Origin of the sequence: uncultured Nostoc sp. (assembly GCF_964247315.1) — a bacterium.
In the GTDB taxonomy this organism is placed as follows: Bacteria; Cyanobacteriota; Cyanobacteriia; order Cyanobacteriales; family Nostocaceae; genus Nostoc.
The window spans coordinates 1-54,476 of record NZ_CAXTTT010000043.1; the positions used below are offsets into that span (position 1 = coordinate 1).

At 41.0% G+C, this 54,476-nt stretch carries 49 protein-coding genes, 5 tRNA genes and 2 pseudogenes; 30 read left to right on the plus strand and 26 right to left on the minus strand.

What is annotated here, in order from left to right; translation table 11 throughout:
* Positions 1 to 472 precede the first annotated feature (472 nt).
* Complete coding sequence (locus ACFE93_RS14590) at positions 473 to 2,773, plus strand: NACHT domain-containing protein (RefSeq protein ID WP_375473969.1); 2,301 nt, start codon at positions 473 to 475, stop codon at positions 2,771 to 2,773.
* Between the two features lie 299 nt (positions 2,774 to 3,072).
* Positions 3,073 to 3,528 (plus strand): two-component system response regulator, encoded by a 456-nt coding sequence (locus tag ACFE93_RS14595; RefSeq protein ID WP_375473970.1) that lies wholly within the window; start codon positions 3,073 to 3,075, stop codon positions 3,526 to 3,528.
* A 251-nt stretch (positions 3,529 to 3,779) separates the two neighbouring features.
* Here ACFE93_RS14595 and ACFE93_RS14600 read toward each other — a convergent pair whose 3' ends face one another.
* Entirely contained in the window at positions 3,780 to 3,902 is a 123-nt protein-coding gene (locus tag ACFE93_RS14600) for a hypothetical protein (RefSeq protein ID WP_375473971.1), read from the minus strand.
* Positions 3,903 to 3,996: 94 nt separating this feature from the next.
* Here ACFE93_RS14600 and modA point away from each other — a divergent pair, with 94 nt between their 5' ends.
* A complete protein-coding gene (modA, locus tag ACFE93_RS14605) occupies positions 3,997 to 4,791 on the plus strand; it encodes a molybdate ABC transporter substrate-binding protein (RefSeq protein WP_375473972.1) in 795 nt (264 codons plus the stop codon).
* Between the two features lie 38 nt (positions 4,792 to 4,829).
* Here the strand turns inward: modA and ACFE93_RS14610 are convergent, their stop codons facing one another.
* The 3 genes from ACFE93_RS14610 to ACFE93_RS14620 form a co-directional block, all read right to left on the minus strand.
* Positions 4,830 to 5,387: a peroxiredoxin gene (locus tag ACFE93_RS14610; RefSeq protein ID WP_375473973.1), complete on the minus strand. Its 558-nt coding sequence runs from the start codon at positions 5,385 to 5,387 to the stop codon at positions 4,830 to 4,832.
* Between the two features lie 57 nt (positions 5,388 to 5,444).
* Positions 5,445 to 5,687, minus strand: a complete 243-nt coding sequence (sipA, locus tag ACFE93_RS14615) for a regulatory protein SipA (RefSeq protein WP_375473974.1) — start codon at positions 5,685 to 5,687, stop codon at positions 5,445 to 5,447.
* Between the two features lie 419 nt (positions 5,688 to 6,106).
* Positions 6,107 to 6,619 (minus strand): Spy/CpxP family protein refolding chaperone, encoded by a 513-nt coding sequence (locus tag ACFE93_RS14620; protein ID WP_375474016.1) that lies wholly within the window; start codon positions 6,617 to 6,619, stop codon positions 6,107 to 6,109.
* A gap of 332 nt (positions 6,620 to 6,951) precedes the next feature.
* Here ACFE93_RS14620 and ACFE93_RS14625 point away from each other — a divergent pair, with 332 nt between their 5' ends.
* The 3 genes from ACFE93_RS14625 to ACFE93_RS14635 all read left to right on the plus strand — a co-directional run bounded on the left by ACFE93_RS14625 (position 6,952) and on the right by ACFE93_RS14635 (position 9,601).
* A complete protein-coding gene (locus tag ACFE93_RS14625) occupies positions 6,952 to 8,217 on the plus strand; it encodes a sensor histidine kinase (RefSeq protein ID WP_375473975.1) in 1,266 nt (421 codons plus the stop codon).
* Positions 8,217 to 8,879: a response regulator gene (locus ACFE93_RS14630; RefSeq protein ID WP_375473976.1), complete on the plus strand. Its 663-nt coding sequence runs from the start codon at positions 8,217 to 8,219 to the stop codon at positions 8,877 to 8,879. Before ACFE93_RS14625 ends, ACFE93_RS14630 begins: the two co-directional genes overlap by 1 nt.
* 218 nt (positions 8,880 to 9,097) lie before the next feature.
* Positions 9,098 to 9,601, plus strand: a complete 504-nt coding sequence (locus ACFE93_RS14635) for an O-acetyl-ADP-ribose deacetylase (protein ID WP_375473977.1) — start codon at positions 9,098 to 9,100, stop codon at positions 9,599 to 9,601.
* A 177-nt stretch (positions 9,602 to 9,778) separates the two neighbouring features.
* Here ACFE93_RS14635 and ACFE93_RS14640 read toward each other — a convergent pair whose 3' ends face one another.
* Positions 9,779 to 10,204, minus strand: a complete 426-nt coding sequence (locus tag ACFE93_RS14640; protein WP_375474017.1) for a nucleoside deaminase — start codon at positions 10,202 to 10,204, stop codon at positions 9,779 to 9,781.
* A gap of 88 nt (positions 10,205 to 10,292) precedes the next feature.
* On the opposite strand from ACFE93_RS14640, the gene ACFE93_RS14645 reads away from it, so the two are divergent.
* Together ACFE93_RS14645 and ACFE93_RS14650 are read left to right on the plus strand one after the other, a co-directional pair.
* Positions 10,293 to 11,084: an ion transporter gene (locus ACFE93_RS14645; RefSeq protein WP_375473978.1), complete on the plus strand. Its 792-nt coding sequence runs from the start codon at positions 10,293 to 10,295 to the stop codon at positions 11,082 to 11,084.
* Between the two features lie 62 nt (positions 11,085 to 11,146).
* A pseudogene (locus tag ACFE93_RS14650) lies at positions 11,147 to 11,260 on the plus strand (IS1 family transposase); the annotation flags it as partial.
* Between the two features lie 183 nt (positions 11,261 to 11,443).
* On the opposite strand, the gene ACFE93_RS14655 reads toward ACFE93_RS14650, so the two are convergent.
* Positions 11,444 to 11,516, minus strand: a tRNA-Val gene (locus ACFE93_RS14655).
* A 119-nt stretch (positions 11,517 to 11,635) separates the two neighbouring features.
* Here ACFE93_RS14655 and ACFE93_RS14660 point away from each other — a divergent pair.
* Positions 11,636 to 12,223 (plus strand): metal-binding protein, encoded by a 588-nt coding sequence (locus ACFE93_RS14660; protein ID WP_375473979.1) that lies wholly within the window; start codon positions 11,636 to 11,638, stop codon positions 12,221 to 12,223.
* 41 nt (positions 12,224 to 12,264) lie between these two features.
* Positions 12,265 to 13,089: a nucleoside triphosphate pyrophosphohydrolase gene (gene mazG / locus ACFE93_RS14665; protein WP_375473980.1), complete on the plus strand. Its 825-nt coding sequence runs from the start codon at positions 12,265 to 12,267 to the stop codon at positions 13,087 to 13,089.
* A 209-nt stretch (positions 13,090 to 13,298) separates the two neighbouring features.
* Here the strand turns inward: mazG and ACFE93_RS14670 are convergent, their stop codons facing one another.
* Complete coding sequence (locus ACFE93_RS14670; RefSeq protein WP_375473981.1) at positions 13,299 to 14,489, minus strand: transporter substrate-binding domain-containing protein; 1,191 nt, start codon at positions 14,487 to 14,489, stop codon at positions 13,299 to 13,301.
* A gap of 651 nt (positions 14,490 to 15,140) precedes the next feature.
* On the opposite strand from ACFE93_RS14670, the gene ACFE93_RS14675 reads away from it, so the two are divergent.
* Complete coding sequence (locus ACFE93_RS14675) at positions 15,141 to 17,435, plus strand: ATP-binding protein (protein WP_375473982.1); 2,295 nt, start codon at positions 15,141 to 15,143, stop codon at positions 17,433 to 17,435.
* Here the strand turns inward: ACFE93_RS14675 and ACFE93_RS14680 are convergent.
* Positions 17,432 to 17,677, minus strand: coding sequence for a hypothetical protein (locus ACFE93_RS14680; protein ID WP_375473983.1), 246 nt, complete (start codon positions 17,675 to 17,677; stop codon positions 17,432 to 17,434). The two genes, ACFE93_RS14675 and ACFE93_RS14680, sit on opposite strands and share 4 nt — an antisense overlap.
* Before the next feature lie 121 nt (positions 17,678 to 17,798).
* Complete coding sequence (locus tag ACFE93_RS14685) at positions 17,799 to 19,787, minus strand: M48 family metalloprotease (protein ID WP_375473984.1); 1,989 nt, start codon at positions 19,785 to 19,787, stop codon at positions 17,799 to 17,801.
* 500 nt (positions 19,788 to 20,287) lie between these two features.
* Between ACFE93_RS14685 and ACFE93_RS14690 the strand changes: the two genes are divergently transcribed.
* Positions 20,288 to 21,595: a glutamate-5-semialdehyde dehydrogenase gene (locus tag ACFE93_RS14690; RefSeq protein WP_375473985.1), complete on the plus strand. Its 1,308-nt coding sequence runs from the start codon at positions 20,288 to 20,290 to the stop codon at positions 21,593 to 21,595.
* Positions 21,596 to 21,658: 63 nt separating this feature from the next.
* Here the strand turns inward: ACFE93_RS14690 and ACFE93_RS14695 are convergent, their stop codons facing one another.
* Complete coding sequence (locus ACFE93_RS14695) at positions 21,659 to 22,168, minus strand: GNAT family N-acetyltransferase (RefSeq protein WP_375473986.1); 510 nt, start codon at positions 22,166 to 22,168, stop codon at positions 21,659 to 21,661.
* A 450-nt stretch (positions 22,169 to 22,618) separates the two neighbouring features.
* Here ACFE93_RS14695 and ACFE93_RS14700 point away from each other — a divergent pair, with 450 nt between their 5' ends.
* Complete coding sequence (locus tag ACFE93_RS14700) at positions 22,619 to 23,599, plus strand: L-lactate dehydrogenase (RefSeq protein WP_375473987.1); 981 nt, start codon at positions 22,619 to 22,621, stop codon at positions 23,597 to 23,599.
* A 20-nt stretch (positions 23,600 to 23,619) separates the two neighbouring features.
* Here ACFE93_RS14700 and ACFE93_RS14705 read toward each other — a convergent pair whose 3' ends face one another.
* From ACFE93_RS14705 to ACFE93_RS14725, 5 genes and pseudogenes are all read right to left on the minus strand, one after another.
* Positions 23,620 to 23,856, minus strand: a complete 237-nt coding sequence (locus tag ACFE93_RS14705) for a hypothetical protein (RefSeq protein WP_375473988.1) — start codon at positions 23,854 to 23,856, stop codon at positions 23,620 to 23,622.
* Between the two features lie 150 nt (positions 23,857 to 24,006).
* Positions 24,007 to 24,120: pseudogene (locus tag ACFE93_RS14710) on the minus strand (chorismate-binding protein); the annotation flags it as partial.
* Between the two features lie 11 nt (positions 24,121 to 24,131).
* Positions 24,132 to 24,467: a XisI protein gene (locus ACFE93_RS14715; protein WP_375473989.1), complete on the minus strand. Its 336-nt coding sequence runs from the start codon at positions 24,465 to 24,467 to the stop codon at positions 24,132 to 24,134.
* Positions 24,455 to 24,871, minus strand: coding sequence for an element excision factor XisH family protein (locus ACFE93_RS14720; RefSeq protein WP_375473990.1), 417 nt, complete (start codon positions 24,869 to 24,871; stop codon positions 24,455 to 24,457). Before ACFE93_RS14720 ends, ACFE93_RS14715 begins: the two co-directional genes overlap by 13 nt.
* A 19-nt stretch (positions 24,872 to 24,890) precedes the next feature.
* Positions 24,891 to 26,306 carry an isochorismate synthase MenF gene (locus tag ACFE93_RS14725; RefSeq protein ID WP_375473991.1) on the minus strand — a complete coding sequence of 472 codons (1,416 nt, stop codon included), beginning with the start codon at positions 26,304 to 26,306 and terminating at the stop codon, positions 24,891 to 24,893.
* Positions 26,307 to 26,616: 310 nt separating this feature from the next.
* On the opposite strand from ACFE93_RS14725, the gene menA reads away from it, so the two are divergent.
* Genes menA through ACFE93_RS14740 form a run of 3 tightly spaced genes read left to right on the plus strand, consistent with a single transcriptional unit; the run spans position 26,617 to position 29,982 of the window.
* Entirely contained in the window at positions 26,617 to 27,513 is an 897-nt protein-coding gene (gene menA / locus ACFE93_RS14730) for a 2-carboxy-1,4-naphthoquinone phytyltransferase (protein WP_375473992.1), read from the plus strand.
* A 55-nt stretch (positions 27,514 to 27,568) separates the two neighbouring features.
* Positions 27,569 to 28,603: an o-succinylbenzoate synthase gene (locus tag ACFE93_RS14735; protein ID WP_375473993.1), complete on the plus strand. Its 1,035-nt coding sequence runs from the start codon at positions 27,569 to 27,571 to the stop codon at positions 28,601 to 28,603.
* Positions 28,588 to 29,982, plus strand: coding sequence for a 2-succinylbenzoate--CoA ligase (locus tag ACFE93_RS14740; RefSeq protein WP_375473994.1), 1,395 nt, complete (start codon positions 28,588 to 28,590; stop codon positions 29,980 to 29,982). The genes ACFE93_RS14735 and ACFE93_RS14740 overlap by 16 nt, the downstream gene beginning before the upstream one ends.
* Here ACFE93_RS14740 and ACFE93_RS14745 read toward each other — a convergent pair.
* Both ACFE93_RS14745 and ACFE93_RS14750 read right to left on the minus strand, forming a co-directional pair.
* A complete protein-coding gene (locus tag ACFE93_RS14745; protein ID WP_375473995.1) occupies positions 29,975 to 30,421 on the minus strand; it encodes an acyl-CoA thioesterase in 447 nt (148 codons plus the stop codon). The genes ACFE93_RS14740 and ACFE93_RS14745 overlap by 8 nt on opposite strands.
* A gap of 637 nt (positions 30,422 to 31,058) precedes the next feature.
* Positions 31,059 to 31,328: a hypothetical protein gene (locus ACFE93_RS14750; protein ID WP_375473996.1), complete on the minus strand. Its 270-nt coding sequence runs from the start codon at positions 31,326 to 31,328 to the stop codon at positions 31,059 to 31,061.
* Between the two features lie 137 nt (positions 31,329 to 31,465).
* Here ACFE93_RS14750 and ACFE93_RS14755 point away from each other — a divergent pair, with 137 nt between their 5' ends.
* From ACFE93_RS14755 to ACFE93_RS14770, 4 genes are all read left to right on the plus strand, one after another.
* Complete coding sequence (locus ACFE93_RS14755; protein ID WP_375473997.1) at positions 31,466 to 32,758, plus strand: ATP-binding protein; 1,293 nt, start codon at positions 31,466 to 31,468, stop codon at positions 32,756 to 32,758.
* Positions 32,759 to 32,809: 51 nt separating this feature from the next.
* The gene (locus ACFE93_RS14760; protein ID WP_375473998.1) at positions 32,810 to 33,025 is read left to right on the plus strand and encodes a hypothetical protein; all 216 of its coding nucleotides are present in this window, start codon (positions 32,810 to 32,812) and stop codon (positions 33,023 to 33,025) included.
* Positions 33,001 to 35,169: a hypothetical protein gene (locus ACFE93_RS14765; protein WP_375473999.1), complete on the plus strand. Its 2,169-nt coding sequence runs from the start codon at positions 33,001 to 33,003 to the stop codon at positions 35,167 to 35,169. The genes ACFE93_RS14760 and ACFE93_RS14765 overlap by 25 nt, the downstream gene beginning before the upstream one ends.
* A gap of 191 nt (positions 35,170 to 35,360) precedes the next feature.
* The gene (locus ACFE93_RS14770) at positions 35,361 to 35,663 is read left to right on the plus strand and encodes a hypothetical protein (protein WP_375474000.1); all 303 of its coding nucleotides are present in this window, start codon (positions 35,361 to 35,363) and stop codon (positions 35,661 to 35,663) included.
* Between the two features lie 144 nt (positions 35,664 to 35,807).
* On the opposite strand, the gene ACFE93_RS14775 is transcribed toward ACFE93_RS14770, so the two are convergent.
* Both ACFE93_RS14775 and ACFE93_RS14780 read right to left on the minus strand, forming a co-directional pair.
* Positions 35,808 to 35,892, minus strand: a tRNA-Ser gene (locus ACFE93_RS14775).
* A 131-nt stretch (positions 35,893 to 36,023) separates the two neighbouring features.
* Entirely contained in the window at positions 36,024 to 36,941 is a 918-nt protein-coding gene (locus ACFE93_RS14780; protein ID WP_375474001.1) for a TIGR04168 family protein, read from the minus strand.
* A 149-nt stretch (positions 36,942 to 37,090) separates the two neighbouring features.
* Here ACFE93_RS14780 and nadA point away from each other — a divergent pair, with 149 nt between their 5' ends.
* The 3 genes from nadA (at position 37,091) to ACFE93_RS14795 (ending at position 38,434) form a co-directional block, all read left to right on the plus strand.
* Complete coding sequence (gene nadA, locus ACFE93_RS14785) at positions 37,091 to 38,065, plus strand: quinolinate synthase NadA (RefSeq protein WP_375474002.1); 975 nt, start codon at positions 37,091 to 37,093, stop codon at positions 38,063 to 38,065.
* 124 nt (positions 38,066 to 38,189) lie between these two features.
* A tRNA-Tyr gene (locus tag ACFE93_RS14790) sits at positions 38,190 to 38,275 on the plus strand.
* An 87-nt stretch (positions 38,276 to 38,362) separates the two neighbouring features.
* Positions 38,363 to 38,434: transfer RNA gene (locus tag ACFE93_RS14795), tRNA-Thr, on the plus strand.
* A gap of 237 nt (positions 38,435 to 38,671) precedes the next feature.
* Here the strand turns inward: ACFE93_RS14795 and ACFE93_RS14800 are convergent.
* From ACFE93_RS14800 to ACFE93_RS14810, 3 genes are all read right to left on the minus strand, one after another.
* Positions 38,672 to 39,250: a hypothetical protein gene (locus ACFE93_RS14800; RefSeq protein WP_375474003.1), complete on the minus strand. Its 579-nt coding sequence runs from the start codon at positions 39,248 to 39,250 to the stop codon at positions 38,672 to 38,674.
* Between the two features lie 90 nt (positions 39,251 to 39,340).
* Positions 39,341 to 39,961, minus strand: coding sequence for a group I intron-associated PD-(D/E)XK endonuclease (locus tag ACFE93_RS14805; RefSeq protein ID WP_375474004.1), 621 nt, complete (start codon positions 39,959 to 39,961; stop codon positions 39,341 to 39,343).
* Positions 39,962 to 40,033: 72 nt separating this feature from the next.
* Positions 40,034 to 40,106 (minus strand) — tRNA-Arg (locus ACFE93_RS14810).
* A gap of 358 nt (positions 40,107 to 40,464) precedes the next feature.
* Here ACFE93_RS14810 and ACFE93_RS14815 point away from each other — a divergent pair.
* The 3 genes from ACFE93_RS14815 (at position 40,465) to ACFE93_RS14825 (ending at position 43,142) form a co-directional block, all read left to right on the plus strand.
* Positions 40,465 to 41,124 carry an Npun_F0813 family protein gene (locus tag ACFE93_RS14815; RefSeq protein WP_375474005.1) on the plus strand — a complete coding sequence of 220 codons (660 nt, stop codon included), beginning with the start codon at positions 40,465 to 40,467 and terminating at the stop codon, positions 41,122 to 41,124.
* A 140-nt stretch (positions 41,125 to 41,264) separates the two neighbouring features.
* On the plus strand, positions 41,265 to 42,116 hold the full coding sequence (locus ACFE93_RS14820; RefSeq protein ID WP_375474006.1) for a hypothetical protein: 852 nt from the start codon (positions 41,265 to 41,267) through the stop codon (positions 42,114 to 42,116).
* A gap of 21 nt (positions 42,117 to 42,137) precedes the next feature.
* On the plus strand, positions 42,138 to 43,142 hold the full coding sequence (locus ACFE93_RS14825) for a transposase (RefSeq protein WP_375474007.1): 1,005 nt from the start codon (positions 42,138 to 42,140) through the stop codon (positions 43,140 to 43,142).
* Positions 43,143 to 43,194: 52 nt separating this feature from the next.
* On the opposite strand, the gene ACFE93_RS14830 is transcribed toward ACFE93_RS14825, so the two are convergent.
* Positions 43,195 to 43,371, minus strand: a complete 177-nt coding sequence (locus ACFE93_RS14830; RefSeq protein WP_375474008.1) for a hypothetical protein — start codon at positions 43,369 to 43,371, stop codon at positions 43,195 to 43,197.
* A 367-nt stretch (positions 43,372 to 43,738) separates the two neighbouring features.
* Between ACFE93_RS14830 and ACFE93_RS14835 the strand changes: the two genes are divergently transcribed.
* A complete protein-coding gene (locus tag ACFE93_RS14835) occupies positions 43,739 to 44,728 on the plus strand; it encodes a helix-turn-helix transcriptional regulator (RefSeq protein ID WP_375474009.1) in 990 nt (329 codons plus the stop codon).
* Positions 44,729 to 44,945: 217 nt separating this feature from the next.
* Entirely contained in the window at positions 44,946 to 45,164 is a 219-nt protein-coding gene (locus ACFE93_RS14840; protein ID WP_375474010.1) for a hypothetical protein, read from the plus strand.
* Between the two features lie 416 nt (positions 45,165 to 45,580).
* On the opposite strand, the gene psbA is transcribed toward ACFE93_RS14840, so the two are convergent.
* The 3 genes from psbA to ACFE93_RS14855 form a co-directional block, all read right to left on the minus strand.
* On the minus strand, positions 45,581 to 46,663 hold the full coding sequence (gene psbA, locus ACFE93_RS14845; RefSeq protein WP_375474011.1) for a photosystem II q(b) protein: 1,083 nt from the start codon (positions 46,661 to 46,663) through the stop codon (positions 45,581 to 45,583).
* Positions 46,664 to 47,014: 351 nt separating this feature from the next.
* Complete coding sequence (locus ACFE93_RS14850) at positions 47,015 to 48,514, minus strand: MBOAT family O-acyltransferase (protein WP_375474012.1); 1,500 nt, start codon at positions 48,512 to 48,514, stop codon at positions 47,015 to 47,017.
* Positions 48,515 to 48,622: 108 nt separating this feature from the next.
* On the minus strand, positions 48,623 to 51,637 hold the full coding sequence (locus ACFE93_RS14855; RefSeq protein ID WP_375474013.1) for a DUF1574 family protein: 3,015 nt from the start codon (positions 51,635 to 51,637) through the stop codon (positions 48,623 to 48,625).
* A 509-nt stretch (positions 51,638 to 52,146) separates the two neighbouring features.
* Between ACFE93_RS14855 and ACFE93_RS14860 the strand changes: the two genes are divergently transcribed.
* Both ACFE93_RS14860 and ACFE93_RS14865 read left to right on the plus strand, forming a co-directional pair.
* Positions 52,147 to 52,401 (plus strand): hypothetical protein, encoded by a 255-nt coding sequence (locus ACFE93_RS14860; RefSeq protein ID WP_375474014.1) that lies wholly within the window; start codon positions 52,147 to 52,149, stop codon positions 52,399 to 52,401.
* Positions 52,402 to 52,485: 84 nt separating this feature from the next.
* The coding region (locus ACFE93_RS14865) for a phosphoenolpyruvate carboxylase (RefSeq protein WP_375474015.1) at positions 52,486 to 54,476 on the plus strand (1,991 nt) is incomplete at its 3' end.

The window sequence follows — 54,476 nt, forward strand, 5'->3', positions numbered from 1 at the left end:
CTTCTCATGCTTTATTTACCTTTTTTTAAATAATAAAAAGTGGGATGCTCCCCTACTTAAGGACTGTCTAGATTTTAAGTAACTCAACTTTCATTAAATATCACACCTCTCTCTTCTTAAGAGAGGTGTTTGATGTTTTTTAAGCTTGTTTCACTTAGTTAATACTTGAAACGGCAACATCATTTATCTTCAAAGTTGCCTGACCAATAAAAATAATATCAGCTAAATTAATTTAACAATTTATGCTTTGAAAAGGAAACATTGTTTGAATTCATGTCCGCTCAACGTTTGAGATGTATAAGATGAACGTATAATGTTTGAGTTTTTCACAAAAGTTTAAAAACTTGAGAGTAGCTCTAGGATTTTGTATAACTTTAAGCGAGTAAAATGTTATTATCACAGAGAAAGCTATAAAATTGCAAATATTAATAAAAGTTAAGGTTCATGATTTGAGGAGCAAGGTTTTTGTCCTATGGCCAAGCGATCGCTCCAAGCATCACTCACTGGGATTCAAGAAGCAAAAAGAGTATTTGCTCACAAGGGGTGGACACAAGACAATCTAGCAGCAGAAGTCAACCTTAAAACTAGACAACCAATTTGGCGGTTTTTCAGTGGTCGTCCGGTTGAGCGTCATACCTTTATTGAGATTTGCTTGGTTTTAGAAGTGAATTGGCGGGAGATTGCTATCAATCCTCCGGCAGAATTTCGTGAACTAGAAGAATACACCCAGCCCTCTGTGGTGGATATTGATGCACTAGTGCAACAAGTGCGATCGCAGCGCTTCGGCAAAATTCAAGACCAGTGTGGTATTTTGCAGTTATTGGATATCAGCCGTCCCGTTGCGATCGATGACATATATATAGATGTAAATATTTTGGAGAAAATTGCTAGTCAACAGTGGCTAGAAATCACTGAACTGCAAAACCTTGATCGAAAAGAATTTGACCGTTTTGGTTTAGGTGAGATTGACCAGAGACAGATACCTGGTATACAGGCAGTTGAAACATACTTCAAGCTCAGGGTGCTAGGCAAACCAGGAGTAGGTAAAACCACTTTTTTACAACATCTCGCCATTCAGTGTAACCAAGAAGCATTTGCGCCGAAGCAGGTGCCAATCTTCATCACACTGAGAAATTTTGCTGAAGAATCTAAAGTCAGCAACGAGTTCAGCTTATTAAAGTACATCCGTCAGGAGTTTTTCACATCTAGAATTTCAGATCCCTCAGTCATCGAAACCTTGCTGAATGCAGGCAGAGTGTTACTATTACTTGATGGCATGGATGAAGTTATTAACGAACAAAGTAATGCTGTCTTAAGCGAAATTCGCAGATTTTCAGAGAAGTATCACAAAAATCAATTAGTGGCCACTTGTCGAACAGCAGTTCAAAGACTTACACTCCGAGGTTTTACCGATGTTGAAATTGCCCCATTTACCTCAGAACAAATCCGAGCCTTCGCTCAAAAATGGTTTGTGGCCTTTACCAAGACCAACATTCTAGATGGTCAGGCGCAGTCCGTTGAGTTTATTCAAAAGCTGGACTTACCTGAAAACTGGCAATTTCGCCAACTTGTCGTCACTCCCCTATTTCTGCACCTTGCCTGCTGGCTGTTTCACGGTCAAGAAAAATTTCCGACTAAGCGGACTGACTTTTATAAGCAAGGTTTAGACCTTCTGTTGGGTAAATGGGATGAAGCCAAAGGCATTGAACGGGATGACGTTTACCGAGGGTTTTTACTACCACAAAAGCTCAAGTTATTGAGTCAAATTGCAGCAGCAGCATTTGAGCAGGGTCAGTACTTTTTTGAGCAACGCGTCATTGAGCAATACATTGGTGACTATATTCAAAATCTAAGCAACGTGCCAATAGATGCAGAGGAACTGCAAATAGAAAGCGAAGCAGCGCTGAAGTCAATCGAGGCTCAACATGGGCTACTGGCAGAACGGGCGCGGGGAATTTTTTCCTTCTCTTATCTGGCCTTTCAAGAATACTTCACAGCGAGGAAAATCGTTGCCAGCCATAATCTACAGGCATTAGAGCAAGCTCTGGAAGGACTGGTCAGTCATATCACCGACCCCAACTGGCGCGAAATCTTCTTGTTAACCGCTACCATGCTCCGCAGTGCAGACTCTCTAGTACAGTTGATGAAGCAACAGATTGATGCACTGGTTGCCGAAGACCCTTATTTACAAGAGTTTTTGACGTGGGCTAGCCAAAAATCTCGCACTATTCCCACCGAACCAAAAGATGCGACAGTTCGAGCATTTTACCTTGCCTTGAGTCGGACTCCTCACTTTGCCCTAGCCGCCAGCCTCGACCAGGGGATGTTTCTGGATGCGGCATTAGATGACCTGCTGCTGGAGTGTGCAATTGATGGCAGCCAGGACTTCGCCCATATCCACGCCTGTGGAGATTCTCTCTCGAACATTCTGGGCATTGTTTTAGATGTTGGACTCTATAAATCCCTGCAACAACTCTCTGACCAATTTCCAAATTCTCGTCAAAGTCAAGAACGATTTGAGCTTTGGTGGCAGACGAACTATTCAGCCTGGGCTAAACAGTTAAAGATCACGGTGATTAATTATCGCAACATTAACCATCAGTGGCAGTTTAGCCCTGACCAACAGCAAGTGCTGCAACGCTACTATGATGCCAATCAGTTATTACTCGATTGCCTGCATAGTAATTCGGAAGTAACGCCAGCTATCAGGCAGGAAATTGAAGCCACCTTATTGTTGCCGATAAAGGAACTTGAGGACAGGGAATGGGAATAAGCTGTTACGCATTTAAATTGCACTCTGAATGTAAGTGCATTAGCTTAATTCTTTTGGTTAATTCCTCAAAGAGGTTTGAATTGCAAAAATGATTTTGACTACATTTTGTGTCGTAGTTAATCAACTCATTTAGGAAATCAAACAACATCGGCTCATAGTGCAAGAACAAAACTTAGTAATCTTAACCATTAAGTGGTTCTCTGCTACTTTTTATTTGACTTATCCGATTGTCTCGTCTCCTTAAGACTACAGATTTCTCAGATCACTTTGCACTTAAAGTCCTAATCGCAGGTCTTATTATGAATTTAATCAATGACTTTTGCTTGGCAGTTGGGATACTCAAAGGTGTACAAGTACTCGTTGTAGATAACGATCGCGATAGTAGAGATTTGTATGCAATTTTACTCAAAGACCTGAGCGCAAATGTGATTACCGCTGGTTCTGTAAAAGAAGCCTTAGAAATCCTGAGTTGGTTCACACCTAACGTCATTGTCTGTGAAATTCGGTTTTTAGGTGAAAGTATTTATACATTGCTAAATACATTGAATGCTATGGAAGCAGACAATGGCAATCATATCCCAATCATTGTGACTTCAACATTTACCACAGGTACTTGTGACCAAATTCCAGATGTAGAGTTTGAAGAATATTTACTGAAACCATTCGACCTTGACAAATTTGTTTCTATGATTGTGAATCAAGTACAGGAAAAAGTGGTGGAAAATTTTTGCACTGAGCTACTAGTTGCAAACTAGTAGCTCAGTTTAAGTATCTGCGTTGTTTAACCGCTCTGAAATAAATTTCTAGACTGCATAGCTAAAAACCTTGTTTAGGATATAACCGTAGGTTAAACACAGCCTACAATGTAACACATGGGTTTGAGCGAATAACAAGCTGTGCCGACAAAAATTGCAAATATACTTATTCATCCACCTCAGAACTGGATTCATCCACCTCAGATACTCGTTCATCCACCTTAAAGACTGGTTTTATTAACCTTCTTTTGTCACTTTCGGCAGAGAATAATCTGTAATTCTTGCCCAGAAAGGATTTTGTCTATAGAGCTTTGTTTGGAGGTTTCTATTAGTTTGCGATCGCTAATCTTCTCACTAAATCTAGATTTAGGCATATTTTTACCGATATAGTTGGTTATAGGTTGGTATATTTGCTACTATTTTACCTAGCGTCAATTTTATAAAAGAAACCCTTCAAACGCCTTTTCTATGAAAAGAAGACAAATTTTTGGCTTCCTGGGTATAGCGATCGCTGGCTTACTGCTAGCATTTGGTTTACCACTGATTACTCCTTCTCCTGTAATAGCACAGTCGAACAACAACATACTCGTGTCCGCAGCTGCCAGCTTAAAAGATGCGATGGAAGAAATTAAACCTTTGTACCAACAAAGTAAATCAAATATCAATATTAGTTATAATTTTGGGGCTTCTGGTGCTTTACAGCAACAGATTGAGCAAGGTGCGCCAGCAGACATCTTTATTTCTGCGGGCAAAAAACAAATGGATGCCTTGGAAGCAAAAGGACTGTTGCTAGCAGGCAGCCGTACCAACCTAGCAAATAACCGTCTAGTCTTGGTTGTGGCTCAGGATGTTGTTGGCATTAGTACCTTCTACAATTTAACAGATAGTAAGATTAAAAAAATTGCGATCGGTGAACCCCGAAGCGTACCTGCTGGTCAATATGGCGAGCAAGTCTTAAAGAAATTGAAACTTTATGATCGCCTCAAGTCGAAATTTGTCTTTGCTAACAATGTGCGTCAAGTTTTAGCAGCAGTAGAAAGTGGTAATGCCGAAGCAGGTTTAGTTTATGCCACTGATGCCAAAATTTCTAACAAGGTAAAAGTCGTAGTTACTGCTGATGATAAATTTCATTCACCGATTGTCTATCCGGTAGCAATAATTAAAAGCAGTAAAAATCCTTCTGCTGCCAAAGAATTTGTCCAGTTTTTATCTGGCAGTCAAGTCAAAACTGTACTCAGAAAATATGGGTTTATTGTGAGTTAAAATAAGGGGCTTAAGCCCCTTATCTTGTTAATTGATATCTAAGAAGCTGTGGACTGTAATTTTTCTAGTCGTGCCAGCACTTCTGAACTGTGAATAGTTGGGTTGACTTTGACAAAATTCTCGCGCAAGACGCCTTGAGGATCGATAATAAAACTGTGGCGCATAGATAAAAAGCCAAGCCACGAACCGTAAGCTTTACTCACTGAACCATCAGTGTCAGCCAACAGGGGGAATTTTAGTCCCTCTGAATCACAAAATTTGGCGTGGGAATCAATGTCATCAGCACTAACGCCAATAATCTGAGCGTTTTTTTCGAGGTATTGGGGTAAGTCTTGCTGAAAACGACGAGCCTCTATAGTACAACCAGAGGTGAAGTCTTTAGGATAAAAGTACAGCACTAGCCATTTACCACGTAAGTCAGAGAGGGAAACTTTGCCTTCACCTGTATTGGTTGGCAAAGTAAACTCTGGTGCGGGTTGATTAATTGCCGGAAGTTTACCACCAAGAGCATTAGCAACAGGGGTAAAATTCAGCCAGCTGATGACAGAAATACAGCTGGCAAATAATATGCTTAAAAAAGTGCGACGGGAAATCATGGTGTAAACCAGAATCACAACTTTACACAAGTTTACAATTATTGGTTGCGAAAAATCTTATTCTAAGTGAGATTCGGGAAGGGTATCTGTGCTTTCGATGTATTGACTATCTAGGAGAAAAGCCCCTCTAGTAAAGCGAATACCCCAATATCCACCGGGTCTGCGGTCAATGACTATACCTTCTTCGCCAATATGAATTACATTAGGGGGGCGTAGCATGGGCATAGGTTCAGCAGTTTTGACGTAGGCTGGTAGCGCCACAACACGGACTTTACTACCAATTGCGAATTCTTTTGACATTTTAATCAAGCGGAGTTTTGATTAACTCATAACTCAAAACTAGCTTAAAAGTCTACTAAATTCAGTAGATCGAAAACTTTTGTAAGTTGACGGAATAATAAGGGTTTCAGCCGATGGCTTGGAACTAACACAAGCGTTCATTTGCGATCACAGCAGAGTTAATTGACAACAGAATTACTCGAACAGCAGATTATAAGAGGATTCCAGCGAATTCTATACACTGGCTGAAATGAATGGTTGGTAAGGCTTCTAGAAATCTTTTCGATCTACTGAAATTGAGCAGAGGAATAAATAGGGAAAGGGAAAGGGGATGAAGTTTTTCCCCTTTCCGCATCTTCTGCAAGAAGTCTATATAATCTATTTTGGGATTGAGATGGGCGGCACTGCCCACCCCAGAATTCTTATTTTTTAAAAGATGATTATTGAGGATTGCCTTGTTGACGGCGTGAAGGAGCATTTTGACGGAATTGCTCTAATTTTTGCCGCTGTTCCGGGGTTAAGACTGCTTGAATCTGTTGTTTCTCAGACTCGCGAATTTGTCGCATTTGAGTTTTTTGTGCTTCAGTTAGATTTAAGTCAGCAAAACCACCCTTTCCTCGACGTTGACCGGGTTGCCGTTGACCTGTTTGCCCCTGAGCTTTACGCGCTTGCCATTCAGCCCGACGTGCTTGTTTCGCTGCCTCTAATTTTGCTTTTTGTTCTGGGGTCAAAACTGCTTCAAATTTGGTGCGGCTATCGCGGCGAATTGTCTGAATTTGGTTTTTTTGGGCATCTGTTAGACCCAAGTCTTTCCAAGGGCCTCTTTCTTTTTGTGGAGTTTGTGCAAGTAACACGGGTGAAGGAGAGGCTGTTTGAGCGTGAACAGCAAAGGAGGTTGCAGTTAAAGTGAGAGCGATTGCGGAAGCAACTAGCGATAATGCTTTGAGTTTCATTACTTGTCTGGTGGGTTTTTCCTGGTTGGATGTCACCATGATAAGAACTTATCTTTAGCAGTTACATGAGGAGAAAGTCATGGTTATACCCATGACTAAAGTCATGATTGACAATAGATAGTTAAAAGTTAGAAGTTAGAAGTTAGAAATTATGAAAACTTTGATTATGATGATTTTATAAGTCATTATTTAGCTAATTAACTAACTGTTTTGTTCTTTAAATTTACTTTTGATTTCTCACTCAACGAAAAATTGAAGCAGTGAAATATCTGCTAAGATTTTCATACTTATTAACTTCTAATTTATAACTTATAACTGGAGCAATGCGACTAATGAGTCTTCCAATTGAAATTAAGAAACATCCTTTTCCGTCTCTGCTTTATCTGGAATGGACATTACTAGCGATCGCGGCATTGACAGCTGTTATACCACCTCCGTTACGGCGTTTTCGTCCCAAGCCTTTAGAACTATCAATTTGTGGTGCATTTCCAGACTTGTCAGTTTGTAGCATATTGCCAGAACTATCAATTTATAGTCTGATTATTTTTGCAATAATGGGCTTAAAGTTACCCAGAAATAACCAGACAACTAAGGTAATATATACAGCCATGGAAATTTTATTAATTTTAATAATTGGACTTTTTGGGGAAAGATTTGCTCGGCTTTTCCCTTTTCTCTATATAATTTTAGTGACTCGTAGTTGTCTAATTTTTCAGTTAAATGGGCGTTTATTCGTTACAAGTTTGTCATTTGCCTTATTTTTAGTTACTACACAACTAAAATATCAGTTATTCAATTTTCAAGCATCGCCGCAGGCACAAGAGCGATATCGATTTTTGATTTTGAATTCGTCGCTAGTATTTGGCTTAAGTTTGGTTTTTGTGTTGTTGATGATGAATGCAGTTTTGTCTGAACGGCAAAGTCGAGAAAAGCTAGCTCTTGCTAACGAAAAACTCCGTCAATATGCCATGCAAATTGAAAATCAAGCTACCTTAGAAGAACGTAACCGCATTGCTCGTGAAATTCATGATTCATTAGGACACTCTCTGACTGCTTTAAATCTACAATTAGAAACTGCTTTAAAACTATGGCAATCTAACCCAGGTAAGGCTGAAACATTTCTCACAACTGCAAAGGAATTAGGTTCAAAAGCGCTAAAAGATGTTCGTCAATCTGTTTCTACTATGCGTTCTAATCCCTTACAAGAACAATCTTTAGAAGATGCGATCGCTAGTCTTTCAGAAAATTTTCATCGCTTTAATGGGATATTACCAATTTATCAAATCAGACTGGAATATTCTCTACCACCTGAAATAAATACTGCTATTTACCGGATTACTCAAGAATCTTTAACTAATATATCTAAATACGCGTATGCCACAGAGGTTAAATTGGAACTCACTACGATTAAAGGCAATTTGCGATTGATAATTCAGGATAATGGTAAAGGTTTTGATGTCGGGCAAAATATTACTGGTTTTGGACTTCATAGTATGCGCGATCGCACTTTAGCACTTGGGGGTAAGTTTAATATTAATAGCGCTCTTGGCTCTGGTTGCAAAATTACAGTTAATATTCCATTAACAAGGCTAACCTAATGATTAAAGTATTGCTGGTAGATGACCAAAGTTTAATTCGTCAAGGATTAAGAGCGTTATTGGAACTAGAACCAGATTTAGAAATAGTTGGAGAAGCAGAAAACGGCGAACAAGCGATTAATTTTGTTGCAGAATTTCAGCCAGATGTCATATTGCTAGATATCAGAATGCCGATTATGGATGGAGTTGCAGCCACGCAGGAAATTCAAAAACGTTTTGCTAAAACTAAGATTTTAGTACTAACAACTTTTGATGATGATGAATATGTGTCAGCAGCTTTAAAAAATGGAGCAATGGGTTATTTATTAAAAGATACACCATCAGAAGAATTAGCTGTTGCTATTCGTGCCGTTCATAAAGGATATACTCACTTAGGCCCAGGTATAGTTAAAAAGCTGTTGACTCAATTTTCTCATGTTGCATCAACTCATTCACCGCCTGTACCATCTAATTTAGTTGAACTTACTCCTAGAGAAAAAGAGGTTTTGCGGTTAATTGCTACAGGCGCTAGTAACCGAGAAATTGCTCAGGAACTCTACATTTCTGAAGGGACAGTAAAAAATCATGTTACGAATATTTTAAACAGGTTGAATTTACGCGATCGCACTCAAGCTGCGATTTGGGCAAATACATATTTATCCTATTTAAATGAGCCAAGTTAAATAATTCATAATTCTTTGCTGAGATACTTATATAAATGAATAAATCATAACTTATGCATTGAAAAAGTAGACAAAAAATGATTGAATAAATTAATAAAAAGCAAGCGATCGCTCATTACCTTAAGCAGACCGAGCGTTAAGCTTGAAGCTCAAACTGTATAGTATTTTATACTAAAATTGTAGTATGTAGATTAGTCTTGATTACGCTTAATTGTTTTATGGAAGTGATTTTGGGTGATATCACAAAGTTAGAAGTTGATGCCATCGTTAATGCTGCAAATACTAGTTTGCTTGGGGGTAGTGGCGTAGATGGAGCGATACACAAGGCATCTGGATCGGGTCTAGTTGATGAGTGTAGGTCACTTGGAGGATGTAAGATTGGTGATGCTAAACTAACCAAAGGATATCGCTTACCTGCAAGCTTCATCATTCATACCGTAGGCCCAGTATGGCGAGGAGGTAATCACGGAGAACCTGAACTTCTAGCTCAGTGTTATTATAAATGTATGCAAATTGCCGCAGATAAAGAGTTTAATAGTTTGGCATTTCCTTGCATCAGTACTGGCATTTATAAATATCCTAAAACTTTAGCAGCTGAGGTGGCAGTGAAAATATGTGATGAACAGCTACAAAAGAATGGTCATCCACAAAAAATAATTTTTTGCTGCTATGATCCAGAAAATTATGGAATATATACAAATATTTTAGGACTTAGGCATTGACAGAAGTCAATGAACATTGGTTAGAAAAATTGCTTTTAAACCGCAGAAACAGAGAGTATGACATTTGCTTGGGAAGGTTTTCAAACTTGAGCAAAGTGCCCATCGACTCAAGAGAAAGAACGAGATTCTTTGAGTTATTTTGAAAAGACTATTCTTAAAAAAAAGTTTTTTGGTAGCTTATTTAAATAATTCCAAACATTCATTTTTTAAAACATCTTTTGTGACTTTTATTTTCCTAAATGACTTATCGATTACCTCTTCGCAAGATATATTAATTTGTGATTGATTTACAGTAATTAAATCTTGAATTGAAGCACCATATACAATTTCTGATAAACCACTCCAAACACAAGCAGTTGCACACATCGGACAAGGTTCGCCAGTTGTATATATGCTATAACCTTCTAAAGAGGGGTTTTTTAGTTTAGCTGTTAAACTACGAATAGCATTGATTTCTGCATGGGCTGATGGATCGTTGTCTCTCGTTACAGTATTATGAGCTACGGCAACAACTTCGTTATCTTTAACAATCACTGCACCGTAGGGTGCATCGCCTTCTTTTGCTTCTGTCAATGCTAAACGCATAAAAGATTCTGGGTTCATATAAGCTGGAGTTAACATAAGGATAATGGTTAATAATATCGTATTTCTAATGTTATAACTAGGAATTAAGATGTATTAATGGTCGAATATGTTACTGAGCAGACAAGAAACAGAATTTTACTTAGAAGACCTAGAAACACCAATAGGTAAAGCGATTAATTTAACACTTGCCTCTTTGGTTCTAATATCATCAGGAATTTTTATGGCAGAAACATATAATATTCCTGATTATATGCGGTTTCAGTTAAATGTAGCTGATACTGCGATCGTCATCATCTTCGCTGTGGAATATTTACTCCGCCTATGGAGTGCGGAAAATAAAATTAAGTATATTTTTAGCTTTTATTCGATTATTGACTTAATGGCGATTTTGCCATTTTTTCTAGGTATGGTGGATATTAGCTTTATCCGCCTATTACGATGGTTTCGGATTTTACGATTAATTAGATTTATAGATAGAAAGTTTTTATTCGCTAGTATCAGCAGTGAAGATGGGATGATTTTTGCGCGAATATTATTTACGTTATTTGCAATTGTTTTTATTTACTCTGGCTTAATTTATCAAGTGGAGCATCCGGTTAATCCGGAAAATTACGGTACATTTTTGGATGCATTCTACTTTTCTGTTGTCACAATGACAACTGTGGGATTTGGCGATGTTATTCCAATTTCGGAATTAGGACGCTTGCTAACAGTATTGATGATTTTTACCGGAATTGCATTGATTCCTTGGCAAGTGGGAGATTTAATTAAGCAAGTGGTGAAAACTGCTAATCAGGTAGAAATAGTTTGTTCGGGTTGTGGTTTAGCTTTCCATGATGTAAATGCTGGGTTTTGTCAGAGGTGCGGGACTAAGTTACCTAGTCGCAGGATTGATTAGACGGCGTAATTAAGGGATGAACTGTCCATATTGTGCATCTAACCTTAGCCGTTGGATTTGCACAAGTCGATGAACTTGAGACATTTGTGGGTAAAAAAAACAAAATTTGGGTATGGATGGCAGTAAATAATCGTCTTCCAAGTATTTTAGCTTGGACTCTAAAAGACCTTAGTAGCCTAATTCATCCCGCAACGGGAGCAACGCCAATTATTTCTTGTGCCCTATTGGCAAGAGCAAGTATTCTCTATTCTGAAGATATGCAAGATGGGTTAGTAGTAGCTGGTCAATTAGAGATTGTGAATCCATTTAAAAAAGGCTAGAAACTGCATCTAAGCTGTCTCTAGCCTTAATTTATTTAATGGGCAGTACCAGACTCGAACTGATGACATCCTGCTTGTAAGGCAGGCGCTCTACCAACTGAGCTAACCGCCCTTTTGACCAATCATTAACTAATATAGCAAAACATTTCGCGTCGCGCTAGTAGTTTTAAGAAAATCTTTTTTTCTCTTATACTGACTCAGTATTCAGTTACTCAGCACTCAGGATTTAGGATGCCCTCTGGTCGGACGCACGATCGCATTACTATGTATGCTCTGCCGATCGTGGCGGGCGTTACTTTTTGGCAGACTCGCAGTAGCAATGCGACTTTGTTGGTTGCAGGCGGGTTTCTCTTTGGCGGGCTGATGTTTGGCCCCGATTTGGATATTTACTCTGTGCAATTCCAACGCTGGGGTTTCTTGCGCTGGATTTGGCTACCTTATCAAAAAAGTCTCCGACATCGTTCTTTTTTATCCCACGGGCCGATTATCGGCACGATTCTACGAATACTTTATCTGGGGTGTTTGCTAGCTATTTTGGCAATTTTCCTTTTGGTAATTGCCGAAAGGTTGTGGAATCTGAGTTTTAGTTGGCAGGATTTTGGTGGAACTGTGGGGCGATCGCTCGTGCAATACGATACTGAATATATCGCTCTGTTTTTGGGGTTAGAACTCGGTGCGATGAGTCATTCTCTGAGCGATTGGGGCGGTTCGGCATACAAACGTTTTAAAAAGCAGGGGGTTCGGGGTTTGCTTCCTAGTGGCAAAATTAAGAGGCGGAAAGTGAAGGGTGGTAGTCGTCGGCCGAGAGTAAAGAAATAATTTTTTTAAACGCAAAGGGACGCAAAGGGAAGCGCAGAGGTATGAAAAAGGAAAATGAGAGTTTAGCGGCGTTGCAGGAATTGATTGAGGTGGTGGCAAAGTTGCGATCGCCTGATGGTGGTTGTCCTTGGGATTTGGCTCAAACTGCCGAAACTCTCACGCCTTATGTGATTGAGGAAGCTTATGAGGTGGTGGATGCAATTAAGAGTGGGGATAAGAGTGCGATCGCTGAGGAGCTAGGCGATTTATTATTACAGGTGGTATTACAAGCCCAAATCGCTAGTGAATCTGGGCAATTTTCTCTCAAAGAAATAACTCAGGGGATTTCTCAAAAGTTGATTCGCCGTCATCCTCATGTGTTTGGTGATGTGTCAGTTGCCAGTGTGGATGAGGTGCGGCAAAATTGGGAACAAATCAAAGCTGCGGAAAAAGGCGAAGTATCTCCAGAGGCGCAAAAATTTAGTGCTAAACTCGCTCGTTATGGGCGTACTCTTCCCCCACTGACGGCGGCGATGAAGATTTCTCAAAAGGCTGCGGCGATCGGTTTTGAATGGGAAAATATTCAGGGCGTTTGGGATAAGTTTCATGAAGAGTTGGGAGAGTTTCAGCAAGCTTTAGTTGAGGAAACAGCCGAACGACAACAAGCAGAATTAGGCGATTTACTATTTGCAGTTATTCAACTAGCGCGTTGGCATAATCTTGACCCCAGCACCGCTTTGCAAGGCACAAATCAGCGCTTTGTCCAGCGATTAGAAAAAATGGAGGCGGTTGTTGACCGTCCCCTTTCTGATTACAGTTTGAATGAGTTAGAAACTCTCTGGCAACAGGCAAAAATTCAACTTGCTCAAGAAGGGAGTGGGGAGTAGAGAGTAGGGACTGGGCAGAGAGAGGCTTAGAACTTAAAGCTTCAGGCTCAAAGGTGCAACTTTCAGGTTTCAGGTTTAAAGATGCAACTTTCAGGTTCAAAGGCTCAAGCTTCAGGCTCAAAGGCTCAAGCTTCAGGTTCAAAGGCTCAAGCTTCAGGTTTAAAGGCTCAAGCTTCCCAATTCCCACTCCCCACTGCCGATTTCCTTCTTCAAGATTTTTTAGCATCAAACCACTTATCATATAGCGATTGATAAGTGCCATTTTCTTTGAGACTTAACAGAGCTTGATTAATTGGTTTGCGGTAGGGACTGTTATTGGGCAGAATGATGCCGTAGCTTTCTTCACGCAAGATACTGCCAACAATCTCTACCTTCCCTTTGCCTTCATTGGCAGCATAGAAGAGGAGTACAGGCGCATCAAACACCACAGCATCAGCTTTTTTTGTTTGCAGAGCATTATAAGCTTCCTCAATTTTGGTAACTTCTAGAACTGAAATCTTATGTTCTCTCAAGTATGTGGCCGCTGTACTACCCGCAGTTGTCGTCACTACCTTGCCAGGTAAATCGTCTATGCTCCTGATATCGCCCTGAAGCTGTTGCACTGTCAATGAAGTAGTAGCGCTGGCTGTAAAGTAAGCAACAAAAAGTACTCCAATGAACATCCAGACTATAGCTATTAGGCGTCCTAGTACTCCCTTAGGCATTTCATCAGCTTGGGTTGCTAATGTGGCAGCTGCCCACCAACAGGCTTTGAAAATTCCAGGAAAGTATGATTGAGAAATCATCCCATCTTTGTGATGGCGTTCAGATAACCAAATAATGTGGGCTGCTACCACAATTAGCACCAAAGCAATGCCTATTACCTGCAAAAGGCTAGCAGAGAAAAACAATTGCAAAATATTTGGGAAGGCACTGTCGTTTTTCTCTAGGTTTCTTACCATAATTTGCAGCCCCCCAGTAAAAATGGGTAATGAAAAATCAAAATTCTGCTCGCGTTCGGCTGTAATCGAGATGGCTGAAATCCCCAAATTAGCTTGGTTGTCCTTAATAGCAGAAAGCAGTTCCGGCACAGAGGAATATTCAATAAATTTAGACTCTACACCTATTTGGTTAGCGATGCTGCGCCAGAGGTCGATACTGAATCCTGATAGCTCACCTTTGTTTGATAGCACAAAGGGCGGTATAACTCGTGTAGCTACTAATAACGGTTGTTGGAGTTGTGGTTTTTGCGCTACTCCTGGGGACGCCATTAACAACAATGCCAGAATTCCACCTAATAATCCTATGCAGGTATACAGTGCTAAGGAACGTTTGGTTTTGTTTTTTGGGTCATATCTGCCAATCAGGCTTTTTCTCCCAACCATAAGTTGGCGAAATCTACTAGCGATCGCATTCATCATCAGAATTTTCTTAGGGTTGTGTGCATAATCTATTTATTTATCATGCCCACGTTGTATCAAACATCATGTTCCTTACACCCATGAAACCAATTCTTTTCAGGTTTAAGGGGATTGGGGAGATAGATTACTTTGCCTGTAGTAGGGTTGATTGTTTCACGCGTAGGCGTAGCCCGTCGTAGACATCGCTTACAATATTTACCCACTCATTGTTACAGCTATTTTCAGGTAAATACACCACGCGGTAGGGGCGCGAGGCCTTGCGCCCCTACAACAGATGTGGTTTAAATACTTGAATTCTGCTGTAATTAGCAACTTAGTTGTGCCAATTTTGACTTATTGCCCTGCTACTGTTGTTGTAACCATCAGATGCTCCTTAAGCTATAAAAACATTTGCTTAAATCTACCTATTATGTTTATTGCTATACAATACTCTAGGTGGATTTATTGATTAATTCTTTTGTTTTAAGATATAGAGTCACAGGTAAAGACAAATATATTGTGTATAATTCACTTTCTAGAACTCGCGTTGGCAAGACAAACCTCTATCTTTTGAGTAAGAATTTTGAGATCAGCCTTTAGCGTACATCTAGGTTTATATTTGCCTGACATTTTATCTAACGTGCGCTTTTTAGTTTTTGCAAAGTGAGCAACATGGATGTAGACGATTTTAGTCAACAAGTAGAGACATTACGCTCACGGGTGACGGGATTACTGCAAAGACCTGCAAGTGAGATGTATTCAGAACAAGAGCTAACAGCAGAAGCTTTTGAAGAACTTCAAATCACTTTGGAAGAACTAAAAATCGCCTCCGAAGAACTACAAGCAACACGAATCGTAGTAGAGATGGAGCGTCAGCGCTACCAAGAATTATTTGATTTTGCGCCTGATGGTTACTTGGTAACTGATACATTCGGCACTATCTTAGAAGCTAACCTTGCTGCTACCATACACATCAATGTTTTAAAGCGATTTTTGATTGGCAAACCGCTACTTACTTTCATCGCTCAGTCAGATCATCAAGCTTTTTTTAATTACCTAACTCAGTTGCAGCAGCTCGACTGGGGCGGGGAATGGGAAGTGTGTTTACAACCACGAGAAAAAACCTGTTTTGATGTTGCTTTCACAGTAGTTACCGTTCGTAACGAAAAAGGTCAGCCAGTTGCTCTGCGCTGGCTAATGCGTGACATTAGTCAGCGTAGGCATTTGGAGTTGCAGCGCCAGCAGTTATTTGCCAATGAGCAAGCCGCCCGAATTGCAGCCCAAGCGGCAGAGAAGCGCTCTAATTTTTTGGCTGAAGCAAGTCGTGTATTAGTATCTTCCTTGGATTATCGCACTACCCTAAGCAGCGTCGCGCAATTAGCAGTACCTACCCTTGCCGATTGGTGTATTGTGGATGTCGTCGAAAAGAATTTGGCAATCTTCACTAACCCAGTTATCGCTGCATCAGAACCAGCAAAGGAAGCACTGATCCGAGAACTCCAACAACGCTATCCAATTTCTATTGATGCTGATTATGGCCCGGCGAAAGTTTTACGGACTGGTAAGCCGGAACTGGTTACAAAGATTGTTGAGTCTTCATTACAGAGAAAGTCCTCGGACGAGGAACACTTCAGTCTGCTGCGCCAACTCCAAGTTAAGTCTCAGATGGTAGTACCACTGTTAGTACGCGAACGCAAGCTGGGGACAATTCTATTTGCGTCTGCACAACCAGAACGCCATTACACTACTGTAGACCTAGAAATGGCTGAAGAACTTGCTCAACGAGCAGCATTCGCCATTGAAAATGCCCAGCTTTATCAGCAAGCCCAAGAAGCTAACCGCATCAAGGAAGAGTTTTTAGCGATCGTTTCCCACGAACTTCGTACACCTCTCAATTCTATGCTGGGTTGGGTTCAACTAATACGTACTCGAAAATGGGACGAAGCAACTATTGCTAAGGCATTGGAGACAATCGAGCGGAATGCCAAACTTCAAAGAAAACTGATTGAAGATATCCTGGATGTCTCGCGGATTGTACAAGGTCAAATTCGCCTAAATATTCGTAAAGTTGGCCTTGCGGCTGTAATTCAGGCGGCAATTGAAGCTGTACATCCCACATCTGAAATTAAGAATATTCAAGTTGAATTTCATCTTGACTCCTCAGTTGGTGAAGTTATGGGTGATACAGAACGCCTGCAACAAGTTGTCTGGAATTTGCTCTCTAATGCCGTCAAGTTCACACCTAACGGAGGGCGAGTTGAAGTATATCTAAAACAGGTAAACTCAAATGCTCAGATAACTGTCTCTGACACAGGTAAGGGAATTGATGCTGACTTTCTACCTTATATCTTTGAGCGCTTCCGTCAAGCTGATAGCACAACTACTAGAGCAGACAATGGTTTGGGGTTGGGGCTAGCAATTGTACACCACTTAGTAGAAATGCACTCAGGCACAGTCTACGCAGTTAGCGAAGGGGAAGAACAAGGAGCAATATTTACAGTGTTGTTGCCTCTAGTAGAACCACAACCAGAGCTTTTAATTAAAGAGAGTGAAGTAAAAGTCGATAACTTCTCAGTACTCAACGGCTTGCAAATACTCGTTGTCGATGACAATGCCGATACGCGTGAGTTAATTGCCTTCATTCTTGAACAGTCTGGAGCGCAGGTGACGGCAGTTAACTCAGTAGGTGAAGCTCTAGAAGCACTAGAACGATTAAAACCAGATGTTCTAGTCAGTGATATTGGAATGCCAGATGAGGATGGTTATTCCCTGATTCGGAAAGTGCGGGCACAGGAAGCAGAGCAAGAGGAGAAGATTCTAGCTGTAGCACTAACGGCATTTGCTAGAGATGAAGAACACAGTCTCGCTCTGCAAGCTGGATTCCAAGTTCATTTATCCAAGCCAATTGAGCCAGAAGAGTTGGTGAAAGTGGTAGAGAACCTTACCAAAGGTAGCATACAAGTTTAATGCCCAATTAAGCTTTTGGTAGCAAATGCGTTGGCGTAGCCCGCCGCAAGCATCGCCAAAATAGCAAATGCGTTGGCGTAGCCCGCCGCAGGCATTGCCAAAATAACAAATGCGTTGGCGTAGCCCGCCGCAGACATCGCCAAAACAGCAAATGCGAATGCCAAAATAACAAATGCGTTGGCGTAGCCCGCCGCAGGCATCGCCGAAATAACAAATGCGTTGGCGTAGCCCGCCGCAGGCATCGCCGAAACTGTCCTGCCCCCTGCCTCCTTCATAAAAAACGGAGGCAGCTACTAACCAGCTCCTGACAAATTAAAGCTTAGATGGACTGCGAAATGCTTTGACAGCAGCCTAGAAACTCAGCTAGCTGCGACTCAAAAACATAGTCAAGACCACTCCCAGGATAAGCGATCCACTGCCAAGGATGAATGACCAGAAGCGATGGTAACTGTTGACAATAGTGCCATTTTCACTTTGGAGTTGAATCAAATCCATCCAAGGCGCAACACCCCGACGGAACCAACCCACAGCCCCAACTTGTTCGCCAATCAAGCTTTGGACTCGCTTCATCCCAAACAGAAAATTGCCGATGGGGCCAAAGCGTGAGGCGTAATGCAGATAAAGTATTCCGCTACGATCTTGAATTTTTAAATCGGAACCAAATTTATAACCAGCGTCGCCACGACCAATAAGTTGACCTTCGAGTTTTGCAGGTTGTCCGCGTAACGGACTGGCATAAGGGTCTGACATCAGGGTAAGAATGTCGGTTTCTGGTGCTTGCTTGTAGTCAGGAAACATCACTAAAGCTTTAACGAGAATTCCGATCCCTAAGCCAATTAGTGGCGCACCCAATACTAAACCTGTGTTTGGCGAACTTGACCACAGAATCACACCCATTACCAAGCCAACAAAGAAGCCAATTGTTTCAGCGCCGTACAATACAACATCTAAAAAGAAGTTGCCGTAAAGTCTACTTTTATTAAGACTTTTACCTTCTCCAATAACTCGCCCCATATCAAACTCAGTCGGTAAACCCAATTGTTCGGCATAGTTGCTCAATGCACGAACTCGTTTTCCTGTCAAGGGATGAGTGGAATTTAATTCCATCCACCAGCCCCAAGGGTTAAACATATCCCACAGAAAGACACGACCAACTTTTTGTGTATCGGATGCAATGCGGTAGGCGGTTCCTGTGGAAGCGGCGGCTTTATGGTCATAGATACCCAAGGCGCGAGTTCCTTCAATTAAACGGCTGGGTTCTTGTGTGCGCGAACCTTCTTCTAATATTCCATAAGCAATCTTCACTAAAGCGCGGGATAATCCATTGGGATTACCCGTACTTTCAGCTGCAAAGTGGTCAGCAAAGTATTCTCGTGTGCGGGAGAGGTACAGCAGTAGATAAGTACCGATGACATAAAACACGTAGGCAACTAAGGCAGCAGTTTGCATCGCATCTTTGATTTTGCTATCGCCACCGCCGCGCCCAAATCTTCTAGCTGTGCTGTAAATCAAGTAACAAATTTGCACTAAGGTAGAAGCTACTGTCATCACTGCAAAATCCCAGTGGACAATGTGCCCCAGTTCGTGGGCGTAGACGGTAGCAATTTCATCGTCATCCAGGTATGTGAAAAGTCCCTGACTGACAACTAAACGAGCGCTGTTCGGCAATGAGCCATAAGTAAAAGCCGTGGGGTTTTGGTCGTTAATAATTCCCAAACGAGGGGTTTTCAGATTTTTCTGTTCGCAGACTTGGCGAATAACTTTAGCTGTCTCTGGACTGAGGGTTTCAACTTCTGCCAACTCTACCCAACGAGTTTGGTAAAGCCAGCTTTGGGTTAAGTCCATGATGAATGGAGATATGAAAAAGGCGGCGATATTAAAAACTAGGGTAATACCAATAGCGATCGCTAATCCTTGGAGTGGGTTGTCGCTACCCAAAATAAATACTAAGCTCAAACCTAAAGCCAACACCATGCCAAACAACAAGGTCATGGTGACACCAGAAGCTAACGCCAAACTACCACCCACTCCCCCCATCGCTAATTTCATCCCAGTCGTAGCGGCGCGACCAGCTTTTTGGCTAGTGTTAGATGGTGTTTGACGGAAGGATTGACTGGCTTGTTCTGCCCAACTGCGAGCCTGTGGATTTTCACTGATGATTAACTTTTGACACAGGGCCTTGGCTTTTTCGATTTCGCCTATGGCTTGATAGGCTTTGATCAGCCACATCTGTGCTGAAAGATAATCTGAGGAATTGTGTTCAACACAATCGCGGCAGAATTGTTCGAGTAATTCAACCGCTTCTTGATAACGTTTTTGGTTTAAGGCATCTAACGCAGATTGCAATGACATAGGATCTCCCTAGTGAAGGAGTGGTATTTGATCTATCAATACTAAATAGATTCAGCGATCGTCACTGCAATTTCGTAAAAATTTAAATAATGACAGTATAAAATATTTACTTACAACTATTTTCAGGTAAATAGACCACGCAGTAGGGGCGTAAGGCCTTGCGCCCCTACGAGAAGTGTGGTTCAAATACATGAAAACTGCTGTAAGTAAAAGACTAGAGAAACATACATTACTATGTCTCTCTAGCCTGTGGAACGCATAAATCATTTCTAAGATTTTCAGATAAACTCAATAATAATACTTATAATATTTTTGCCGTTGTCAACTTACTACCTCTTTGCCCGTGTTTGATATTTAGAGAATAAATGTTTTGAACCAAGTCTTACTTCACCCGATTAGAGTAATTATTGATTACCCAAATGGTTCACCCGATTGGAGGAAGACGAATGATGAACATAACCTCAAATTGATAAGATGAAGAGAAAGTAAAGATTTGTACTATGACTATTCTTAATATTGCTTCTCCCTTAATTACGATCGCCGGACAAACCCGCCAAGCTGCAAGTAAGCTAGCGATTCTCTCCACTGAGGCAAAAAATCAAGCACTTGTGGCGATCGCTCAAGCTTTAGAATCAGCTAGAGATGAAATTTTACAAGCAAATGTTGCTGATTGTAAAGCTGCGACTGCTGAAGGAATTCCCCAACCACTTTATAAGCGGTTGCAGTTGGATGAACATAAATTAAGAGATGCGATCGCTGGGGTACAAGATGTTGGTAAGCTAGCCGATCCAATTAGTAAAGTCCAGATTCACCGAGAACTTGACACTGGCTTAGTTCTGAAGCGCATCACCTGTCCTTTAGGTGTTTTGGGGATTATTTTTGAAGCCCGTCCAGAAGCGGCGATTCAAATTGTTTCCTTAGCAATCAAATCGGGAAATGGTGTAATCCTCAAATGTGGAAAGGAAGCGGTGCGTTCTTGTGAAGCGATAGTTAAGGCAATTAAACAAGGATTATCTCAAACTGCTGTTAACCCTGATGCAGTGCAGTTACTAACAACTAGAGAAGAAACTCTAGAACTTTTGAAATTAGATAAATATGTAGATTTAATTATTCCTAGAGGTTCTAATTCCTTTGTCAGATTTGTACAGGAAAATACGCGCATTCCGGTACTAGGTCACGCTGACGGAATTTGTCATCTCTATATAGATAAAGCCGCCGAGATTTCTAAAGCAGTTCCGATTACCGTCGATGCCAAAACCCAATATCCTGCTGTTTGTAATGCGATTGAAACTTTGCTAGTTCACCAATCAATTGCTAGAGAATTTTTACCGAAAGTTGCTAAGGCTTTGCAAGAACGCCATGTGGAATTAAGAGGTGATAAACGCACATTAGAAATTTTGCCTGAGATTGAAACTGCAACAGAAACCGACTGGGAAACAGAATATAGTGATTTTATTTTGTCGATCAAGATTGTAGACTCAATAGAAGATGCGATCGCTCATATTAACGAATATGGTTCTCGTCATACCGATGCCATTATCTCTGAAGATCCAGCATCTGTGGAAACTTTCTTTGGACTAATAAATTCAGCTAATATATTCCACAATTGTTCTACCCGATTTGCTGATGGTTTCCGCTATGGTTTCGGTGCAGAAGTAGGAATTAGTACGCAACAAATGCCTCCCCGCGGCCCCGTTGGTCTAGAAGGATTGGTGACATACAAATATCAAATGACTGGCGATGGTCATATTGTAGCTACTTACACCGGAGCGAATGCTAAAGCTTTTATTCATCGGGATTTAGTGTAAAAGATTCTCCCAATTATGGACTTTAGTAACGCTAAAAATACACTGGGTAAATCGGTGTATTTTTTATATTAATAGTTTTTCTGAGTTGTCAAAAATTTTAATTGGGCCATGCCATCGGTGATCATTTAAAAAAACCTCGTCAAAGGCTCCATTAGTGTATTGACTAATTACCTTGCTCCAAAAGGCTTGTCCACCTAAGTTAAAAGCAGTCTGCCGTACCTCCCAACTGCCAGGAAACTGGTCAAAAATGTGAGTAGCTACCTGTTCACCAATGCCCTGACTTCGATATCTTCTGAGGATAAAGAACTCAGCAATAGACCTAGCATCGTTATCTCGATAAAGGTAAGTGTACTGATTAATAAGTACAAACCCTGCCAGTTGATCATCAACTTTAACTAGAAATGGGTGTCGCTCAGGTTCTGTCCAATAGTAATCAAGATATCGATAACCAAACAAGCCGCAGGTATCTACATCTTTAGCTTCTATTTCACTCAGGTCATACTGGTATAATTCCATTAAATTACACAGCACTGACTTCTGTTGTTGAGTAGCTTTTACCACTTCGATTTTCATAAAGTATCTACGATACTGAAACTAAAATATAGCCGTAGTCACCAATGTTAGGACAGTGTTGAACGCTCAAAGGCTTGACAAAACTGGGTTTTTACTCAGCACTCAGCACTCAGCACTTTGCTATATAATGAGTACCAACGATTTAAACAATATCTCATATCTTAATTGGGAAGGATTGGAATTAATGTCAAATGACGATGTTGATTATTCTGAATATTCCATTATTAAACGATAAGTTTTTCGAGAAGGCAATCTTGAGATTGCCAGGAACTCAAGCACAAAACTTAATTCAGATTGATCCAGAATCATAGCTTGGTTTCAATTCCAGGGCGTTGAACACAAAACACTGATCAATTCTGTCTTGCGTCAATACATCAAATCTTTGAGATGAAGCGATCGCTTCAAGAATCTTGACTCGAAAGGGTTAGTTCTGGAGTTAACATTAACCTATTGGCCCAGTTACAAAAAAATAGATTTGGCATGAGTAGTAAAACATCTAAAGTCGGTGTCATTGGTGCAGGAAATGTGGGTGCAAACGTAGCAAATGCTTTAGCGCTACTCGGTAAATGTGTAACAGTCGTCCTTTTTGACCGAACCTTATCAAAAGCTGAGGGGCAAGCATGGGATATTGAAGACACTATTCCTCTACTTCAAGAGATGGAAATTATAGCGTCAGATCGGTATGAAGATTTAGCTGATTCTGATGTGATTGTCGTGACTGTTGGGGTGCAGCAAAAAGAAGGACAAAGCCGATTAGATATATTGAGCGATAATGCAGAGATCATGCGTTCAACAATAAAAGAATTGGATCGAGTTGCACCGAATTCAATCATACTTATTGTTAGCAATCCAGTGGATGTACTCACGCGGATTGCGATCGCCAATTCTACAAGAGCAGAAAACCTAATTTTTGGTTCGGGAACCGTTCTTGATACTGCTAGACTGAGATATCAACTTGGTAAGCGACTGAACGTTAATAAACAAGACGTTCATGTTTATGTGATTGGAGAGCATGGAGACAGTGAATTTATCGTTTGGTCTAGTGCATTTATTGGGGTAATCGCGTTAACTGAATTTCCTATCCCACAAGGAGCAACGCTGGAACAAATTCAGGAAGAGTACGCAGAGTTAACCCGTAGGCGAGGCTATAACATTTCTGAACGTAAAGGAAATACTAGCTATGGCATCTCAACAGTAGTTTGTCAGTTAGTTGATACCATCTTGCGAGATGAAAAGCAGATATTTCCAGTATCAGTGAGAGCAGATTCTAACTATGGAGTTGGTAGTGAAGTTGTTCTTGGACTTCCATGTATCATTAGCTCCCAAGGTATTGAGCGCCAACTGGTGTTACCAAGAAATCCTGATGAACAACGCTTATTAGAAGAGTCAGCCACCAAACTGAATGAAGCCTACAATTCTTTGGATAATTAAAATCAACTCATATAGTCTGTCTAAGAGGCTGTCTCTGAAGCCCATTCCTTAAGCATATCAACTGTGACTCCAGGAAGCGGAACAGTAGTTTCTATAGAAGGGAGCGCAACAGTAGTTTCTACAAAGCTTGGTTCAAAAATGACAAATCCAGATATCTGAACAGGAGCGACTACACTGCTTTCTCCACCAATGACAACAGCAGAATCAGCGTCACTAAGTTCCTCAAAAAAGCTGCTATCTGTAATTGCTTTATTCATATTTAGTATTTCAATACCTGATGAATATCCTAACATAATCATAAATTACTACACCAGAGTGGTTTTAGTAGGTATCTTTGCAAGTTCTTTTGGTATGAATAAATAATTACGGACATCTGCCCTATGAAAAACAGCCAGAGAAATTAACCATTAAACTAACGCTTTAAGTAAAGCTTGAAGTTTCAGCTGCACCTCTGCAAACTCTTTGTCAGGATCAGATCCAGCGACGATACCAGCACCAGCATACAATCTCGCGCGATCGCCAGATTTAAAATTTATGTAATAGCAAAATCAGTATACTTTCTTACTTCGGTAGGTTGAAAGGCTAGAACAATACGATCTTTAGGAATGCCGACACTGACAAATTCGTTAGCAATACCATCTTCGGTACCATCTCTTTGAATCCAAATTTTATCGTTGATAATATCAATGTGGACAAGGCACCCATGTACCCGTTGTTTGTTTTCCCAGCCAAGTGTGAGTAGTAGATAATGGTTTGCATTTTCATCAATAATTAGCTGTCTTTCTAGTTCTCCATGAGCGTAGGGAAGTTGGGCATATTCGGCTAATATTTTTTCAATTATTTGGCGATAATTATCTAAGGTATCCATTTTAGAATCACCTCTAGTTCTGAATCGAAGACGAGTAAACAAAGACGCTGATTTTCTATCAATATCTTACCAATTGGTTCTTGGAACAATTCTGAGTATGTTTGTTGACGAATAGCAAGATACAAGCGGCGGTCTGGTTCTAAGCGACTGAGAATATCGTAGTATAAAATATATTGTCCCAAAGCCTTTTCTAAATCGGTTACTGGAGAAGCACCGATAAAGCTTTTAACTTCTACTGCTATTTTCTGTCCGCTTTTCTCTGCTGCTATTAGCTTTTGAGCACCTAAATCAATATATAAATCTCTTGCACCCCATCTTAAGATAAATGGATCGTTGGTAATATGCCAACTCTCTTTTTCAAGGGCGTTTCTAACAGAATTGTGGTAAATATCTTTAGCTGGCATACAAGATTAGTAATTAACTTTAAACTAAGGCTTTAAGTAAAGCTTGAAGTTTAAGCTGCACCTCTGCAAACTCTTTGTCAGGATCGGAGCCAGCCACGATACCAGCACCAGCATACAATCTCGCGCGATCGCCATCAATTAATGCTGAACGAATTCCCACAATAAACTCACAGTTCCCCTGAGAATCTATCCAACCTAAAGGTGCAGCATATAAACCCCTTTCAAAGCTTTCATAACGACGAATTTCGGCACAAGCTACATCTTGTGCTGCACCTGCAACGGCTGGTGTAGGATGCAATTGTCCGACAATCTTTAATGGGTGTATGTCAGTGGGAACCATAGCACTGATTGGTGTCCATAAATGCTGGATATTCGATAATTGTCGCAGCCGTGGTGCTAATATTTGCGGTAATAAACCTAACTGGGATAAGCGTTGTGTAATGAAATCAAGCACTAGGGAATGTTCGTGCTTTTCTTTTTCACTATTTAGTAAGCGATTGGCATTAGCTGCATCTTCAGCAGGGGTTTTACCTCGTGGTGCAGAACCAGCTAAAGCATCAGTGATTAACTGTTGATTATTAATACTAATTAATCTTTCTGGACTTGCACCAATAAAATTTTGTCCTTTGCCATTACTTGTAGAAAAAATATAACAATTAGGATGGTTTTGTCTAAGATTATTTAATGATTTAACTAAGCTAAAGTGGTTGCTTGACTTTACATCTAATATATCTGCTAATACAATTTTGTTTAAATGGCTAGACCGAATTTTTTCTAAAGCAGATACTACTGAACGTTTAAATTGGGTAGCATTCGTTACAGGTTTTTTATAGAAGTTTCCTCGGAAGTAATCAATATTAGCAGAGTAATATTCTAAAGATTGGATAAATTCAATTTTATTTTGGATATTTTCCAACAATTTTTCAATATTTACATTTGCATTGATAATTATATTTGTTACTAATATGCAACGCTGATTTTTTACGGCTACTTGCCAACATGGAAGAAAAATGGTAGCAGATGGAAATGGATAATCTACTTGGGCGTTTTTATCAAAAAAGCTGAAATAACAAAAAAAGTGAGGACCAGAAAAAGATTGGTTTGCGTTACCAAAATTAATTATATTTTTTAGACAAGATTTGATAAAATATTCCGCTTGACTAAAACGGTCTGAGCCATCAATGTGTAATTTTGCTACAGCATCAATTGCTGCGATCGCTTCTCCTTTAACTCTGTCCTCAAAGTAAAAATTTATTTCATTTGCTTGTGTAAGTTTATCCAATACAAGTAAAGGGTCAACTAAATCAATTTCTTGGGAGATACTGACAATTTGTTTGCAATCATTTTTGACGCACTTTTCTTGCACTGCTACCAGAAATTGATATAAATCTTTGTGCTCTACAAAGAAGTTGCTACGACATGGTAAAACTGTCATGGATTTAACGATAGTAAATTTTTTTTAAGTTAACTTCCTAAAGTGTAATTAATCGTGGTCGTATTTTTACAGGTAACATATTAAGTTGCCATTTCACCAGCGTAGGGTTTGCTTTATTTGTGGTGTTCTCAGACTATGATAAGACAGTTTCATCCTGAAACTGCAACGTGAGGGTGAGTGTTAACAACACAAAGTTAACAAGCCATAGTAAAAGTGACAGTTGTTTGTATATCACCCATATCTGGCGTCTCTTTAAATCATAAAATCTCAAGTGTGAGTAATATTCCGGTAATTTAATTAATCACAACTAATGACTACCAAGCAAATTTTTTATCCCAACACTAAGTTATGGATGGCAGCGATTAAACCGCCAATGTATAGCGTTGCGATTATGCCCATTTGGGTAGGAACAGCAGTAGCATTTGCCGAAACTAAAGTTTTCAATGGTGTAGTATTTTCTACTTTTATAGCTGCGGCAATCTTAATTCTTGCCTGGGAAAATATCAGTAATGATGTGTTTGATTCTGAAACAGGTATCGATCAAAATAAGCACCATTCTCTGGTGAACTTAACAGGCAATAAGCCATTAATATTTTGGATAGGAAATTTGTGTTTAGGTTTAGGGTTGCTGGGCATACTAGCGATCGCCTTTTGGCAACAAGACCTAACTGTTATCGGTATAATACTGCTGTGCTGCGGTTTAGGCTACACGTACCAAGGGCCTCCCTTTCGCTTAGGATATCAGGGTTTAGGCGAGATTATTTGTTTTTTTGCCTTTGGCCCCTTAGCAGTGGAGGCAGCATATTATAGCCAAACCCAAACTTGGTCAATGACAAGTTTAGCAGCCTCAGTGATTGTCGGAATTGCCACAACCTTAATTTTGTTTTGCTCACACTTTCACCAAGTTAAGGATGACATAGCCGCAGGCAAGCGATCGCCTATCGTTCGTCTCGGAACCCAAAAAGGCGCTCAACTCCTAGTTTGGTTTACTGGTAGCATTTATCCGCTCACCTTACTATTTGTGCTATTGGGAATTTCTCCAGCTTGGACGTTATTAAGTTGGGTGAGTTTACCCTTTGCTTTCAAATTATGCCGCCACGTTCAAGAAAATCACAACTACCCCGACAGAGTTAGTAACTGTAAATTCATCGCCGTAGCTGTGCATTTCTGGGCTTGCTTGCTGTTGGGATTGGGATTTATGATTTAGGGCATTGGGCATGGGGCATTGGAGCAGAGGAAGAATGACAAATGACTAATGACAAATGACTAATGATTACAGATTTGAATTTCGTCCTTATCAGCGAAGATTTTTGCGATCGCTTACTACTAATCACGGGAATTGGAATATTCGTGAAGGTATTATTCTCCGCCTTACCGATGAATCAGGTAAACTTGGCTGGGGAGAAATCGCCCCCATTAGCTGGTTTGGTTCCGAAACCCTAGAACAAGCTTTAGATTTTTGTCGCCAACTTCCACGAGAAATCACAGACGAGATAATTTTCTCCATTCCAGATGAGTTACCAGCTTGTCAATTTGGCTTTGAGTCAGCGTGGGAGAGTGAATTATTTTCCATGCCCAATGACGCCAGTTCTCTCAAGTCGGCAAAGCCGCCCACAAGACTGGCTCCCCCATGCCCAATGCCCCATACCCAATCTTATAGTGCCTTATTGCCAGCCGGGGAAGCAGCTTTAAATCAATGGGAAACGTTGTGGCAGCACGGATATCGCACGTTTAAGTGGAAAATTGGTGTGGATGCGATCGCTGATGAACTAAAAATTTTTGAGTTATTGATACACACCTTACCAGCCTTTACCAAACTGCGATTAGATGCCAACGGTGGACTCAGCTATGAAGAAGCAAACTTATGGCTATGGACTTGCGACAATCTCAAGGTAAATGGAGAACTAGCCCTAGAAATTGAATTTATCGAACAACCGCTACCCGTTGAACAATTTCAGCAGATGTTGGAATTGAGTACGAGTTATGAAACTGCGATCGCCTTAGATGAATCTGTCGCCACACTTGGGCAACTTGCTGCTTGTCATCAACAAGGTTGGCGAGGGATTTTTGTGATCAAGCCTGGTATAGTGGGATCGCCATCTCGTCTGAGAAAGTTTTGCCAACAGCATAAAATTGATGCTGTATTTTCATCAGTATTTGAAACTGCGATCGCTAGACTTGCAGCACTCAAACTAGCAGCCGAATTATCCCAAAACAATAGAGCAATTGGTTTTGGTATCGACCATTTTTTTGAACAAGAAGAAACGTGGTTTGAAAGTTTATGGAACGACCTTTAGACTGTCTTAATAACCTGGATCGGGATGATTGGCTTATCGGTTATAACAGCCATCCATTTAATCAAATAGCTCAAGAACTATATTTAGAACTAACAGAACTATCAACGTGTGGAACACCACCAAAAATTATCTTAGCCGAACGCGAACCATTACGATTTTTAGCAAGTTTTATTGCCGCTTGTGCAGCGAATTGTCCAATTTTTCTTTGTAACCCCGATTGGGGAATACAAGAATGGCAACAAGTCTTTGATTTAGTAAAACCAGATATTATTTGGGGAATAGGGAATACGGAATGGGGAATAGGGAATGGGAATAATTACCAATGCCCAATGCCCAATGTCCCATGTCCAAAAATTATGATTCCCACAGGTGGTTCATCAGGGCAGATTAAATTTGCCATCCATACATGGGAAACTCTCACAGCATCAGTACAAGGATTTACAAAATACTTTCAACTAAAGCAAGTCAATTCATTTTGTGTCTTACCACTACATCACGTTAGCGGTTTAATGCAATTTATGCGCTCTTTCACCACCGGAGGTAAACTGGCTATTCAACCATTCAAAGCAATAGAAACAGGTCAAATATTGAATATTAAAAAATCAGAATTTTTCATATCTTTAGTACCAACACAGTTACAACGCCTCTTGGAAAATCCCGAATTAACTGAATGGCTATCCCAATTTAATACTGTACTTTTGGGAGGTGCCCCAGCATGGAGCGAACTACTAGAAAAAGCCAGATTTCATCATATCCGGTTAGCACCAACCTATGGCATCACAGAAACCGCCTCTCAAATTTCTACCCTCAAACCAGATGATTTTCTGAGCGGTAAAATGAGCAGTGGTCAAATTCTTCCCCATGCAAAAGTAACTATTCGCAATCAGCAAGGCGAGATTTTAAATTCCAATCAAATAGGAAACATCGCTATCTATGCTCAATCTCTAGCTCTTGGTTACTATCCGATAACCAGAGAAAATCAAGATAATTTCCAAGTAGATGATTTAGGTTTTTTAGATGATCAAGGTCATTTAAATATAGTCGGACGTAACAGCGATAAAATTATTACAGGTGGAGAAAATATTTACCCAACAGAGATTGAATCAGCTATACAAGCAACTCAAATGGTTGCCGATATTTGTGTCATCGGCATCCCAGATAAACAGTGGGGACAAGCATTAACAGCGATTTACATTCCCAAAAAATCAGATACCTCTGCCTCAAAAATCCAAACCTTACTCAAAGATAAACTCAGCAAATTTAAAATCCCTAAATATTGGATTCCCCAGCAAAACTTACCCCGTAACTCTCAAGGTAAAATTAATCGCCAACAGCTACAGCAAATAGCCACAGAATTCCTCCAAAATTCGATTACATAATCTCTCTCGACTTTCTTCTCTCTGCGCCCTCTGCGTCTCTGCGGTTCGTTTCCAGCCACTGGATTATCTCATCAGGTAATTCCTGCTTAGTTCTACTACTTGCATCAATACAAACATGCCTAGTAATAGCTTTAGCAACTACCACCTCAGCCACCGTAATTTCGTAAGTAATTTCAAACTTATCAACACCTAGTTTTTGAGGTATTAAAGTAATTAGCAACTTGTCCCCTACAAACATAGGGCGCAAAAAATCGACACTAGTATGAACAATGGGGAAAGCTACAGACGGATTAGTAAAAAAATCTTTGAGATTAATACTTGATGCTTCTAAAGATTCTTCATAAACCTCATGGCAAATACCCAAAACGTTAGCAAAATAAACTACCCCAGCAGCATCAGTATCTTGAAAGCGAACCGTGCGGTTATGAGTAAAAGGCATTTTTGACAATTGAATATTAAAAAACAGCAGGTTTATCCCCTGCTTTACAAACTAATTTTATTGCAACTAAGTAAGTCGGTAATAAAAATTCAATTTCCCCAATTCTAAGTTTGTATCGATTTGTTTAGCCTTATCCAATGCTTTGGGGTTGAATATATGGTCAGGAAAGGCGATCGTTTCTACATTGACTCTAACGGCGGAACCTCGAAATCATTAAACGAGGAAACATTGTAAGACGAAGCGGCTATTGCCTTTACCAGCTCAACGTCGAGAGTTAGCAAAGTAGCACCTACCTGCTGTGAAAGTGCAACATAAGAGCCATCGTAGGCGGAGATTCCATAATTTAAGGCGATCGCAACTTGCATCCGCCATCAAGTCAGCTGTGGAGACAACACGCAACGGGAAGCTTTTGAGTTGCTAAATCTGCTGGCACATCAGCAACAGCATAAAGTCTGGCGCGGACATACTTCCAAATGATGTTGCCACACTCAATGTAAAACAGGTCTGGGACAAAGATCGCAGTTTGGGGATTGGCGAGATGAGCAAATAGTTGATTAACTTTCGGAGTTAGTGGATCGTCTGGTATAAATTGCTTAATAGCTACACTCGCGTCTTACAACACATTTAAGAGGGATAGTCATCTGTCTCGGTCTTCTCGGATTAACGCAGTACTATCAGGCCATTCCACATCAGTCTGGCGACTCTCACGGCGAAGGCGAATTTCCTCTAAGAGTTTTGGAACATTTTTTCGTCTTTCGTCCTCAGTTAACTGTGTTTTTGTCTTCTGCAAAGCCTTCTGCAATATTGTAATAACTTGAGCATCAACTGAGCTATTTTCAGCTTTAGCTAACTCTTGCAGTTGTTCGTATAACTCATCAGCTATGTTTAGGGTATGAAGAGTAGTCATTGATTAACCTCCCAATAAGAATTTATTGGTAATGGTAGCATGATGGCAGTAGTGGGGAGAGATAACGGGGCGATCGCTATTAAATATTTCAATAAAATGCTACACTAATTATTTATTGAAATATTTTTGGTTTAAATATGAGCATTAATATTAAACAAGCCCTTTCCTTGACTGATCATGTTCGGTTAGGAACAACCTCTTCCTCTCCATTTTTAGGTTCACCAACGTTTGACGAAGTACCTTTTCATGTACGTGAAGGGCGTATGCCAGCTTTGGGAACTTACGTAGTTATCGAACGAGATAAAGATGAGATAGTTCATTACGGACGTATTATCGAGGGAACAGAGGATAACCCTCGTGCTAACCCATCAACACTGCAACAGAATCAGGCATATCAGGTAGGTTCAGATAAAACTAGACCAGGCGATCGCTCTCCACATGTTACCCGTGTGATGACTATTGAGGTTTTGGGTGAAATACATCTTGATAGTAATCATCAGATCACTATTAAAGAACCCAGTCTATTAGCACAAACCGGTCAGGGAGTATATGAAATACCAGCTGACAGAATACCGCAACTGCTTAACACTCCTGACACGCAAGAAGATGGTTGTTACTTAGGTGAAATAGAATCAGGTGGTAAGAGTGCTAATTTTATTTTGCCAATGGAAGCGATAGCTCGACACTTGGCAGTTGTAGGAAAAACAGGTGTAGGTAAAAGTTATGCTACAGGCGTTTTGATAGAAGAGTTAGTTAGGCATGGCATACCTGTTATTGCTTTCGATGTTTTGGGAGATGTAATTCATGCTACTGAAGATTTGGGAGGTCTAAATTTTCGAGCGGGGGTAAATTTTCGTGTTCCTTACTCAGTAATTGGACTTAGTGAGTTTCTTGGGTTTGTTCCTAATCTCACATCTGATCAATCAGAATTGGTATCTATGGCTTATGATTCCGTATTTACTGAAGCACTTCAAAGTTTAGAAAAAAGTGGCAAAGTAAATATCCAAATTGAAGAATTATTAGAGAAAATCCAAGGGGTTGCTACTGAATTTGGACAAGCAGCAGTGGGAGGGAGAGCCGCACGTAAAGTATCAACGGTATTCAAGCGTAATCCACTGTTGACAAGCAAAACAGAGTCTTGGCTAGAGGAATTTGCTCAACAACCAATAAATAATGTTTTTGTTGGGCATTTGAGCCAACAGCAACGAAATTTGATAGTTGGGGCATCAGTCAGACTATTGCAAGCATTGAGAAAGCGCGATCGCATTCCACCTTTTGTCTTTGTACTGGATGAAGCGCATTTTTTCTTACCAGCAGGAGGACAGACAACAGCATCAACTCAAGTCATCCGAGAGATGATTCGTACTGCTCGACATGATGCAATTGGAGTTACATTAATTACTCAAAGTCCTGCATCTATGGATAAGTAAGTATTGTTAACTTGCAATACTCGTCTAGTTTTTGCCCTAGATCCAGATGACATGAAATTAGTATCAGGCACTTTGGGAGGTATTTCTGATGAAATGATTTCTCGTATTCCCAAATTGCCAAAAGGTACAGCCATCATGTCATCAAGTATGGATATCATACGTCACCCAGCACAGATACGTATTCGCAAACGTGAAACTCGTGAAGGTGCGCCAACACCCAATATTGCAGAGGAAGTGAAAATATGGCGGCAGCAGAAGAAATTTTAACGAAGAAAATTTTAGATTTATTGCTAAAACAATCAGAAGGGTTAGAGGTTGATGAAATAATCCAGCATTTGCAAGCAGAAAATAGCGATATTTCTCCTAGAGGTGTACGAAATCTTCTCAACCAACTACTAAAGGAAGAAAAACTGATAAAGCGTAAGCGTCAAGGTAAAGGAAGAGGTAAACCACCCTATGCTTACTTTAACCTTACAACTTTATCTCAATATGTAAACCCTTTTCAGGATATACCAGATGTAGATAGCAGTAAATCTCGCTTTGTAACTAGAACAGAAATTGAACAAGAGGAGATAAATCCACAAGAACTAGAACGTCAAAAACGAGGATTTACAGTTTTAGAAAGAATTGCTGCTAATAATTTACTAGCAGATACTTATGCCAAAGTCATTATTGATAACGCATCGGAATTAGCAGCACAAAACCCTGTGGATCTTGTTGTCAACATGGCAAATTGGATAGTTAATGATCTTAACCAGTTAGGAGAAGAAATTGAACGCAAATGGAATCAAGGAGAAATAGTAGAGGCTAAGAATTTAGCTAGAAGACTTGATGAAAGATTAACATGGGCAAGAAGCTATTTACAAAGATTCTGGCGGCTTGACCGTTCATTAGAGGAAATACCAGGAATTTTAGATTTACCTGGACAAGCAAAAAACTTTTTTCGGGATGGAAGACGCGCTCAATTTAATACAAAGAAAGCGCGGGAGAGATTAAAAGAGCGAATTATAGGTAATCGGTTGATCGAAGAAACAACCCCTCCAGTTAACCAACATAAAGCAGCAGTTGGTACAGATGCTTCCATCGCAAAAATTTTTCTGAATCACACACCAGGTAGCTTTATTCCTGCCGATCCTGTCATAGTTACTACTTCTGCTGCTGCAATGGTAGTTGAAGATAGTAACCCTATACAAAAAGAATATTTAGATTTTGATATTTCTCCTGATGGACTGGAGGACTATGAAGATTATAGTGCTGCCGCCAAGGGTTTAGTGCTATCTCCAAGCCTTATGCGTACACTTGGTGCTGACAGCTTTAAACGAGCGCAAACAGCAGCCCTAGAACTGCGTCAATATCATCAAGACTTTTGTGTTGCTACCAGAACTACTAAATGGCGACCTATGGGTGCTGCACCAGAATTAGATATTAACCCAAAACCTACCCTCATTTTTCGAGATGGTCGTGTATTTCCTGTTGTACATAGAATTAACTTTTACGAAGCTGATGGCTTGTATGGTGATATTGTACGCAATCAAATAGAGGAATTTGCACAAGTTATTCATAATACTTTATTAAGTCCTATGGGTGAGATTATTTATGGTTCTGCTGTCAAAAATCCAGAACTTTCATGGTTAGCACCTTTAGTATTTTGGTATTTACATAATAAAGAGGTTAAAACTCAAGACAAAGTGGTTATTAACGCAGATGATGTATATAAAGTTCCTTTTGCTGATACAGCCGTAGCTCATATTTTATTTTTAGGTCTGGCAAAGCAGTTAAGTGAATTCAGTCAACAGAAACACTTTCTTACTTGTCGAGTTATCAGGCGTTTCTCAGATATTGCTTTTATAGATAATACATTGCCAATAGTCATCTCAGAAGATGAGACTACTAGACTTTTAGATGAAAATAAAATAGATGATTGGCAAAAATTCATCGCTCAACGTATTGCTAGAAAAGAAGCTAATTACGAAGATAATATTCTAGATGAGGATGACTATAAATCATTTATCTATATCTGTGATAAAGTAGGTGTTTTAATGTGTTATACTGCCCCAACTTCTGCTTATGAAATCATAGTTAATAGTGATTCTGGAGGAAGTGCACACTTTTTAATTCCTCGTCTCGAAGTTGCTATCAATTTAGAGAAGCAAAACTTAAATGCTTATCAAAAGACACTAGATAAGATGCTGTCATGGTTAGCAGCAGGACATTGGCAATTAGATCGCGGACATACGCAAACAGGATTTGATGAGGGAGAAAGAGAAGATGGTTTTCCTATCCTTGTGCCTGATGTTACACTCTATGCCGATGAAGCCGCAAGATTTGCCCGTGATAAGTTGAGTGATGAGGTAGAGGAGAAAATCAGAAATCTGATTACTGACTTGAAAAAGCATTTGGCTGGACGCTGATGCAAAAAAAACTATGTAAGTTACTTGACACCTACAATAAAAACTGCAAAAATTGCTTTAGTGTAGCAATAGTTTAGATTACTCTCAATGGGTATTTGGTTTGATGCACTTTGCCAATGAAAAAGCCAGCCCCATTAATTGCGTTTTTGGGTGTCTGGCTCTGAATTAATTTATTTTTCGTAATGACAATTATGACAGAAAATATTTCAAATGTCGATCTCACACCGACAGAAATTGCGTTGCGGTTAAGTGAGTTACTAAAAAGTAGAATTTCCAATCGACAAATAAACCAGCTTTTAGAAGAGTTGGGTTTGCAAAAGCACCTAAAGACCCGAAACGGTAAGTCAAAGTGGCTACTTACTGAAAAAGGTCAAAAATACGGTCGAGTTTATCTAGTTACCAATACTCAGGGTAATTGGAGTGGTAATCAAATTAAGTGGAGTGAAGAAGTAATTAATCTTCTCCAACAAGAACCTACTAGATTGACGGCTTAAAGCGATCGCCAGTATCAAGTTTGAGTAAGATGACAGTATTTATTACTCTAATTGAAGTAAAGAATCACTGATTCTTTACTTCAATTCAGAATTAATATTTTGCCTGTGATTTTTACCAGCAAATAGCAGATATTAATTCCTCAACGGAGAGGGGGAGATTCGAACTCCCGGAGGTTTTAGCCTCATCCGATTTCAAGTCGGACGCAATCGACCACTCTGCCACCTCTCCAATAAATCTGTCAAACTTGTGCTTACCCTACATTCAGACGCTATTCAGGCGCTTTTGTTGGTTAGCACTAAGGCTGACAGATAATACTATACCCTATCATCTACGCAGATTGCACTACTGGATGCGAATGTCTACGACACAATACGCGATCGCTCATACAAAATTTCCTCTGAAGCCACCTGGAAGTCACTCCCCACCCAAACTAGGGAAACTTGCGAAACCACACCCGCCTCTAGGGAGACAATGGAAAAATTACGCAATTTATCGCTGTCATTTTCCACAATCCGTGGCACACTTGCCGCATTCAAGTAAATTATTCCCTCTGGACTTCTAAAGATAGATTTCCGCAGCACCTTAGTATGTCTTAGAGTATGGTGCATGTGACCAAATGTCACCAGAGGAATGGTTTTACCAGCAGTCAAGGCAAGAGAAATCGCCTCGCCAAAATCTGGATCGCCAAAGTCGCCACCAATTGGATGCCAGTCTTTGCCGCAGGGGTCTTCGGGGCGATCGCCTAACCCACTCGGCCCATTGTGACCCAAAAATATAATTGTCTCGTAAGCGGCGCTTTTAACAGCTTTGAAGATGCGATCGGCAGATTCTTCCAGACTTGTCACACCGTAACGTTCTTTACAGATTTCCGCGAATTTCCACTCTGGACCACCCCAGGTAAAGGGACGACCCCCCACTACAGTTAAATTCCAAGCGGGAAAATCTAGCTTACCGTAACCGACATGGGCCGCGCCTAATAAATCGAGTTGTTCCTGTACCCAGTCTTCCTTAGAGCGGTCATAAGGAGCTTTTTTACGTCCCCATTCGGTGGCGGTGTACCAGGCATCGTGGTTGCCCATCACAGCTGCTTTGGGAATATCGAGAGAGGCGATCGCTCTGACCACTTCCACCGATTCATTGCCAAAATCCCCCACAAACAGCGCTAAGTTAACACCCAAATGTTTGAGTGCAATACCATCTTCCACTTCCCATTGGTCGTGAACATCTCCAATTACAGCAATTTTGAGGTTTATCGATTGAGTTTTCTGACTGGTCATGCCACTTTCCTTGCCGTCTATCTCCAGGATATGAAACTCAGCCCGATTTGGACACAACCCTAAAATATCAACCGTCCACTATTTTTGGTAAAAACTACTATAATTGAATCCACAGGACATAAATTTGCAACATAAAGCACCCCTAAACTGTGTTTACCACTGCATTAGCTCAACGAGAAAACACCCAACTGGGTGAACTACCACTAGATTTGTTTGCGGCGATTGAGAGTCTCAAAAAAGAACTCAACGCAGTTATCCTGGCACATTATTATCAAGAGCCAGATATTCAGGATATTGCCGACTTTATTGGGGATTCATTACAACTGGCAAGAGCCGCCGAAAAAACCAATGCGGATGCGATCGTCTTTGCTGGTGTTCACTTCATGGCAGAAACAGCAAAGATACTTAATCCCGATAAATTAGTACTTTTACCAGATTTGGATGCTGGTTGTTCTTTAGCAGACAGTTGTCCACCAGACGAATTCGCAGCTTTTAAAGCAGCGCATCCAGATCATCTAGTGGTATCTTACATCAACTGCTCTGCTGATATCAAGGCGATGAGCGATATTATTTGCACTAGCTCCAACGCTGTGAAAATTGTCCAGCAGATACCAAAGGAACAGCCGATTATTTTTGCTCCAGATCGGAATTTAGGGCGCTATGTGATGGAACAGACTGGGCGAGATTTGGTGCTATGGCAAGGTAGCTGTGTTGTCCATGAAACCTTTTCGGAAAAGAAAATTGTCCAGTTAAAAATTGCTTACCCAAAAGCAGAGGCGATCGCACACCCAGAATGTGAAAGTAGTGTATTGCGCCACGCCAGCTTTATTGGCTCCACAGCCGCCTTACTCAAACATTGTCAAAACAGCCCTGCTAGAGAATTTATTGTTGCTACGGAGCCTGGAATCATCCACCAAATGCAAAAACTAGCTCCTGACAAGCATTTTATTCCTGCTCCACCGATGAATAACTGCGCTTGCAACGAATGTCCATTTATGCGGTTAAATACCCTAGAAAAGCTTTACTGGGCCATGAAAAATCGCACTCCTGAAATCACCATGTCAGAAAATATTCGCCTTGCTGCACTGCGACCAATGCAGCGAATGCTGGAGATGAGCGTGTAGCTAGTATAGGTTTATACGTATGGTAGAGACGCAGTTTTCTTGCGTCTCTATCCACAAGTTATTTTTTCTAACCACTTGCAATTTATTAAAGATGATGCTAATATTTTGAATCGTGAGACAAATTGGGTCGGTGTCCGAGTGGTTAATGGAGACGGACTGTAAATCCGTTGGCTAGCGCCTACGCTGGTTCAAATCCAGCCCGGCCCACCACTTGCGAAGTTATAAGTTATAATGACTGGGTAAAGAGCAAAGCTCCCAGCATTGTAACTTACAACCAAAAAATCAAAGTTTTATTTCGCCCGTGTGGCTCAGTGGTAGAGCACACCCTTGGTAAGGGTGAGGTCACGAGTTCAATCCTCGTCACGGGCTTTTTAGATTGATAAAATAATCAACGTAAAAGTAAGGGCTTCAGGCTTTTGAAAGAATTCAGATGTTGAAAAGCTAATTATCTTACTTGTATTTGTGACTATTTTGACTATCAGATCAGAATTTGGGATATCCAGCTTGTTTTTTTGGCTATGATTTGGCTATGATTTTGTAGGCTCAGTATAAGCCACAGAGACATTTATCCTAATATTCAGCAACGCCCTTTTTTCACTCTCTCCTCTAAAGTCCTTGGATCTGATTACGAATTTCATTATCAATCTGTGATTCCTGAATTACCGAAAAGTCATCCGAATCGTCATGTAATCCGTGAGAAGCGATAAATCTACTCCCATCTTCTACCTCAAACAGTAATCCAATTTCATTTGCAATATCTGCGTATAGTGCGCTGCTGTAGCTTCTTTTTAAAATAGTTATATTTGATATACGTTGCCCTACAAACCTAGCCCAAAAGTTATTACTGTATACTGCATCTGTTGCATCTACTGGATAAAGCTCGTTATCTTCTTCAGCTAGTTCTTCACTTGTTTCAGCAGCCTCGTTTTTCTCAACCCAGATAGTAACTGAGTTTTTTGATGGTTGACTTCCATATCCAATAACTAGCCCTGAGTCAAAGCTCATGATAAGACAGCCGGCTGTCAGTGAAAAAACTTCTTTTGCTTCAATGCCGTATTCCAGAACCGCCCTATCAGGTGGCTCCCAACTATATCTAGTCAAATTAAGTATCGCAAGTCCCTTAAGGGAGTCTAAAACCTCACTCCGATTAGATGGAATATCTGATGTATATAAAAAAGTTTTCATTTATTTAGTTTTTTTGAGCAGACTCAATAAGTTTCAATCTTCGTCATAGATTGTTAACTGTCCTTCTACTTTTCCATAAGCTTTCTTTACTCAATACCCTCTAGGTGGCTTTTCTATCCCATAAGCCTTACACCACTTTTCTACAGCTTTATCAGATACGCCAAAATCTCTGCCAATTTGTGCTGTTGGCTTTTCCCAAACTAATTTTTCTAGTTCTTCTTTTGATGGCCTTTCAACTTTTCTAGTGTGAATTCTAGAGTCTGGGTTAACCTTTCTAGTTGTTAAATCAACGCCAAACTCCTTGTAGGTTCGCTTAAGTGCTACTTCAGTTAAATCTGTAAAATCCTCCCACCAATAAAAAGGATTGGGTGATTTAGGTGGCGTTGCCCTGATACCGCAACCACCAAACTTGATTGATGGATATACTACTTTGTTTATATCTGGCAAATAAAGACTATAGAAATCAAAGTCATCAGATTTGTACTTTTTCTCATGACAACCATTCTTGTCTGCCCAATTGCTTTTATTTTTTAATGTGCCATCACAACTGTATTTAGCTTGAATTCTGTAACATTTGCGATCTTTGTAGGCAATCAAATCAAAGGGTGCATGTTCAGTTACTACTGGTACAAAAACCGAATATTCTTTCTCGACTAAATCTACTATCACTTTAGCAGCTGCTAGATCACCCTTATCTTTTGTGTGGTGCATTTATATGAACTCTCAAGCCTATTTAGTAAATTACCATGAAAAGGCTTCTTTAGGGTTCGTATTAAGTTAAAACGGGCGCGGCAGGGTTCGAACCTGCGACCAACGGATTAGAAATCCGTGGCTCTATCCACTGAGCTACGCGCCCAAAACAAAATAATGGCTCCCTATGGAGTCACCTACACTATTATATCGTCTTCACCTACCAAGAAGCAATCGAAAATTGCAGATTTCCCACTAGCAAGGCTAAGATGCTAGTCGCTAGCTAGTAAATTTACACTAAAAACGAAACAGATGGAGTATTGGTTTAGATATATTGTGTTGTCAAGGGGTTATTTGCCCGTTAGCGCCACCGTCCTCTGGGCGCCTACCTTCGGGAAGGATCTGGCGATCGCTAGGCTCATTTCCACAGTATGCTAGGTAATTTCAGCCTTGGCAATGCTGCCAAATGCCATTATATATTCCATTATTAAGAGTGCCCCTGTGAGGAGTTATTTGCTAGTGCCATGTTTATTCTCAAACGGCAGGATGTTGAAATATCAAGCATTCAGCACCCAAAAAAGGATCAGCAGGTGCCGATCCTTAGTTATCAAGGGCAGACTTTTCGCTTGATTAGCGTATTCAAAGCTAGTCAAGAAGAAGAAGCTAGAGGCTTATGGAGAGAATTAACGGATAACCGAGGTAAAGCCTGTGTTTTGCTGGAGGAACCGGAACGCTTTAGTGTTTGGGGTAAAATCCGTTTAGAGCAGCTAGATAGTGACACAGGTGGTCATGGCAAAACGGCGATTTTAATCCAAGCCAGTATTTTGCTGTTGCAAGGTGTTTCTATCGATATTGAAGAGTTTTTAGGTGCTAGGCAAGCTGCCTTATTTGAAAAAGATATTGCGGAAGTGTTAAAGCAGAAGCAATTTCCCCAAGCATCCTCCCCAGAAGCAGTTAAATATTTGGTATCTACTAATCCTTTGCCGACAGCCAAAATACCTGATTGGCAAGAAAATCATGTAGTTATCTTGTTACAAGAACTGCATCGATTAGGAAAAGCTTATTTTGGCAACGCTAATTTTACCAAACAAGTAATTTATAAGCTAGAAGATATGCCAGAAGCCGAGCGATCGCTGTTTATCACTTGGCTAAATCAATCGCCACTGGGTAAACTATGGCAGTAGCATGGAAATTTTTTCACAAAATTCCTGCCACTGGCACTTGCTCTTGGTGTCCGATTGTGTATTACCTGACATACATACTGCAAGATATACAGTCTTTTAACTTAAAATACTGCCAGAGTGCATCTACATAGTCAAGTCCTATGAATAACTCTTACGAGAATTCGTTCCTTTCTAAATCAATTTTTACCACTCAGAACATTGTCTTAGCTAATATTGGCTGGGCCGTACTAGCACTGCTATACTTTTTGTTGTTTAGTGCCAAAGTTCCCGGAGCCGATGGCATAGAAAGTCGAGCTGAGTGGTATGTGATTGGCACAAATATTTTTGAAGCTTTAGCTTATTTGGGTGCCAGTATCTTATGCTTGAGGAACTGGCTGAGTCCACAAATCGTCAGTGGGCGAAATGTTTGGCTCTTAATTGGGTTAGGTATGCTTTCTTATTTCGTTGGGGGGATAATTTTCGGCTATACCGAAATAGTTTTAAAAGATGAACCGGATGTATCTGTGGGCGATATATTTTTTGTAGTGACTTATCTATTACTTGGCGCAGGCATGATTTTAGCTGTGGCTTCCAGGCGAATCAATCTGGAAAAATGGCAGTGGCTAATTGTGTTAGCAATTGCAGTGTTCGGTAGTTTGTTGGCATGGTGGATTTCTATGCAACAGGAAACACCCTCAGAACTGCTAGTCGCTATTTTAAATTGGTTTTACGTAGTTAGCGATGTGGTTTTGTTAATTATTGCTACCACTCTACTACTAGCATTTTGGGGGGGAAGAGTTTCCCAGTCTTGGCGAATGATTGCAGCGGCGGCCTTTTCGCTCTACATTGCAGATATGTGGTTTAAATACGCCCAAGGCCCCAATTATCAAAGTGGGGAGATATTAGAGGTGTTTTGGGTGTTTAGTGGAGTGTTATTTGGCATGGGCGCTGTCTTAGAATATGACGCATCACTAAGACGAACGCGGCGTACCAGCGGACGGAAACGAGCTTAGTAAGGATTTTTGGTATCTACCGTGAGAAAATTAACAGACTCTGACAAGCAAGAAATTCTTAAGTTATATCGAGAGACTGCCGAAACAACCTCAACTTTGGCAGACCGCTATGGTGTGAGTAACTCGACAATTAGTCGCCTGCTAAAAAGCACTTTGCCAGAGGATGAGTATGAATACTTAGTCTCTTTAAAGCGGGCTGCGAGAACTCCTGAGGGAAGGGCACAGGTAAGCTACGAGCAGTTACCCCTGCTGAGTCAACCAGAACCAGAGCCGGAGATAGAAGTTCCACCCAGCGAAAGCCAACCCTTGGAAGTGCCAAAGGTTGAGCCACTACCACGTAAGATAATTCGTGTAGAGCAGGAACTTTACTCAGAGGAAACGGCGGAGTCAATTGCTGCTAGTAGACGAGTGCGGCAACGCCCCTCGGCGACGGAGAAACCCAAACTCCGAGTCACAGAGAAGTTAGAAACTCCAGATCCAAAGCCGCCGGAAATAGTCAGCATTCCCATCCCACCGCTAAAGAATGAACATCCAGGAGCGGCTGTCATCGCGCACATGCTGGGCGAAGATTTGCTCGACGAATCCGAGGATTTGGATGATTTAGAAGATGATGATTTAGAAGATGATGACTTTGAGGAAGAAGACTTTGATGATGATGACCTAGATGAGCAAAGACCTTTAGTTACAAGAAGAAGACCAGGTGAAACATCAGTTGAAGTTTTACCACTGTCGGTAGCCAATTTGCCCAAAACTTGCTATTTGGTAATTGACCGTTCCTCAGAATTAATTACGCGACCTTTGAAGGACTTTGGTGACTTGGGACAAATTCCCAGCCTGGAAACCCAGCAAAGAACTCTGCCGGTGTTTGATAATCATCGCGTCGCCAAGCGTTTTTCTACTAAACGCGATCGCGTGATTAAAGTTCCAGATAGTAAAATGCTCCATAAGGCTCGTACTCATCTACAAGCTAAGGGCATCACGCGACTGCTGATCGATGGTCAGGTCTATTCGTTGTCTACGGTTTAGGAGTTAGCAGTTAGAGTAGAGCATCGATTCAGTAATTAAAAACAGGGCTGTTTCATCTTTGCATCCATATTTGGTAATACCATCTTTGGATACTTCCATGATTACCAAATGGAGCAAGCACAAAGGCTACTGTTAGCAGAAAAAATGACTGTTGCAGGGGTTGCAGCCAGAGTGGGTTATTTGCCAGCCCCACAGCTTTTTGTGCTGCTTTCCGACGTAAATTTGGCATTAATCCCAAGGCTTACCAGATAGCAGGTAGAATCTCTCTGGGTTAAGCTTCCATAACTTAGCTATATTTTGTACCTGCTGCGATCGCAGTCGTTTATGAGCTTCTCATTAGCCATTTTATTTTGAATGACAACGTTATTAGTCCGGCTTGAAGAGAAAATCATTGATCTGGGTTTACAGATTGTTGGTGTTGTGGGTTTAGTGACGTGCATCGTTGTGATCACGCGAAGTAATCAGCTTTGTTTTGAAAAATACGATTAGGTGTGTGGAGTTATGAAACTGTGGCGTAGACGCTCTTAGCGGCTTGTCGTAGACATCGCTTTCCTTGCTAATAGAGACATTCTCAATAAGCAGTTGAGAGTATTTCCATGACCATTCGTCTAACTGGAACAGAGGACTTTGGGGAATTTTGCAAGGATCTACAGTTTAAGAACTATGAGGGAAAATCACAATTATCTACTTGGTTTGGTCAAAGCAGCCATCGCTGGACTATACTTCGCCATAACCTTGGGCTATCAATCTCTGACAATGAGTTTTCTCAGGCAGTGATTGCTGAAGAAAAACACGATAATTCGCCTGAACTGACATCTAAATTTTTTCTATCTGGTGCTGTAAGAACAGTTACACCAAATGTACTAGGAGTCAGTGACGATTATGAAGAAGTCGCAGGTTACAACTACTTGTTTTGCTTGCCTGATGTTCGGGAGTTTGAGCATTTTAATGGGAACCAGCACACTCAAAATATCAAAATTTATTGGAATGCTGATTTACTTTCTAGTTTCCAAAGCAGCTTTGATCAGTTGCCTGCTTTGCTCGAACAGTTGAAAGAAAATCCGATAAAGGAGCGGTTCCATCAGCCGTTAGGAGTGACGACGCCGATAATGCAACTGCTGCTGAGACAAATATTGCAGTGTCCGTTCCGAGAAACACTCAGACTAATGTATTTAGAGGCAAAAATGTTGGAACTACTGGTACTTCAGATTGCCCAGTGGGGGGAAAATCATCAGGTATTGCAGCGATCGCTATTTTTCTGTCCCGATGAAATTGAACGTTTACATCATGCCATTTTAAATCAAAGGCTGCCGCATCCATCTTCTCTACTAGACCTAGCCAGTGAAATTGGACTTAATGACTTTAAGCTCAAGCGGGGATTTCGAGAAGTATTGGGGACTACGGTGTTGGGATATGTGCAATTCTTGCGGTTAGAGCAAGCAAAGCAGTTACTCATCAACACTAATTTAACGATTGCAGAAATTGCTAATCAAGTAGGGTACGAGAGCATAAGTCATTTTGGGTATCTGTTTAAGCGGCAATTTGGCATCACTCCTAGTCAGTATCGTCAGCAAAAAGGCTTGTAGCAAAAAATAGATCCCGATTCCGATAAAAAAATCCGGTTTCAGTATATATGCGATCGCTCAATTTCCCGTATTCTCGTAAATGGAGTTATCTAAAAATGATTCTCAATTAATCATCTCTATTGAGAAATATGACTGGGTGTGGAGTCAAAGCGCGGTTTTAATCACCTTGATTTCTGCGGCTTAATCTGCTGTTGTCTCTGCTCAAGGAGTCTCTACTATGTCCGCGAAAAAGCTCCGTCATCTGACCTTTATTCTGCATCGCATCCTGGGTTTTGCGATCGGATTGATTGCCATTTTTGTTGGCTTAACTGGGAGCCTGATCGTCTTCCAGGGTAAAATCTCCGGGTTTCAATTCCATCAGCAGTCGGGTGCTATCCTACCCCAAGGCGATGCCTACGGCAACCCGAAGCGGGAACAATTCAAAAGAGGAGTTTAAAAGGGTTAGAGTTTGGAGGAGGCATATTTTTTGTGGGCGGTCGATCGGGTTAATGATTACTTTGACCCGATTATTACCCTTCCTTCCTATGTCAGAACTGATGCTGTCATCTCCTCTAAACGTGATAATTGGTGAGCTGCACTTAATTTCAAGAACATCTTTAATGTCAAGTATTACGAAACCAATTGGCCTCTGATCTTCCCACAAGCACCATTTACCTTACAGGGCACAATTTCTGTGGAGTTTTGACCCTACCCTAACCCTAAGAGATGTATTGGCGAGGGAACAAGGAGCTTTCCCCAATCTTTTGTGTATTGAGGGGGGTAAAAATCAAACCAGGGTGGTTTAAGATAATTACAACTAAAAAGCACCCCCCATTTCTGGAGGGCGCTTCTTATTTAGCTAATACTGAAGTATTAACCGTTGATAACAGGAGCAGTCATTGCTACAGGTGTAACTTCACCAGCAGCTAAGTCTAGGGGGAAGTTGTGAGCGTTACGCTCGTGCATTACTTCCATACCCAAGTTAGCGCGGTTGATTACGTCTGCCCAGGTGCTAATGACACGACCTTGGGAGTCAATCACAGACTGGTTGAAGTTGAAACCGTTCAAGTTGAATGCCATCGTACTGATACCCAAAGCGGTGAACCAGATACCGACGACAGGCCATGCTGCTAAGAAGAAGTGCAGTGAACGGCTGTTGTTGAAAGAAGCGTATTGGAAGATTAAACGACCGAAGTAGCCGTGGGCTGCAACGATGTTGTAGGTTTCTTCTTCTTGACCAAATTTGTAACCGTAGTTAAGGGACTCGGTTTCGGTGGTTTCACGCACCAAGGAAGAAGTTACTAGAGAACCGTGCATTGCTGAGAACAATGAACCCCCGAATACACCAGCCACACCTAACATGTGGAAGGGGTGCATCAAGATGTTATGTTCTGCTTGGAACACAATCATGAAGTTGAATGTTCCGCTTATACCCAAAGGCATACCATCAGAGAAAGAACCTTGACCGATTGGGTAGATCAAGAATACTGCGGTAGCAGAAGCCAAAGGTGCGCTGTAAGCTACGCATATCCAAGGACGCATACCTAAGCGGTAAGAAAGTTCCCACTGACGACCCAGGTAGGCAGCGCAACCGATCAAGAAGTGGAAAACTACCAACTGGTAAGGGCCGCCATTGTACAACCACTCATCTAAGGAAGCTGCTTCCCAGATTGGGTAGAAGTGCAAACCGATAGCATTTGAAGAAGGAACAACTGCACCAGAGATGATGTTGTTTCCGTAGATCAAAGAACCTGCAACTGGTTCGCGAATACCGTCAATGTCCACAGGAGGAGCAGCGATGAAAGCGATTACGAAGCAGGTTGTAGCAGCTAGTAGGGTTGGGATCATGAGTACACCAAACCAACCGATGTATATGCGGTTGTCAGTGCTGGTGATCCACTCGCAGAAGCGATCCCATACACTAGCGCCAGAGCGCCGTTGTAAGGTTGTGGTCATGGTTTTATAAGTGCTATGGGTTGTTAAATATGGAACAAGCGGATTTATTTAGCCTGTTGAAATATAGTCTACATGAATTTACTTGGACGCGATCTGTGACTTAATATTCTGTAACAGAATTCTTTAACAAGCTCATCGAACTGTAAAGTTTTCCTACTATAAAGAATAGGGATACACAGTAATGGATTGAGGTTTTTTAAGCCACTTCACCAACAAACTAGCTATCACTTTCAATGAGGCGATCGCCTAGTTATCTACCTTTACACTTCTTTATAATTAGCCGATAAGAAACATTTGAAATCTTGCTGATTTGTAACGAGATAATAAGTTCTATGTTGTCTGATGGTTCAGTTAAAAATCAAAGTAGATGTAGGGCAAACTGCCTTCAGGAGCTAATAACCAAACAGCGTAAAAACATAGGGGGACGAAGACAAGCTTAAGGGGCCAGTTAAACTCTAACTTCAGCATTCGATTGAAGGCATAGACTATAGCCATAAGGGCAGCTAAAGCTAGAAGTACCAAAGAGAGTTGGGATTGGCTCATATTTAAGGCTTCCACATAGACCTTTTCAGCAAACTGGGCGTCAGCCGGATAACCCCAAAGATGCCGAATTACCAAAGAAGAGTCTTGGAGATTAGGTAGACGAAACCAAATCCAAGAGGTAAAAACCATCAGTTGGGTCAAAAACCAAGCAATAAAGATACCCAGAGGATTTTGCCAGAATTGTTCTAGATTTTCAAAGCGATCGCTTATAGAATCTGTAAGTCGATGAACCACCAAAGCTAATCCGTGGAGTATACCCCAAACAACATAACCCAAAGCAGCACCGTGCCAGATACCAGCAATTAGCATCACAATAAATAAATTCCAGCAGGTGCGGACTAAACCCCGACGGGAACCACCCAAAGGAAAGTAGACATAGTTACGTAGCCAATCTCCTAGAGTGATATGCCAACGCCGCCAAAATTCGGAAATATTGGTGCTGAAATAAGGAAAGTCGAAATTTTCAGGTAGAACTAAGCCAAAAAGCATAGCGCTACCACGGGCAATGTCTACGTAACCGTTGAAATCTAGATATAACTGCAAGCCATAAGCGAATATAGCTAACCACAGATCCGTACTACCCGCCCGTTGCAAATTACCAAAACATAAATCGACGAAAATTCCTAAGTGGTCTGCAAAAATACCTTTTTTGACTGCGCCCCTAGCAATCAACCACAGCGCTTCACCTACTCTATTGGTACTGGGCAATTCTAGTGTATTAAATTGATTTGCTAAGTTGTGGTAGCGCGTAATCGGCCCTGAAATCAGTTTTGCGAAGAATAATTTGTATGTAGTAAATTTGAGAAAATTATCAGTAGCAGGAGCACCGCGATAGACATCTATTAAATAAGCAATACATTCAAAGGTGAAAAATGAAATTCCCAAGGGTGCAATTAATTTAAAAGAGCTATCTGGTGAGGTTGTTTGTACATGAAAAACAAACTTGAATAAAGGGGTAAAATACTTAAAAGCTAGTAACAGTAAAACATTTAGAATTATACCCACCCACAAAACCTTTAGACGGCGACGATTCCAATCAACTTGAGCAAATTGCCACTCTTCATTAGAAATCTGCCAGTCAAGAGAATGTTTTCCTGGTGATGTGTTGTTACCAATTTCCAGCCCTATACGGAAATTAATAAATGTTAATGCTAATAGTAATGGTATGTATTGAATGTGCAAAGATGCATAGAAAACCAAACTAGCAATTAGCAGCGTCCACAATCGTAATTTATGTTGTGCTAAAGACCAGTAAATTCCTAACACACTCAACAGGAACAGCCCATATAAAATTGATATAAAGTTCATTTTTTAATCATTATTCATTAGTCATTGGGCATAGGACATGGGGCATTGGTCATTAATCAATAATTATTCTTCCCCTTCCTCTTCATCTCAATTCCACACTCCCACTCCCTATTTCACTGGCCAAGGAATCATCGGATCGTTAGCTAGCTTTTTCGAGACTTCGTATGCACCAAAGCGGTTGAGGTGGCTAGGATCGGAAAAGAAATCATTTACTTTTATCCACTGTTGGCTCAAATCACGATAAATAAAGTTGGGATTAGTAGCCAAACGCAACATATATTGCTGAAATTGTTGCTCATATTGTTTACGCACTGGATCTAAATAATCTCCTGTTAGAGGCATATTCACAAACACTAAGGAGATTTTCTGAGACTGGGTAAACTGAAGCACTTCTTGAAAAGCAGCATCTTGCTGTCCTTCTACTTGAAAAGATTTATAGTCGTTGTCATAATTTCCGGTAACTCTAGAATGTTTTTGATAGTATCTAGCAGGATTAAAGCGAATAGATAAGGGTAGAAAGCCATCAAAGTCAACTGCTTGCTGAGAAATACTTTCATCTGAAGTACCATCTGTCAACTGTTTTTGTGATGTAACTGTCTGATTATTACCAAATATGAGCAATTGTTTTTGAAGTAAACTTTTAATTTGGTCGCGGTTTTGATAGCTAGCAGAAACAGATGCTAGAGCCTGATTTAACGATTGATTGACAGCTTCATAAGTACTAATCTCCTGTTTTTCTTCGTTTGTTTTTTCTTCTCCTGAATTTACCGTATTTTCTGGCAAATCATTGCTACTTGCCGTTGTTGGTGTTTTTTCAAATGCTTGTTTATAACCAACTGATCCAGCAAGCGATTTAAAGGTAATATCCTCGCGCCCCCCGTTGAAAGCACGCGCACCATCTGCCCAGATAATTATTTTGGGTAGTTCTGATGGTTCTAGGACGTGACGAATCACAAAGTCTACAACTTGTGCCGTAGCACCGTTAATCCCAAAGTTAAACACATCAAGATTTGGATAGCCTTGAGTTGCTAAAGCTTTAGAAAGTGCTGCGGGATCTACTCCTCTGAGGGCGCGGGAGGAGCCAATAATCAATATATCTGGCGGAGTACCAGTTCTAGCTAAACGCTGTTTATACAGTGCTAGTTGCTCATCTAACTGCCTGACATTAAAACTTGGCATCTGCGATCGCGCTGCTAAAAGAATAGCTGTTGCGGTTGCTTTTTCTTTCAGTGGTGCGGCTGCCAAATTATTGTTCGGGGTATCATCACTCTGGGTAAATTCCGAAGCGTTAAATACAGAACTTTGATTTGGAGGAGATTTTGTCTTGGAAGTGCTGCTAAAAAAGGTCGTTTTCTGACTCTGATTTTTTCCAGATGTCAAAGATGCCTTTTGCTCGGAAGATGATGAGAGGGTGGCACTAGCGACTTTTGGCGAACTGGGCGTATTACGTGCAATAATTCGACCCAATATCCAATCAGTTTGGAGGGTGAGTAATAATCCTAGTGTTCCCCAAACCAAAGCAATTTTAATTCCTTGAACATCATGGTTATGTTCCGCTGACTCTTTGCTTTCGGTAAATAGCTGGCTTTTCAACAGGAATTTTCTCGCAGTTGAACTCGCCGTTGCTATCCAATCTCGCGCTACTTCTGTTACAAAATTTTGAACTTCTTCTGTCGTTAAGTCTGGGCGCAAAATTGGCTCACTAGTCTCAGATGTTACTAAATCGTTAATGTATATAGAAGTAGCAGCAAATTCTGGGGTTGCTTCTGGAACTAAACGTTGGCGATGTTCAAGATCGACACCATAATGCCAAAAAGGTTCTTTATTCCCAGCACGGCGACCGTAGATACGTACTCCCATAATACCAGAAATTTTTAACTGGCGGATAAACTGCGTAATTTTACTTACTACTTGTTGCCGCTGTGGACAAACAGGTGCATCACACATAATGTGCAATAAACCATTTTTGTTTAGTAGGAGTACGCGAATTCCACCGGTCAATAGTCGCCAATCCAAATCAGGATTGAGTAAGCGCTCTAGTAAAAATATAATTGCTGGTTCATCGCCAGTATTTGCCAAATCTAATGGTGATATGGCAAAGGCTGGATACTTGGCAGCGGGTAAAGCCAGCCAATCAATCCAAGTGGGTTCCTTGTCGCCTGCTTTTTGTCCATATACGGTGGCGGCGAGAATGGCTTGAGGAGCGATCGCTTCTAGCTGCGGTAAAATCGCCTCTAAGCACACTACCTTGTCTGGGATCGCAGCAGTTCCTAAAGGATCGAAAGCTGGAATACAAAATATATGTAGCGTTGATTCTTTTAAAGAAACTTGGACACCAACTTTTAACTTTGATAGTACTTCAGCTAATAATCGAGCGATCGCTTGGACATCCCCCCAACGCGCCCACTCTTTAAGCATCACCTCTGGTGGTGTTAAATCTACCCGCAGCAGCCAATCTGGGGCAGTTTCGCCGTTTACCTGAGAAACAATTACGGCATCTTGGTAGCCGGAAAGCTTGAGATAGCGCAACTTCTGTGCTATTGGTTCGGCAAGCAACGATGCATCAGGGCTATAGCTTGACTGGCAAAATATCCACAGGCGATTTTCTTCTGGCTGAGAATTCTTTGGCTTATATAGTTTAATCTTTGCCTGTACTGATACACCTAGCGTACTCAGAGTTTCGCTCAGATATCGAGCGATCGCTTCTGGATTGCCTTGGCGTGCCAAACTTTCGTTAGAGACAATTAGCGCCCCACCCGATTGTTTTGATTTTTCTGAGTCTGCTAGCAGCGCTTGTTGCACCTGATCGAGATGCTTATCTATTTGATTTAAGTGAACCCGATGGCACCATGAGGGGCGCTGTTCCCCTTTTCTGCGGCCATAGACAAATACTTGATATATTGAGGTTTGGTCGCTGTTTGTGAGGATATCTAAGTTTGTTTGCTGTAGTGCTTGCAGCAAATCAGACAAAGTACGCCAACGCTGCGGACATTCTATACCTTCACAAAGAATATGAAGGTCATTTCCCCGCAACCGGACTTTCACTCCGAAAGTGTTGATCCCTGTTGCTTGGCTTACCCATTGCACTAAGGATTGCTGGCGATCTGGTACTACTGTTTTCATGCTCAGTTAACTTTACAGTCAGCGATGGTTGGGGGATAGTGCCTGCACTTGTAAACTAGAACCATAGGTTTATCACACTCTGACGGTTTTTTTTAACAATTTTGTTACCTTCGTAGCTCATAAAATCGGACAAGATAGTCTTGTATAGGTTGCAAGTCTGACTAATGTTGAGTTTTGCGTTTATTTTACTAATAGGGAGTCAAAAATCAGAAGTTAGGAGTTAGGAGAGAGGAGATTAATCGCGTTTGTACAGTAACCAGGAGTCAGAATAATTCTATATGACTGGCTGATAACTTGTCCTTTAAAACCGGACTCTTTTCCTAATGTGCTAACGCCCCTGATGGGTAAAACAGACAACAAGCTGATCTCATTTAAACTCTATCCCTTGATCGTTGGTTGGAGTCATCTTAACTCCTAACTCCTGTACAGACGTGATTAATCGCGTCTCTCCTAACAGACAAGGATTAATCACGTCTCTACTCATAAATTCCCATAACCAAAAATTAGCAATGCCTCCTATCAACCAACAGTCTTCACCTAAACCCGCATCCAATCTGGATTTATTTCCCATTCCCCAATCGTTCCTTTTACAAATAGGTACAGCGTCTATATTACTGCTCCTGCTGACTGGAAAAGCTACAGTAAGAGCACTAGCAGTCGTAGGAGAAGCCAGTGAAGAATTATTTCGAGGCGATCGCCTACCCAATCTAGACTTCCCAGATGAACACGAAATCAATCAAGATGAGAAGATATACACCAAATAATTATTTGCTCAGGAACAACCCGGTGAGCATTAAGTGCAAAACCTAGAACCGTAAACAGTAATTAGCTTTACAAGAATAGAGAATATGGGTTCCCTTTTATACTCTTCGTCTCAAACTGCGGATATATACCCGGTGTCGGAATTATTTTTGCGTCATCGTCTCCAGGTAGTGGAAGAATTGTGGGAGTCAGTTCTCCGGCAAGAATGCGGTCAAAATATGGTAGAGCTGTTGCGTCAGTTGCGCGATTTATGTTCGCCAGAAGGACAAGCAACAAATGACCAAGCATCTTCAGCCGTCAAATTGATTGAACAACTAAATATCAACGAAGCAATTCGCGCGGCTCGTGCTTTCGCTCTGTATTTTCAGCTGATTAACATCATAGAGCAGGAATACGAACAACGGCAGCAATTGAGTCGGTATGAGGCAGAAACAGAGGCTACAGAGCCAGAAACACCATCCAATGTTAATTATTCTTCCAATCAAAGAGAAGATGATGCGCCTGTTAGCAAGGGAATAGCAGCAGCCTTCCTCAAAAAGAATTATCTCGAAAAGCGGCAAGTCAAACCAAAAGGTACTTTTGCTGCCTTGTTTCCCTATTTATTCAAATTGAATGTACCACCCCAGCAAATTCAACGTCTAATTGCACATCTGGATGTGCGCTTAGTTTTTACAGCGCATCCGACGGAAATTGTTCGTCATACCATCCGAGATAAGCAGCGACAAGTAGTACAACTTTTGCAAAAACTGGATGCCTTGGAAAACCATTCTGGGACTACGCCAGGAGCATATCCTTGGGAAGCAGTAGATGTCCGCGAACAATTGCTCGAAGAGATTCGCCTGTGGTGGCGTACAGACGAACTTCACCAGTTCAAACCCACAGTGCTAGATGAAGTAGATTATGCCTTGCACTATTTCCAAGAAGTTTTATTTGATGGTATTCCGCAACTGTATAAACGTTTCAAACACACTCTATCCAATACCTTTCCTTGGCTAGAACCACCGAGTAAAAACTTTTGTTCTTTTGGCTCCTGGGTAGGCTCAGACAGAGACGGGAACCCATCAGTCACGCCCGAAATCACCTGGAAAACGGCTTGCTATCAGCGCAAAATGGTGCTTGGAAGATATATTCAGTCAGTGAAAAATCTGATTGAATTGTTGAGTGTGTCGATGCACTGGAGTGATGTTTTACCAGACTTACTAGAATCTCTAGAATTGGATCAGTCCCAGTTCAGCGAGGTATATGACGCACTGGCGCTGCGTTATCGACAAGAACCCTATCGGCTAAAACTGGCTTACGTGCTGAAACGGTTGGAAAATACTCGCGATCGCAATCTAGCTTTGTACAATCGGGAAACGCCAACAAATCAAGATAGCCCCCTGTATCGTTCGGGAGCCGATTTTTTAGCAGAACTGCGAATGATTCAGCGCAACTTGACAGAAACAGGTTTAAGTTGTCGAGAATTAGAAAATCTGATCTGTCAGGTAGAAATTTTTGGCTTTAACTTGACACAGTTAGATATCCGCCAAGAATCATCCCGTCACGCCGATGCGCTTAACGAGATCCTCGAATACCTGCAAATATTACCCCAGCCTTACAACGAACTATCCGAGGAGCAAAGAGTTGCTTGGCTCACAGGCGAACTGCAAACCCGCAGGCCACTAATTCCGGCAGAATTGCCATTTTCGGAAAAAACCAACGATGTCATTGAAACCTTTCGCATCGTGCGATCGCTGCAACAAGAATTTGGTCTTAACATCTGCCAAACTTACATTATCAGTATGTGCCGCGACGTGAGCGACGTGCTGGAAGTATTGCTTTTAGCCAAAGAAGCCAGACTTTTTGACCCCGCCATTGCCGTCGGAACTATTCAAGTAGTCCCCCTATTTGAGACAGTAGAAGATTTACAACGCTCCAGAAGCGTCATGCGGAAACTGTTTGAACTGCCGTTATATCGCGCTTTGTTAGCTGGTGGTTACGAACAGGCAAAAGCAGAAGGTGCAGATGAAAATTCAGCCTCCCCTGCTCCCCTGCTCCCCTGCTCCCCTGCCTCCATCTCCCTCCCCCCCAACTTGCA

Excerpts from the sequence above, each read along its gene's own strand:
- ACFE93_RS14660 (WP_375473979.1), top strand. The coding sequence starts at position 11,636 with ATGCCCTCTGGTCGGACGCACGATCGCATTACTATGTATGCTCTGCCG.
- ACFE93_RS14690 (WP_375473985.1), top strand. The coding sequence starts at position 20,288 with ATGACTATTCTTAATATTGCTTCTCCCTTAATTACGATCGCCGGACAA.
- modA (WP_375473972.1), top strand. The coding sequence starts at position 3,997 with ATGAAAAGAAGACAAATTTTTGGCTTCCTGGGTATAGCGATCGCTGGC.
- menA (WP_375473992.1), top strand. The coding sequence starts at position 26,617 with ATGACTACCAAGCAAATTTTTTATCCCAACACTAAGTTATGGATGGCA.
- mazG (WP_375473980.1), top strand. The coding sequence starts at position 12,265 with ATGAAAAAGGAAAATGAGAGTTTAGCGGCGTTGCAGGAATTGATTGAG.
- ACFE93_RS14620 (WP_375474016.1), bottom strand. The coding sequence starts at position 6,619 with ATGAAACTCAAAGCATTATCGCTAGTTGCTTCCGCAATCGCTCTCACT.
- ACFE93_RS14735 (WP_375473993.1), top strand. The coding sequence starts at position 27,569 with ATGACTAATGATTACAGATTTGAATTTCGTCCTTATCAGCGAAGATTT.
- ACFE93_RS14685 (WP_375473984.1), bottom strand. The coding sequence starts at position 19,787 with ATGTCATTGCAATCTGCGTTAGATGCCTTAAACCAAAAACGTTATCAA.
- ACFE93_RS14815 (WP_375474005.1), top strand. The coding sequence starts at position 40,465 with ATGTTTATTCTCAAACGGCAGGATGTTGAAATATCAAGCATTCAGCAC.
- ACFE93_RS14765 (WP_375473999.1), top strand. The coding sequence starts at position 33,001 with ATGGCGGCAGCAGAAGAAATTTTAACGAAGAAAATTTTAGATTTATTG.
- ACFE93_RS14805 (WP_375474004.1), bottom strand. The coding sequence starts at position 39,961 with ATGCACCACACAAAAGATAAGGGTGATCTAGCAGCTGCTAAAGTGATA.
- ACFE93_RS14820 (WP_375474006.1), top strand. The coding sequence starts at position 41,265 with ATGAATAACTCTTACGAGAATTCGTTCCTTTCTAAATCAATTTTTACC.
- ACFE93_RS14625 (WP_375473975.1), top strand. The coding sequence starts at position 6,952 with ATGAGTCTTCCAATTGAAATTAAGAAACATCCTTTTCCGTCTCTGCTT.
- ACFE93_RS14855 (WP_375474013.1), bottom strand. The coding sequence starts at position 51,637 with ATGAAAACAGTAGTACCAGATCGCCAGCAATCCTTAGTGCAATGGGTA.
- ACFE93_RS14755 (WP_375473997.1), top strand. The coding sequence starts at position 31,466 with ATGAGCATTAATATTAAACAAGCCCTTTCCTTGACTGATCATGTTCGG.
- ACFE93_RS14680 (WP_375473983.1), bottom strand. The coding sequence starts at position 17,677 with ATGCCTGCGGCGGGCTACGCCAACGCATTTGTTATTTCGGCGATGCCT.
- ACFE93_RS14770 (WP_375474000.1), top strand. The coding sequence starts at position 35,361 with ATGACAGAAAATATTTCAAATGTCGATCTCACACCGACAGAAATTGCG.
- ACFE93_RS14590 (WP_375473969.1), top strand. The coding sequence starts at position 473 with ATGGCCAAGCGATCGCTCCAAGCATCACTCACTGGGATTCAAGAAGCA.
- ACFE93_RS14595 (WP_375473970.1), top strand. The coding sequence starts at position 3,073 with ATGAATTTAATCAATGACTTTTGCTTGGCAGTTGGGATACTCAAAGGT.
- ACFE93_RS14610 (WP_375473973.1), bottom strand. The coding sequence starts at position 5,387 with ATGATTTCCCGTCGCACTTTTTTAAGCATATTATTTGCCAGCTGTATT.
- psbA (WP_375474011.1), bottom strand. The coding sequence starts at position 46,663 with ATGACCACAACCTTACAACGGCGCTCTGGCGCTAGTGTATGGGATCGC.
- ACFE93_RS14635 (WP_375473977.1), top strand. The coding sequence starts at position 9,098 with ATGGAAGTGATTTTGGGTGATATCACAAAGTTAGAAGTTGATGCCATC.
- ACFE93_RS14675 (WP_375473982.1), top strand. The coding sequence starts at position 15,141 with ATGGATGTAGACGATTTTAGTCAACAAGTAGAGACATTACGCTCACGG.
- ACFE93_RS14600 (WP_375473971.1), bottom strand. The coding sequence starts at position 3,902 with ATGCCTAAATCTAGATTTAGTGAGAAGATTAGCGATCGCAAACTAATA.
- ACFE93_RS14720 (WP_375473990.1), bottom strand. The coding sequence starts at position 24,871 with ATGCCAGCTAAAGATATTTACCACAATTCTGTTAGAAACGCCCTTGAA.
- ACFE93_RS14725 (WP_375473991.1), bottom strand. The coding sequence starts at position 26,306 with ATGACAGTTTTACCATGTCGTAGCAACTTCTTTGTAGAGCACAAAGAT.
- ACFE93_RS14645 (WP_375473978.1), top strand. The coding sequence starts at position 10,293 with ATGTTACTGAGCAGACAAGAAACAGAATTTTACTTAGAAGACCTAGAA.
- ACFE93_RS14740 (WP_375473994.1), top strand. The coding sequence starts at position 28,588 with ATGGAACGACCTTTAGACTGTCTTAATAACCTGGATCGGGATGATTGG.
- ACFE93_RS14850 (WP_375474012.1), bottom strand. The coding sequence starts at position 48,514 with ATGAACTTTATATCAATTTTATATGGGCTGTTCCTGTTGAGTGTGTTA.
- ACFE93_RS14705 (WP_375473988.1), bottom strand. The coding sequence starts at position 23,856 with ATGAATAAAGCAATTACAGATAGCAGCTTTTTTGAGGAACTTAGTGAC.
- ACFE93_RS14830 (WP_375474008.1), bottom strand. The coding sequence starts at position 43,371 with ATGCCAAATTTACGTCGGAAAGCAGCACAAAAAGCTGTGGGGCTGGCA.
- ACFE93_RS14715 (WP_375473989.1), bottom strand. The coding sequence starts at position 24,467 with ATGGATACCTTAGATAATTATCGCCAAATAATTGAAAAAATATTAGCC.
- ACFE93_RS14860 (WP_375474014.1), top strand. The coding sequence starts at position 52,147 with ATGCCTCCTATCAACCAACAGTCTTCACCTAAACCCGCATCCAATCTG.
- ACFE93_RS14670 (WP_375473981.1), bottom strand. The coding sequence starts at position 14,489 with ATGATGAATGCGATCGCTAGTAGATTTCGCCAACTTATGGTTGGGAGA.
- ACFE93_RS14750 (WP_375473996.1), bottom strand. The coding sequence starts at position 31,328 with ATGACTACTCTTCATACCCTAAACATAGCTGATGAGTTATACGAACAA.
- ACFE93_RS14760 (WP_375473998.1), top strand. The coding sequence starts at position 32,810 with ATGAAATTAGTATCAGGCACTTTGGGAGGTATTTCTGATGAAATGATT.
- sipA (WP_375473974.1), bottom strand. The coding sequence starts at position 5,687 with ATGTCAAAAGAATTCGCAATTGGTAGTAAAGTCCGTGTTGTGGCGCTA.
- ACFE93_RS14745 (WP_375473995.1), bottom strand. The coding sequence starts at position 30,421 with ATGCCTTTTACTCATAACCGCACGGTTCGCTTTCAAGATACTGATGCT.
- ACFE93_RS14840 (WP_375474010.1), top strand. The coding sequence starts at position 44,946 with ATGTCCGCGAAAAAGCTCCGTCATCTGACCTTTATTCTGCATCGCATC.
- ACFE93_RS14835 (WP_375474009.1), top strand. The coding sequence starts at position 43,739 with ATGACCATTCGTCTAACTGGAACAGAGGACTTTGGGGAATTTTGCAAG.
- ACFE93_RS14695 (WP_375473986.1), bottom strand. The coding sequence starts at position 22,168 with ATGAAAATCGAAGTGGTAAAAGCTACTCAACAACAGAAGTCAGTGCTG.
- ACFE93_RS14630 (WP_375473976.1), top strand. The coding sequence starts at position 8,217 with ATGATTAAAGTATTGCTGGTAGATGACCAAAGTTTAATTCGTCAAGGA.
- ACFE93_RS14640 (WP_375474017.1), bottom strand. The coding sequence starts at position 10,204 with ATGAACCCAGAATCTTTTATGCGTTTAGCATTGACAGAAGCAAAAGAA.
- ACFE93_RS14800 (WP_375474003.1), bottom strand. The coding sequence starts at position 39,250 with ATGAAAACTTTTTTATATACATCAGATATTCCATCTAATCGGAGTGAG.
- ACFE93_RS14780 (WP_375474001.1), bottom strand. The coding sequence starts at position 36,941 with ATGACCAGTCAGAAAACTCAATCGATAAACCTCAAAATTGCTGTAATT.